Annotated in this window: 53 protein-coding genes (2 of these 53 running past the window's edge); 21 read left to right on the top strand and 32 right to left on the bottom strand. The window is 71.5% G+C overall.

All coding sequences use genetic code 11. The features are described from left to right. A protein-coding gene (locus AB0878_RS19495; RefSeq protein ID WP_366581631.1) for a sugar kinase crosses the window boundary here: on the bottom strand, window positions 1-156 show its 5' portion. It extends 819 nt beyond the left edge of the window; 156 of the gene's 975 nt are visible here — the first part of the coding sequence; the start codon lies at window positions 154-156; the stop codon falls past the left edge of the window. Window positions 157-281: 125 nt separating this feature from the next. On the opposite strand from AB0878_RS19495, the gene AB0878_RS19490 reads away from it, so the two are divergent. The 8 genes from AB0878_RS19490 (at window position 282) to AB0878_RS19455 (ending at window position 10,346) form a co-directional block, all read left to right on the top strand. Continuing rightward, a complete protein-coding gene (locus tag AB0878_RS19490) occupies window positions 282-1,586 on the top strand; it encodes an amino acid deaminase (RefSeq protein ID WP_366581630.1) in 1,305 nt (434 codons plus the stop codon). Window positions 1,587-1,599: 13 nt separating this feature from the next. Next, window positions 1,600-3,195, top strand: a complete 1,596-nt coding sequence (locus AB0878_RS19485) for a D-aminoacylase (protein WP_366581629.1) — start codon at window positions 1,600-1,602, stop codon at window positions 3,193-3,195. Beyond that, on the top strand, window positions 3,192-4,583 hold the full coding sequence (locus tag AB0878_RS19480; protein WP_366581628.1) for a gluconate:H+ symporter: 1,392 nt from the start codon (window positions 3,192-3,194) through the stop codon (window positions 4,581-4,583). Before AB0878_RS19485 ends, AB0878_RS19480 begins: the two co-directional genes overlap by 4 nt. A 38-nt stretch (window positions 4,584-4,621) precedes the next feature. Further along, window positions 4,622-5,764: a lactonase family protein gene (locus AB0878_RS19475; protein ID WP_366581627.1), complete on the top strand. Its 1,143-nt coding sequence runs from the start codon at window positions 4,622-4,624 to the stop codon at window positions 5,762-5,764. Between the two features lie 73 nt (window positions 5,765-5,837). Then, entirely contained in the window at window positions 5,838-7,130 is a 1,293-nt protein-coding gene (locus AB0878_RS19470) for an extracellular solute-binding protein (protein ID WP_366581625.1), read from the top strand. Next, window positions 7,130-8,086: a sugar ABC transporter permease gene (locus AB0878_RS19465; RefSeq protein WP_366581623.1), complete on the top strand. Its 957-nt coding sequence runs from the start codon at window positions 7,130-7,132 to the stop codon at window positions 8,084-8,086. Before AB0878_RS19470 ends, AB0878_RS19465 begins: the two co-directional genes overlap by 1 nt. Further along, window positions 8,077-8,955, top strand: a complete 879-nt coding sequence (locus tag AB0878_RS19460; protein ID WP_366581621.1) for a carbohydrate ABC transporter permease — start codon at window positions 8,077-8,079, stop codon at window positions 8,953-8,955. Before AB0878_RS19465 ends, AB0878_RS19460 begins: the two co-directional genes overlap by 10 nt. A gap of 2 nt (window positions 8,956-8,957) precedes the next feature. Continuing rightward, window positions 8,958-10,346 (top strand): beta-N-acetylhexosaminidase, encoded by a 1,389-nt coding sequence (locus AB0878_RS19455; RefSeq protein ID WP_366581619.1) that lies wholly within the window; start codon window positions 8,958-8,960, stop codon window positions 10,344-10,346. Window positions 10,347-10,349: 3 nt separating this feature from the next. On the opposite strand, the gene AB0878_RS19450 is transcribed toward AB0878_RS19455, so the two are convergent. The 3 genes from AB0878_RS19450 to AB0878_RS19440 form a co-directional block, all read right to left on the bottom strand. After that, window positions 10,350-10,778, bottom strand: a complete 429-nt coding sequence (locus AB0878_RS19450; RefSeq protein ID WP_366581617.1) for a hypothetical protein — start codon at window positions 10,776-10,778, stop codon at window positions 10,350-10,352. A 148-nt stretch (window positions 10,779-10,926) separates the two neighbouring features. Further along, the gene (locus AB0878_RS19445; protein WP_366581616.1) at window positions 10,927-11,595 is read right to left on the bottom strand and encodes a response regulator; all 669 of its coding nucleotides are present in this window, start codon (window positions 11,593-11,595) and stop codon (window positions 10,927-10,929) included. Then, window positions 11,592-13,214, bottom strand: coding sequence for a sensor histidine kinase (locus tag AB0878_RS19440; RefSeq protein ID WP_366581614.1), 1,623 nt, complete (start codon window positions 13,212-13,214; stop codon window positions 11,592-11,594). The genes AB0878_RS19445 and AB0878_RS19440 overlap by 4 nt, the downstream gene beginning before the upstream one ends. Before the next feature lie 162 nt (window positions 13,215-13,376). Here AB0878_RS19440 and AB0878_RS19435 point away from each other — a divergent pair, with 162 nt between their 5' ends. Beyond that, window positions 13,377-14,753, top strand: a complete 1,377-nt coding sequence (locus tag AB0878_RS19435; RefSeq protein ID WP_366581612.1) for a cation:dicarboxylase symporter family transporter — start codon at window positions 13,377-13,379, stop codon at window positions 14,751-14,753. Between the two features lie 115 nt (window positions 14,754-14,868). Here the strand turns inward: AB0878_RS19435 and AB0878_RS19430 are convergent, their stop codons facing one another. Beyond that, window positions 14,869-15,261 (bottom strand): helix-turn-helix domain-containing protein, encoded by a 393-nt coding sequence (locus tag AB0878_RS19430; protein ID WP_366581610.1) that lies wholly within the window; start codon window positions 15,259-15,261, stop codon window positions 14,869-14,871. A gap of 113 nt (window positions 15,262-15,374) precedes the next feature. Here AB0878_RS19430 and AB0878_RS19425 point away from each other — a divergent pair, with 113 nt between their 5' ends. Beyond that, window positions 15,375-16,787: an MFS transporter gene (locus AB0878_RS19425; protein ID WP_366581608.1), complete on the top strand. Its 1,413-nt coding sequence runs from the start codon at window positions 15,375-15,377 to the stop codon at window positions 16,785-16,787. Here AB0878_RS19425 and AB0878_RS19420 read toward each other — a convergent pair. The 3 genes from AB0878_RS19420 to AB0878_RS19410 are packed head-to-tail and all read right to left on the bottom strand — an operon-like array spanning window position 16,775 to window position 18,484. Further along, window positions 16,775-17,218, bottom strand: coding sequence for an SRPBCC family protein (locus AB0878_RS19420; protein ID WP_366581607.1), 444 nt, complete (start codon window positions 17,216-17,218; stop codon window positions 16,775-16,777). The genes AB0878_RS19425 and AB0878_RS19420 overlap by 13 nt on opposite strands. A gap of 4 nt (window positions 17,219-17,222) precedes the next feature. After that, on the bottom strand, window positions 17,223-17,939 hold the full coding sequence (locus AB0878_RS19415) for a zf-HC2 domain-containing protein (protein ID WP_366581604.1): 717 nt from the start codon (window positions 17,937-17,939) through the stop codon (window positions 17,223-17,225). Beyond that, window positions 17,936-18,484, bottom strand: coding sequence for a sigma-70 family RNA polymerase sigma factor (locus tag AB0878_RS19410; protein ID WP_366581602.1), 549 nt, complete (start codon window positions 18,482-18,484; stop codon window positions 17,936-17,938). The genes AB0878_RS19415 and AB0878_RS19410 overlap by 4 nt, the downstream gene beginning before the upstream one ends. Window positions 18,485-18,834: 350 nt before the next feature. Here AB0878_RS19410 and AB0878_RS19405 point away from each other — a divergent pair, with 350 nt between their 5' ends. Next, complete coding sequence (locus AB0878_RS19405) at window positions 18,835-19,503, top strand: fibronectin type III domain-containing protein (protein WP_366581600.1); 669 nt, start codon at window positions 18,835-18,837, stop codon at window positions 19,501-19,503. A 48-nt stretch (window positions 19,504-19,551) separates the two neighbouring features. Here the strand turns inward: AB0878_RS19405 and uvrA are convergent, their stop codons facing one another. Then, on the bottom strand, window positions 19,552-22,413 hold the full coding sequence (uvrA, locus tag AB0878_RS19400; protein ID WP_366581598.1) for an excinuclease ABC subunit UvrA: 2,862 nt from the start codon (window positions 22,411-22,413) through the stop codon (window positions 19,552-19,554). A 674-nt stretch (window positions 22,414-23,087) separates the two neighbouring features. On the opposite strand from uvrA, the gene AB0878_RS19395 reads away from it, so the two are divergent. Continuing rightward, window positions 23,088-23,765, top strand: coding sequence for an MBL fold metallo-hydrolase (locus AB0878_RS19395; protein WP_366581596.1), 678 nt, complete (start codon window positions 23,088-23,090; stop codon window positions 23,763-23,765). A gap of 198 nt (window positions 23,766-23,963) precedes the next feature. Here the strand turns inward: AB0878_RS19395 and AB0878_RS19390 are convergent, their stop codons facing one another. The 18 genes from AB0878_RS19390 to AB0878_RS19305 all read right to left on the bottom strand — a co-directional run bounded on the left by AB0878_RS19390 (window position 23,964) and on the right by AB0878_RS19305 (window position 42,631). Next, window positions 23,964-24,917 carry a hypothetical protein gene (locus AB0878_RS19390; RefSeq protein WP_366581594.1) on the bottom strand — a complete coding sequence of 318 codons (954 nt, stop codon included), beginning with the start codon at window positions 24,915-24,917 and terminating at the stop codon, window positions 23,964-23,966. Between the two features lie 24 nt (window positions 24,918-24,941). Further along, on the bottom strand, window positions 24,942-25,445 hold the full coding sequence (locus tag AB0878_RS19385; RefSeq protein ID WP_366581592.1) for a hypothetical protein: 504 nt from the start codon (window positions 25,443-25,445) through the stop codon (window positions 24,942-24,944). A 349-nt stretch (window positions 25,446-25,794) separates the two neighbouring features. Further along, on the bottom strand, window positions 25,795-27,054 hold the full coding sequence (locus tag AB0878_RS19380; protein ID WP_366581590.1) for an MlaD family protein: 1,260 nt from the start codon (window positions 27,052-27,054) through the stop codon (window positions 25,795-25,797). Continuing rightward, window positions 27,048-28,235 (bottom strand): MCE family protein, encoded by a 1,188-nt coding sequence (locus tag AB0878_RS19375; RefSeq protein ID WP_366581588.1) that lies wholly within the window; start codon window positions 28,233-28,235, stop codon window positions 27,048-27,050. Before AB0878_RS19375 ends, AB0878_RS19380 begins: the two co-directional genes overlap by 7 nt. Continuing rightward, window positions 28,232-29,404: an MCE family protein gene (locus tag AB0878_RS19370; RefSeq protein ID WP_366581586.1), complete on the bottom strand. Its 1,173-nt coding sequence runs from the start codon at window positions 29,402-29,404 to the stop codon at window positions 28,232-28,234. Before AB0878_RS19370 ends, AB0878_RS19375 begins: the two co-directional genes overlap by 4 nt. Next, window positions 29,404-30,432, bottom strand: coding sequence for an MCE family protein (locus tag AB0878_RS19365; protein WP_366581584.1), 1,029 nt, complete (start codon window positions 30,430-30,432; stop codon window positions 29,404-29,406). Before AB0878_RS19365 ends, AB0878_RS19370 begins: the two co-directional genes overlap by 1 nt. After that, the gene (locus AB0878_RS19360; RefSeq protein ID WP_366581582.1) at window positions 30,429-31,463 is read right to left on the bottom strand and encodes an MCE family protein; all 1,035 of its coding nucleotides are present in this window, start codon (window positions 31,461-31,463) and stop codon (window positions 30,429-30,431) included. Before AB0878_RS19360 ends, AB0878_RS19365 begins: the two co-directional genes overlap by 4 nt. Then, entirely contained in the window at window positions 31,460-32,737 is a 1,278-nt protein-coding gene (locus AB0878_RS19355) for an MCE family protein (protein ID WP_366581580.1), read from the bottom strand. The genes AB0878_RS19360 and AB0878_RS19355 overlap by 4 nt, the downstream gene beginning before the upstream one ends. Then, the gene (locus tag AB0878_RS19350) at window positions 32,734-33,585 is read right to left on the bottom strand and encodes an ABC transporter permease (protein WP_366581578.1); all 852 of its coding nucleotides are present in this window, start codon (window positions 33,583-33,585) and stop codon (window positions 32,734-32,736) included. The genes AB0878_RS19355 and AB0878_RS19350 overlap by 4 nt, the downstream gene beginning before the upstream one ends. Continuing rightward, complete coding sequence (locus AB0878_RS19345; protein WP_366581575.1) at window positions 33,585-34,370, bottom strand: ABC transporter permease; 786 nt, start codon at window positions 34,368-34,370, stop codon at window positions 33,585-33,587. Before AB0878_RS19345 ends, AB0878_RS19350 begins: the two co-directional genes overlap by 1 nt. Further along, on the bottom strand, window positions 34,367-35,404 hold the full coding sequence (locus AB0878_RS19340) for an ATP-binding cassette domain-containing protein (RefSeq protein WP_366581573.1): 1,038 nt from the start codon (window positions 35,402-35,404) through the stop codon (window positions 34,367-34,369). The genes AB0878_RS19345 and AB0878_RS19340 overlap by 4 nt, the downstream gene beginning before the upstream one ends. A gap of 22 nt (window positions 35,405-35,426) precedes the next feature. Next, window positions 35,427-35,834 (bottom strand): SCP2 sterol-binding domain-containing protein, encoded by a 408-nt coding sequence (locus AB0878_RS19335; protein ID WP_360606121.1) that lies wholly within the window; start codon window positions 35,832-35,834, stop codon window positions 35,427-35,429. Between the two features lie 32 nt (window positions 35,835-35,866). Continuing rightward, on the bottom strand, window positions 35,867-37,129 hold the full coding sequence (locus AB0878_RS19330) for a cytochrome P450 (protein ID WP_366581571.1): 1,263 nt from the start codon (window positions 37,127-37,129) through the stop codon (window positions 35,867-35,869). Next, on the bottom strand, window positions 37,126-38,574 hold the full coding sequence (locus tag AB0878_RS19325) for an aldehyde dehydrogenase (protein ID WP_366581569.1): 1,449 nt from the start codon (window positions 38,572-38,574) through the stop codon (window positions 37,126-37,128). Before AB0878_RS19325 ends, AB0878_RS19330 begins: the two co-directional genes overlap by 4 nt. Further along, entirely contained in the window at window positions 38,574-39,788 is a 1,215-nt protein-coding gene (locus tag AB0878_RS19320) for an FAD-dependent oxidoreductase (protein WP_366581567.1), read from the bottom strand. Before AB0878_RS19320 ends, AB0878_RS19325 begins: the two co-directional genes overlap by 1 nt. After that, complete coding sequence (locus AB0878_RS19315; protein WP_220241991.1) at window positions 39,785-39,976, bottom strand: ferredoxin; 192 nt, start codon at window positions 39,974-39,976, stop codon at window positions 39,785-39,787. Before AB0878_RS19315 ends, AB0878_RS19320 begins: the two co-directional genes overlap by 4 nt. Before the next feature lie 4 nt (window positions 39,977-39,980). Beyond that, window positions 39,981-41,084, bottom strand: a complete 1,104-nt coding sequence (locus AB0878_RS19310) for an NAD(P)-dependent alcohol dehydrogenase (RefSeq protein ID WP_366581565.1) — start codon at window positions 41,082-41,084, stop codon at window positions 39,981-39,983. A gap of 35 nt (window positions 41,085-41,119) precedes the next feature. Beyond that, entirely contained in the window at window positions 41,120-42,631 is a 1,512-nt protein-coding gene (locus AB0878_RS19305) for an acyl-CoA synthetase (protein ID WP_366581563.1), read from the bottom strand. Window positions 42,632-42,843: 212 nt separating this feature from the next. Here AB0878_RS19305 and AB0878_RS19300 point away from each other — a divergent pair, with 212 nt between their 5' ends. After that, entirely contained in the window at window positions 42,844-43,482 is a 639-nt protein-coding gene (locus AB0878_RS19300) for a TetR/AcrR family transcriptional regulator (RefSeq protein WP_366581561.1), read from the top strand. Between the two features lie 6 nt (window positions 43,483-43,488). On the opposite strand, the gene AB0878_RS19295 is transcribed toward AB0878_RS19300, so the two are convergent. Genes AB0878_RS19295 through AB0878_RS19285 form a run of 3 tightly spaced genes read right to left on the bottom strand, consistent with a single transcriptional unit; the run spans window position 43,489 to window position 45,939 of the window. Continuing rightward, window positions 43,489-44,157 (bottom strand): TetR/AcrR family transcriptional regulator, encoded by a 669-nt coding sequence (locus AB0878_RS19295; protein ID WP_366581559.1) that lies wholly within the window; start codon window positions 44,155-44,157, stop codon window positions 43,489-43,491. A gap of 43 nt (window positions 44,158-44,200) precedes the next feature. After that, window positions 44,201-44,956: a 3-hydroxyacyl-CoA dehydrogenase gene (locus tag AB0878_RS19290; protein ID WP_366581557.1), complete on the bottom strand. Its 756-nt coding sequence runs from the start codon at window positions 44,954-44,956 to the stop codon at window positions 44,201-44,203. 11 nt (window positions 44,957-44,967) lie between these two features. Further along, window positions 44,968-45,939, bottom strand: coding sequence for a nitronate monooxygenase family protein (locus tag AB0878_RS19285; RefSeq protein ID WP_366581556.1), 972 nt, complete (start codon window positions 45,937-45,939; stop codon window positions 44,968-44,970). Window positions 45,940-46,078: 139 nt separating this feature from the next. On the opposite strand from AB0878_RS19285, the gene AB0878_RS19280 reads away from it, so the two are divergent. The 3 genes from AB0878_RS19280 to AB0878_RS19270 are packed head-to-tail and all read left to right on the top strand — an operon-like array spanning window position 46,079 to window position 49,451. Then, window positions 46,079-47,233, top strand: coding sequence for an acyl-CoA dehydrogenase family protein (locus AB0878_RS19280; protein ID WP_366581555.1), 1,155 nt, complete (start codon window positions 46,079-46,081; stop codon window positions 47,231-47,233). A 31-nt stretch (window positions 47,234-47,264) separates the two neighbouring features. Then, complete coding sequence (locus AB0878_RS19275) at window positions 47,265-48,653, top strand: 4-hydroxyphenylacetate 3-hydroxylase N-terminal domain-containing protein (protein ID WP_366581553.1); 1,389 nt, start codon at window positions 47,265-47,267, stop codon at window positions 48,651-48,653. 36 nt (window positions 48,654-48,689) lie between these two features. Further along, window positions 48,690-49,451 (top strand): enoyl-CoA hydratase-related protein, encoded by a 762-nt coding sequence (locus AB0878_RS19270; RefSeq protein ID WP_366581551.1) that lies wholly within the window; start codon window positions 48,690-48,692, stop codon window positions 49,449-49,451. Window positions 49,452-49,454: 3 nt separating this feature from the next. Here AB0878_RS19270 and AB0878_RS19265 read toward each other — a convergent pair whose 3' ends face one another. Next, window positions 49,455-50,249 (bottom strand): DUF1684 domain-containing protein, encoded by a 795-nt coding sequence (locus tag AB0878_RS19265; protein WP_366581549.1) that lies wholly within the window; start codon window positions 50,247-50,249, stop codon window positions 49,455-49,457. A gap of 50 nt (window positions 50,250-50,299) precedes the next feature. Between AB0878_RS19265 and AB0878_RS19260 the strand changes: the two genes are divergently transcribed. The 4 genes from AB0878_RS19260 (at window position 50,300) to AB0878_RS19245 (ending at window position 53,697) form a co-directional block, all read left to right on the top strand. After that, window positions 50,300-51,271 carry an alpha/beta fold hydrolase gene (locus tag AB0878_RS19260; protein WP_366581547.1) on the top strand — a complete coding sequence of 324 codons (972 nt, stop codon included), beginning with the start codon at window positions 50,300-50,302 and terminating at the stop codon, window positions 51,269-51,271. An 88-nt stretch (window positions 51,272-51,359) separates the two neighbouring features. Then, window positions 51,360-52,835, top strand: a complete 1,476-nt coding sequence (locus AB0878_RS19255; protein WP_366581545.1) for a glycosyltransferase family 39 protein — start codon at window positions 51,360-51,362, stop codon at window positions 52,833-52,835. 21 nt (window positions 52,836-52,856) lie between these two features. Continuing rightward, entirely contained in the window at window positions 52,857-53,327 is a 471-nt protein-coding gene (gene rnhA, locus AB0878_RS19250; RefSeq protein WP_366581543.1) for a ribonuclease HI, read from the top strand. Continuing rightward, window positions 53,314-53,697, top strand: a complete 384-nt coding sequence (locus AB0878_RS19245) for a YchJ family metal-binding protein (protein WP_366581541.1) — start codon at window positions 53,314-53,316, stop codon at window positions 53,695-53,697. Before rnhA ends, AB0878_RS19245 begins: the two co-directional genes overlap by 14 nt. A 21-nt stretch (window positions 53,698-53,718) precedes the next feature. On the opposite strand, the gene AB0878_RS19240 is transcribed toward AB0878_RS19245, so the two are convergent. Continuing rightward, on the bottom strand, window positions 53,719-55,140 hold the full coding sequence (locus tag AB0878_RS19240) for a carboxylesterase family protein (RefSeq protein WP_366581539.1): 1,422 nt from the start codon (window positions 55,138-55,140) through the stop codon (window positions 53,719-53,721). Between the two features lie 82 nt (window positions 55,141-55,222). On the opposite strand from AB0878_RS19240, the gene AB0878_RS19235 reads away from it, so the two are divergent. Continuing rightward, window positions 55,223-56,865, top strand: partial view of a Na+/H+ antiporter gene (locus AB0878_RS19235; protein WP_366581537.1) — the 5' portion only. It continues 232 nt past the right edge of the window; only the first 1,643 of its 1,875 coding nucleotides appear in the window; the start codon lies at window positions 55,223-55,225; the stop codon falls past the right edge of the window.

Below are 56,865 nucleotides of genomic sequence, written 5' to 3'. Positions count from 1 at the left end.
CGGCACCGCGAGTGCGGGCAGGTGGCACGCGACGTTCGACTCGGCACCGCCGAAGGTGCGCAGCCAGCTGCGCACCCGTTCGGGCGAGCCGGGTTCGGCCGGCACGAACAGGGCCATCGACTCGCCGATGCAGAGCACCTCGGGCGGGCTGGTCACTGACTTTCTCCCCGTTCCGTCACCCCGTTGACCTGTGGCGGACCGGATGCTACACCTATGTCGCGCATTTTGCGCAACGCCCGTTGCATCATACGCAACCTATGCCCGCACCGAGGTCTGAATCGATGAACAGCTCCGAGCACGCCGCCCTGACCGCCGCCGTCCGCGCGGGCCGGGACGAGAAGATCGACTGGCGCTTCCGCTCGATCGCGCCCGCGCTGGCCGGGCTCACCCTCGACGAGGCCGCGGCCCGGCGTGCGAACCTGTTCGCCGACGGCTTCTTCGGCCCGTTCGTCGTGCTCGACGCCGCGGCGCTGGAGCACAACCTCGCCACCATGGCGGCGTGGTGCGCCGGGCACGGGATCGCGCTCGCGCCGCACGGCAAGACCACGATGGCGCCCGAGCTGTTCGCGCGCCAGCTCGCGCACGGCGCGTGGGGCGTCACCGCCGCCAACGCCGGGCACCTGCGGATCTACCGCGCGTTCGGCGTCTCGCGGATCCTGCTGGCCAACCAGCTCGTGGACCCGGCGGGCCTGCGCTGGCTCGCGGGCGAGCTGGCGGCGGACCCGGTGTTCGAGTTCGTGTGCTGGGTCGACTCCGTGCGCGGGGTCGAGCTGATGGCCGAGGCGCTGGCCGGCTCCGCGCGCCCGGTCGACGTGCTCGTGGAGCTGGGTGGCGCCGGCGGCCGCACCGGGGTGCGCGACCCGGAGACGGCGCTGGCCGTGGCCGAGGCGGTCGCGAAGAGTCCCGCGCTGCGGTTGCGCGGCACGGGCGGCTACGAGGGCGCGCTGTCGCACGACACCGACGACGCCGCCCTGGCCAAGATCAGTTCCTATGTGGACACCCTGCGCGACTCGGCGATCGCGTTCGCAGACCAGGGACTGCTCGCCGAAGGCCAGGTGTACGTGACGGCCGGCGGGAGCGCCTACTTCGACCGCGTGGCCCAGGAGCTCACGAAACCGTGGCCCGACGGCATGGACGTGCTGCCGATCCTGCGCAGCGGCGCCTATGTCACCCACGACGACGGCTTCTACCGCGAGATCTCGCCGCTCGGCGTGCACCCGCGGCTGGCCGGCGTCGAGCCGTTCCACGCCGCGCTGCACGCGTGGGCGCAGGTCACCTCGAAACCCACTGCCGAGCTTGCGCTGCTCACCGCCGGCAAGCGCGATCTGCCCTACGACGAGGGCATGCCGGAGCCGCAGCTGCTGCGCAAGAACGGCGTCAACGCCGAGCTCACCGGCCACGCCGTGACGAAGCTGAACGACCAGCACGCGTTCCTGGCGCTGCCCGCGGACTCCCCCGTCGAGGTCGGCGACTGGGTGCGGCTCGGGCTTTCGCACCCGTGCACGACGTTCGACAAGTGGCCGCTGCTGCCGGTGGTGGACACCGACGGCGAGACGGTCGTCGACTTCGTGCGGACGTGGTTCTGATGGATGTGCTCTGATGGACACTGTCTTCCGCGGCGCCCAAGTGGCCGACGGCACCGGCGGTCCGATCACTCGCCACGACGTCGGGATCACCGGCGACCGCGTCACCGAGGTCGCCGAACCCGGCTCGCTCACCGGAAAGCGCGTGCTGGACGCGGACGGCCTCGTGCTCGCACCTGGGTTCATCGACATGCACTCGCACTCCGACCTGCAGCTGCTCACGAACCCGGACCACCTCGCGAAGGTCTCCCAGGGCGTGACCACCGAGGTGCTCGGGCAGGACGGCCTCTCGTACGCGCCCGTGGACGACACCGTGCTCGAGGCACTGCGCCAGCAGCTCGCGGGCTGGAACGACGACCCGGCCGGCTTCGACTGGAACTGGCGCTCGGTCGGCGAGTACCTCGACCGGCTCGACCGCGGCGTGGCCGTGAACGCCGCCTACCTCGTGCCGCAGGGCACCGTCCGGATGCTCGCGGTCGGCTGGGAGAACCGGCCGGCGACCGGGGCCGAGCTCGACCGGATGAAGGAACTGATCGCGACCGGGCTCGAAGAAGGCGCTTTCGGGCTGTCCTCGGGGCTCACCTACACGCCGGGCATGTACGCGGACACGGCCGAGCTCGTCGAGCTGTGCCGCGTGGTCGGCGCGCACGGCGGCTACTACAGCCCCCACCACCGCAGCTACGGCGCCGGTGCGCTGGAGGCCTTCGCCGAGATGGTCGACGTCTCGCGCCGCGCGGACTGCCCGCTGCACCTCGCGCACGCCACGATGAACTTCTCCGTCAACAAGGGCAAAGCACCGGGGCTGCTGAAGCTGCTGGACGACGCCCTCGACGCCGGCGGCGACATCACCCTCGACACCTACCCGTACCTGCCGGGCGCCACCTACCTGTCGGCGCTGCTGCCGAGCTGGGCCACCGAGGGCGGGCTCGACGCCACGCTCGCGCGACTGTCCGATGCGGACACCCGCGAGCGGATCCGCGTCGAGATCGAAGAGACCGGCTCGGACGGCGCGCACGGCGTGCCCATCGACTGGTCCGGCATCGAGATCAACGGCGTGCGCCACCAGAGCAACGTCGGCCTCGTCGGCCACAGCGTCGCGGAATCCGCCCGTACGCAAGGAAAAACGCCCGCCGAGCTGTACTTCGCCACGCTGGTCGACGAACGGCTCGGCACCTCGTGCCTGATGCACATCGGCCACGAGGAGAACGTGCAGGCCATCATGCGCCACCGCACGCACACCGGCGGTTCCGACGGCCTGCTCGTCGGCAACCGGCCGCACCCGCGCGCCTGGGGCACGTTCCCCCGTTACCTCGCCCGCTACGTCCGTGAACTGGGCGTGCTCGGGCTGGCCGACTGCGTCGCGCACCTCACCGGGCGCGCGGCGCGGCGGCTGCGGCTCACCGACCGGGGCCTCGTGCGCCCCGGGTACGCGGCCGACCTGGTGCTGTTCGATCCCGCCACGATCACCGACACCGCCACGTTCGAAAACCCGAGGCAGCCCGCCGAGGGGATCTCCCACGTCTTCGTGAACGGCGTCGCCGCGATCGAGGACACCCACCCCACCGGCGCCCTCGCCGGCCATTCCCTTCGTCACCCCGGGAGGGGCCGATGATCCACTGGCTGCAGACCACGACCGGCGGTCTGCTGACGCTCGCGGCGGTTTCGATCGCCGTCCTGCTCGTGCTCATCATCAAGGTCAAGCTCGAACCGTTCATCGCGTTGATCGTGGTGGGGGTGCTCACCGCGCTGGCCGCCGGCCTGCCCGTGGGAACGCTGGTCGGCACCGCGCAGAAGACGTCGGACTCCTTGCTGGAGAAGGGGTTCGGCAGCATCCTCGGGCACATCACGGCGATCATCGGCCTCGGCACCCTGCTGGGGTCGATCCTCGAACGCTCCGGGGGCGCCCGCGTGCTGACCTCGGCACTGCTGCGCGCGTTCGGCGAGAAACGCGCGCCGCTCGCGATGGGCCTGTCCGGTCTGATCTTCGGCATCCCGGTGTTCTTCGACATCGGCATCTTCGTGCTGGCGCCGCTGGTCTACGCGGCGGCCAAGCAGGGCGGCCGCTCGATCGTGCTCTACGCGATGCCGCTGCTGGCGGGCCTGTCGATCACCCACGCGTTCATCCCGCCCCACCCCGGGCCCGTCGCGGCCGCCGGGCTGCTGCACGTGGACCTCGGCTGGCTCATCCTGATGGGCGCGGTCTGCGGCATCCCCGCGTGGTTCGTCGGCGGCATCCTGTACTCGACGTGGATCGGCAAGCGCGTGAACGTGCCGCTCGCCGAGGAGTTCGCCAAGCTCGCCGGCGACGACGACGAAGAGAACCCGAACCCGCCGTCGCTGGCCCTGGTCAGCGGCATCATCGCGATCCCGCTCGTGCTGATCCTGGTGGGCACGTTCGGCAGCATCGTGCTGCCGAAGAACTCCGGCGCCGCCGGGGTCGCGGCGTTCCTGGGCACGCCCGCCATCGCGCTGACGATCGCCACGCTGCTCGCCTCGTGGCTGCTGGGCCACCGCCGTGGCATGACGGGCGCGGACCTGGCGCAGCTGTCGGCGAACGCGCTGCGCCCGGTCGCGATGATCCTGCTGGTGGTGGGCGCGGGCTCGTTCTTCGGGGCGGTGCTCTCGGCGACCGGCATCGGCCAGGCCGTCGCCGGCTCCCTCGGCGACGCGGGCCTGCCCGTGATCCTCGCGGCCTACATCATCAGCTGCGGCATGCGCGTCGCGCAGGGCTCGGCGACGGTCGCGATCGTGACCACCAGCGGCATCGTCGCGCCGACGGTGGTGGAGCTGCACTACTCGCAGCCGCAGCTGGCCCTGATCGTGATCGCGATCTCCGCGGGCTCGATCATCGCCTCCCACGTGAACGACGGCGGCTTCTGGATCGTGTCGCGCTACTTCGGCCTTTCCGTGCCCCAGACGCTGAAAACGTGGACCGCGCTCGAAACAGTCCTTTCCCTCAGCGGTTTCGCCGTGGCAGCATTGATCATGGCAGTGGTCTGAACCACCTTCTGGTCCCCTCACCGTTGGGAGAAACCTCGATGGCCGGACTTTCCCGTCGCACGTTCCTCGGTGCCGCCGGCGCCGCCGGACTCGGCACCGTGCTCGGCACCCAGCTCGCGAACGCCGCACCCGCCGGTTGCCCCCGAGACGCGGGAGCGAACGCGTACGTCGGCAGCTACACCAGCACCCCACCGGCCGGGCACGGCCTCGACGTGGTGGGCCGCACGGGCACCGCGCCGGCGCTCACCCCGGTCCGCACCGTCGCCGGGGTGCCCGACGCGTCGTGGTTCGACCGCAGCCGCGACGGCCGCACCCTCTACGCGACGAACGAGGGTGACCCGGATGGCGCCATCTCGGCCCTCGACGTCACCACGGCGAACAGCCCCCGGCTGCTCAACTCCGTGTCGTCGAAGGGCAGCGCGCCGACGCACCTGTCGGTGCACAGCAGCCAGAAGTACCTGCTGGCGGCCAACTACGGCTCGGGCAGCGTCGTGGTGCTGCCGATCCTGGCGGGCGGCAAGCTCGGCCCGGCCACGGACGTGCAGCAGCACCAGGGCGCCGAGCGGGACGCGCACGCGCACCAGGTGGTGAACGACCCGACCGGGCAGTGGGTGCTGTCGGTGGACCTCGGCGCCGACTCGGTCTACGTGTACACGCTCGACACCGGCAGCGGGAAACTCGCGCTGCACCAGCAGGTCACGCTCCCCTCCGGCGCGGGGCCGCGGCACCTGGCGTTCCACCCGAACGGCCGCTACGCCTACCTCGCGCAGGAGCTGCGCCCGGAGATCACCGTGCTGTCCTGGGACGCGGCGGCGGGCCGGCTCACCCCGCTCGCGGTCGTCCCCGCGGTGCCGGCGGGCAGCACCGGCGACCTGTTCCCGGGCGAGATCGCCGTGTCGACGGACGCCAAGTTCGTCCACGCGACCGTCCGCGGCCCGAACACGATCGCCACGTTCTCGGTGTCCGGCGGCGGCACCACGCTCAAGCTGGTGTCCAGTGTGGACACCGGGGGCAACTGGCCGCGTCACGTCGCGCTCTCGCCCGACGAACGCTGGTTCTACGTGTCCAACCAGCGTTCGGGCACCGTCACCTGGCTGCCGCGCGACCCGGCCACGGGCCTGCCCGGCGCGGTCGCCGGCTCGCTCGCCGTGCCGTCGGTCAACTCCGTTTTCTTCGCCTGACCCGGCGTCGCCGGCCGGCGGCGGACCAGACCGGTCCGTCGCCGGCCGGCCCCTACCCTCTGGGAGCTCAACGATGAGAGTGCGTCGTACGTTCACCGCCATCACTGTCTCCGCGGCGCTGGCCCTGCTGGCCGGCTGCGCGCCCACCCAGTCGGCCCCGGCGGCCTCGGGCGGGGACGACCAGACCGGCACGCTGCGCGTGTGGCTGTTCGACGAGGCCAGCCGCGCACCCAAGGAAGCGGCGGTGAAGGAGGCCATCACCGAGTTCAAGGCCGCGCACGCCGGCGTGGACGTCGACGTGCAGTGGGTGCCGGTCGAGGGCCGCGCCGACAAGTTCTCCGGCGCCTTCAACGACCCGTCGAACGCGCCCGACGTCGCCGAGTTCGGCAACACCGACGTGGCGAGCTACGCCCAGACCGGTGCGCTCAGCGACCTCACCGGCGACATCTCGTCGTGGAGCGAGGGCAAGGACCTGCTGCCCTCGGTGCTCGGCACCGCGAAGTCGGGCGGCAAGACCTACGGCCTGCCCTGGTACACCGGCATCCGCGCCCTCTACTACCGCACCGACGTGTTCACCGAGCTGGGTCTCGAGCCGCCGGCCACCCTCGCCGAGCTGACCGACGACGCCCGCAAGATCCACGCCGCCAAGCCCGACCTCTACGGCATCTCGACCGGCGGCAAGTACACCTACGCGCTCCTGCCGTTCGTCTGGGCCAACGGTGGCGACGTGGCCAAGCAGGACAGCGGCAAGTGGACGTCCACTGTGGAGTCGCCGCAGGCGAAGGCCGGCATCACCGCGTACGCGAACCTGCTCAAGGACGACATCTGCCCGCCCGCCGCGTGCGCGAACCTCACCGGCACGCAGAGCGTGACCGCGTTCGCCGGCGGCAAGGCCGGGATGACCATCGGCGGTGACTTCAACCGCAAGGCCGTGGAACAGGGTGCGGTTAAGGGCAAGTACGCCGTGGTCCCGCTGCCGGGCACCACGCCGGGCTCGGTCGCGCCCGCGTTCGCCGGCGGCAACCTGCTGGGCGTGTTCGGCGCGAGCAAGCGCCACGGGCTCGCCGTGCAGTTCGCGGAGCTGCTGGCCGGGGCGAAGTACCAGGAGAAGATGTACAACGCCATGGGCAACCTGCCCACGCTGGAGAGCGTGCAGAAGAAGCTCGCGGCGAGCGACCCGACGCTCAAGCCGTTCGTGGACACCCTCGCCGCCGGCACGAAGTTCGTGCCGAGCACGCCCGGCTGGTCGAAGATCGACAGCCAGAACGTGCTGCCCACCGCCGTGCAGCAGATCGCGACCGGCGGCAAGGACGTCGACGGCGCGCTCGCCGACGCCACGGCGGCGATGAACAAGAACTTCGGCTGATGGTCACGCAGCAGCTGCCCGTGACCGTCCCGGCTCCGGTCGCGCCCCGCCGCGCGCGCCGGCGGCGGGACGGCCGGGCGGCGCTCCTCTACCTGCTGCCCGCCGGCATCCTGCTCGCGGCGCTGCTGGTGTACCCGATCTACCAGCTGGTGCTGATCTCGTTCTACGACTACGGGCAGCCCCAGGCCGCGGGCGCGGCGCCGCTGGTGTTCCTCGGGTTCGACAACTATGCGGCGCTGCTGCAGGACGTGCAGTTCTGGACGGTGCTCGCGAAGACCGTCGGGTTCGCCGCCGCGTGCGTGCTCGGCAGCCTGGTGGTCGGGACGGCGCTGGCGGTGCTGGCGTCGAAGGTGCGCGCGGTGCCGCGGACGCTGCTGTTCCTCGCGGCGCTCGGCGCGTGGTCGACGCCCGCGATCGCCGGCTCGTACGTGTGGCTGTTCCTCTTCGACACCGACTTCGGCCTCGTGAACGAGGTGCTCTCGGGCATCGGCTTCACGGGCATGGCGCACCACTCCTGGACGTTCGGCACCTTCGGCGCGTTCGGGCTCGTGGCCGCCGAGGTGATCTGGTGCTCGTTCCCGTTCGTGCTGGTCACGATGTACGCCGGGATCAAGGCGATCCCGGGGGAGGTCCTCGAGGCCGCGTCGCTGGACGGCGCGTCGGCGTGGCGCAGCACGTGGGCCGTCGTGCTGCCGATGGTGCGGTCGCTGCTGATGGTCGCGACGATCCAGTCGATCATCTGGGACTTCAAGGTGTTCACCCAGATCTACGTGATGACCAACGGCGGCGGCGTGGCCGGGCGCAACCTCGTGCTCAACGTCTACGCCTACCAGCAGGCCTTCGCCGGGCAGGAGTACGGCCTCGGCTCGGCGATCGGAGTCGTGATGACGCTGCTGCTCCTGTCGATCACCGGACTGTACGTCCGGTCCCAGCGCCGGAGCACGGCATGGCTGTGATCACGGCGAGGTCCCGCACTCGCCACGTCCGGCGGCCGGGCCGGCTCGTGGCCGAGATCGTGACTGTGGTGGTCGCAGGGATCGTCGCGTTCCCGCTGTACTGGATGGTGCTCTCGGCGTTCAAGCCCGCCGGTGAGATCCAGACGGCGAACCCGAAACCGTGGACGCTGGCGCCTTCGCTCGACAGCTTCCAGCGCGTGCTCACCGTTTCGGGCTTCGGCCGGTTCTTCGTGAACAGCCTGCTGGTCGCGCTGGCCGTGGTGGTGCTGTCGCTGCTGCTGTCGTTCCTGTCGGCCGTGGCCCTCACGCGGTTCCGCTTCCGCGGCCGCACGGTGCTGCTGGTGATGATCCTCGTGGCGCAGATGGTGCCGGTGGAGGCGCTGACCATCCCGCTGTTCTTCCTGATGCGCCAGATCGGCGCGGTCGCGCCGGCGTTCGGGCTCAACGAGCTGGGCTCGCTCGTGCTCGTGCACCTGGCGTTCAGCCTGCCGTTCGCGATCTGGATGCTGCGCGGGTTCGTCGCGGCGGTGCCGGTGGAGCTGGAGGAAGCGGCGAAGCTGGACGGCGCGTCGCGGATGCGCTTCACGTGGCAGATCCTGTTCCCGCTGGTGGCGCCGGGCTTGGTCGCCGTGAGCGTGCTGGCGTTCATCCACGCGTGGAACGACTTTCTGTTCGCGAAGACGTTCATCATCTCCAAGACCGAGAACCAGACGCTGCCGCAGGCGATCCTGGTGTTCTTCAAACCGGAGGACACCGACTGGGGCGCGGTGATGGCGTCGTCCACCCTCATGACGATCCCGGTGCTGGTGTTCTTCGTGCTGGTGCAACGCCGGCTCGTCGCCGGGATGTCCGGCGCGGTGAAAGGCTGATCATGCCCGGGTTCGACACCCTGCTCCCCCGTCCCGTCTCCGTCACCGAGGTGCCGGGCACGTGCCCGTGGCCGGCACCGGTCACCGTGCGGCCGGCGCCGGAGCTGCCCACCGAGGGCTACCGGCTGGCGATCACGCCCCGCGGGGTCACGCTGTCGGTCGCCGACGCGGCGGGCGAGGTGTACGGCCGGCAGACGCTGCGCCAGCTCGCCGGGCCGGACGCGTTCCGGGCGGCGTCGATCCGCTCCGGGCTGACGTTGCCGTGCGGGGTGGTGGAGGACCACCCGCGGTTCGGCTGGCGCGGCTGCCTGCTCGACGTGGCGCGGCACTTCCGCACGAAGGCCGAGGTGCTGCGGTTCGTCGACCTGCTGGCGGCGCACAAGCTCAACGTGCTGAACCTGCACCTGACCGACGACCAGGGCTGGCGCATCGAGGTGCCGCGGTTCCCCCGGCTCACCTCGGTCGGTGGCTGGCGGCGTTCGTCGATGGTGGGGCGCCACGACGGTCCCGAGCGCGACGGCCGTCCCCACGGCGGCTTCTACTCCACCGACGACCTGCGGGAGATCGTCGCGTACGCCGCCGCGCGGGCCGTGACGGTGGTGCCGGAGATCGACGTGCCCGGCCACGCCCGCGCGGCCATCGCCGCGTACCCGAAGCTCGGCCCCGACCCCGACGCGGACTGGGAGGTGTGGACGTCCTGGGGCATCAGCACTTCGCTGCTCGACCCTTCGGAGTCCACTTTGGATTTCTTCCGCACCGTGTTCGACCACGTGCTGGACATCTTCCCGTCGCCGGTGATCGGCCTCGGCGGTGACGAGGTGCCGGGCGCGACCGAGGCCCACGGCCGGTTCGTCCGCGAGATCGCCGCGCACCTGGCCGCACGCGGCCGGCAGGCGCTCGGCTGGGACGAGGTCCTCGACATCGGCGACCTCCCGCCCATGGTGATCGGCGCCTGGCAGGACGAGGCGCGCGGCGAGCTGGCCGCGTCCCGGGGTCACGACGTGGTGCTGTGCCCGGAGGACCGCGTGTACCTCGACCACCGCCAGTCCGACCACCCCGACGAGCCCATCCCGGTCGGCTACCTGCGCACACTGGAGGACGTCTACACCTACGATCCGGCGCTGACCGGCCCGCACCTGCTCGGCGCCCAGGCCCAGGTCTGGACCGAGCACCTCGACACCGCGCGGCGCGTGGACTACGCGGCTTTCCCCCGGCTGAGCGCGTTCGCGGAGCTGGCCTGGACCACCGGGCCCCGCGACTTCGCCGAGTTCCTGCCGCGCCTGCGCGACCACCACCTGCCGCGGCTCGACGCGCTGGGCGTGGAGTACCGGCCGCTCGACGGGCCGCACCCGTGGCAGACCCGGCCCGACGCACCGGGCTGCCCTCGCTGAGCTCTAGCGCTGCCCGCGGTCCGGCCGGACCACGTGCGGCCCGGGCCTCCCCTCCGGCAGCGCGCGCACCGGACGGACGCCCGTGGCCCACCACCAGAACGCCGCTCCGACCACCGCCACCAGCAACCCGCCGACCATCAGGACCACCGCGAGCCCCACGACCGACGCCGACAGCGCGGCCATGCCCCCGACCACGGCCAGCACCCCGGCGAAGTACACCAGCGCCCATCCCAGCAGCGACTGCCGCACCTTCCGGACGGCCGCGACGCGCAGCTCGAGCTCGGCGCCGCACCAGTCGCAGACGGCCTTCGCCGAGGCGTAGCCGGCCGTGGGGCGCCGGACGGTGAGCCGCGAGGTGCGTTCGCTGCCTTCGGCACTGCGCTCGTGCGCGAGGTGCCGCAGCAGCAGCCGTGGGCGCGGGTCTCGCTCCACCGGATTCCCCTTCGTCGGGCTGGTTCGCGGCGACCGTACCTCGTGCCCCGCCGAGCTGTGTAGGGCGTTATACAGAAACAGTGCGCGAACAACCGTCCGGGTGAGGCCGGGCGATTCGCCCCGCACCCGGCGCGACCAGTACTGGTCGTCAGGCGGGGCCGTGGCGGTACCAGACCTCGGGGCGCCCCACCTGGCCGTAGCGGGGTTCGCGGTGGGCCAAGCCGTTGTCCGCCAGGTACTCCAGGTAGCGGCGGGCCGTGACGCGCGACGCGCCGATCGCGCTCGCCGCGCCGGCGGCGGAGAGCCCTTCGGAGGCGGCGGCCAGGGCGGCGGTGATCGCTTCGAGCGTCTCGGCGCTCATGCCCTTCGGCAGGGCCTGCTGCTCGCTCGTGCGCAGCGTCGCAAGCGCGCGGTCGATCTCGGCCTGGCCGGTGACCTCGCCCGAAGCCCGGTGGAACTCGGCGTAGCGCTCGAGCTTTTCCCGCAGCGAAGCGAACGTGAACGGTTTCAGCAGGTACTGCACCACGCCCACCGAGACCGCCGCCTTCACCAGCGCGAGGTCGCGCGCCGAGGTCACGGCGATCACGTCGATGGGCAGGCCGGCCGCGCGCAGTGAGCGGCACACGGCGAGGCCGTGGGTGTCGGGCAGGTAGAAGTCGAGCAGCACGAGGTCGACGGGTTCGCGCTCGCAGAAGCGCAGCGCGTCGCCGCCGGAGTGGACCACGCCGGCGACGCTGAAGCCGCCCACGCGCTCCACGTAGAGCCGGTGGGCCTCGGCGGCCACGGGCTCGTCCTCCACCACCAGCACGCGGATCACCGCAGCGCCTCCTGCCTCGGCAACCGGACCGTGAACACCGCGCCACCCTCTTGCCCGACGTCGACGCGGCCGCCGTAGCGCCGGACGGCCTGGGCCACCAGCGCGAGCCCGAGCCCGTGGCCCTCGGCCGCCTTCGTGGACCAGCCGCGGCGGAACATGTCCTCCACAGCTTCCTCCGGTACGCCCGGGCCGTTGTCGGCGACCCGCAGCAGCAGCCCGTCCTCGTCGGTCCGCGCGGTGACGACCACAGCCGGCCGGCCGGCCGCCCCGCGCGCGGCGGCGTCGATGCCGTTGTCGACGAGGTTGCCCAGGATCGTCACGAGGTCCCGGCCGGCGATCCCGCCGCCGAGGTCCTCGATCACCGTGTCGGGCGTGATCGTGAACTCGACGCCGCGTTCGCTGGCCTCCGCGGCCTTGCCGAGCAGCAGGGCCGCGAGCACGGGCTCGGACACCGCGCTCATCACGCGGTCGGTGAGCTCCTGGGCCAGCGCGAGCTCGGCCGTCGCGAACTCCACCGCGTCTTCGGGCCGGCCGAGCTCCACGAGGGAAACGACGGTGTGCAGCCGGTTCGCGGCCTCGTGCGCCTGCGACCGCAGCGCCTCCGACAGGCTGCGGGCGGTGGTGAGCTCACCCGTGAGCGTCTGCAGTTCCGTGTGGTCGCGCAGGATCACCACGGTGCCCTGCGCGCGCCCGCCGGAGCGCACGACGGTGGTACTGACCACCAGCACGCGCGTGTCGGTGAGGTGCAGCTCCTCGGTGCGCGTCTCGGCGGACACGAACGCGGCCACCAGCTCCGGCGGCAGCCCCAGCTCGACCAGCGGCCGCCCCACGGGATCCGCGGTGAGGCCCAGGAGCGTGCGCGCGCCGTCGTTGCACAGGCCGACGCGGCCGTCGCGCCCGACCAGCAGCACGCCTTCGCGCACGGAGTGCAGCACGGCTTCGTGGTACTCGAACAGGTTGCTGAGCTCACCGGGCGCGATCCCGCGCGTCTGGCGTTTGAGCCGGGCGCTCACGAGCCAGCCGCCGCACGCGCCGACCAGCAGCACCGCGGCCGCGACACCGGCGAGCGGCCATACCCGGTCGCGCAGCTCGGCGGAGATCGCGGCGATCGTGATGCCCACCGCCACCAGCGCGACGACGCGGTGGTTCGCGTCGAACACCGGCACCACGGCGCGGACGGAAGGCCCGAGCGAACCGGTGTAGGTCTCGGTGACCACGCCACCCTCCTGGGCGGCGGCGATGTGGCCGAGGAACGGCTGGCCGATCAGCGCCGGATTCGGGTGCGTGTAGCGGATCCCCTGCGGCGTCATGATCGTGACGAAGTCGACGTCGGCGTCGGCCTGCACCCGCACCGCGTAGGGCTGCAGCACTGCCGTCGGGTCCGGTGTGGACACCGCCCGCACCACTCCCGGCGAGTCGGCGATCGCGTGGGCGACCGCCAGCGACTGGTCGCGCGCCCGGTCGGTCGTCGTGCGGCCGGCGTCGAGGTACGCGATGGTGATCCCGCCACCCACGAGCACGAGCAGCACCGCCAGCTGGAGCACCAGCAGCTGGCGGGCGAGGCTCCAGCGGCTCGTCCGGGTCCGGGTGGGCGCAGGCACGTGCCCATACCAGCACATACGGGCGGACGGCAACACCCGGGTGGTGCGACGGCCCTCGCGTACCACTGTCCGAACCGGACTGGACCTCTCGTGCGAACTCAATGAACACAACGGTGACGCTGGTCATATCCTCCCCGCATAGTGACCGGCGTTCCACCCCTTCCCCGACTGGAGGCAACGGTGCCGACACCGACCCCCGAAGCGGCCGCGCCCCGGCGCGACCGCACGCGTTACCTTTATCTGGCCGTGATCGTCGCCGTGGTGCTCGGCGCCGCGGTCGGCCTGATCTGGCCGTCGGTCGGCAAGGAGCTCGCCCCGCTGGGCACCGGTTTCGTCAACCTGATCAAGATGATGATCGCGCCGATCATCTTCTGCACCATCGTGCTGGGCATCGGCTCGGTCGCGAAGGCGGCGAAGGTCGGCAAGGTCGGCATCACCGCGCTGGTCTACTTCGTCGTGATGTCGACGTTCGCGCTCGCGATCGGCCTCATCGTCGGCAACATCCTGCACCCGGGCAGTGGTCTGCACCTCAACCCGGCCGACGTCACCAAGGTCCACGACCAGGCCAAGGGCGCCGAGGGCGGCGTCGACTTCGTGCTCGGGATCATCCCGACCTCGTTCGTCTCGGCGTTCACCGAGGGCCAGACCCTGCAGGCGCTGCTCATCGCCCTGCTGACCGGGTTCGCGCTGCAGAAGCTCGGCCGGCGCGGCGAGCCGATCCTGCGCGGCATCGAGCACGTGCAGCGCCTGGTGTTCCGCATCCTGTCGATGATCATGTGGGCGGCACCGGTCGGCGCGTTCGGCGCGATCGCGGCCGTGGTCGGCGCGACCGGCTGGGGCGCGCTGCGCAGCCTGCTGGTGATCATGCTCGGCTTCTACGTGACGTGCCTGATCTTCGTCTTCGGCGTCCTCGGCGCGGTGCTGTGGGTGGGCGCGCGGGTCAGCATCTTCCAGCTGCTCAGGTACCTGGGCCGCGAGTTCCTGCTGATCCTGTCCACGTCGTCGTCGGAATCGGCGCTGCCGCGGCTGATCGCGAAGATGGAGCACCTCGGCGTGAGCAAGCCGGTCGTCGGCATCACGGTGCCCACCGGCTACTCGTTCAACCTCGACGGCACGGCGATCTACCTGACCATGGCGACGCTGTTCATCGCCTCGGCGCAGGACGAGCCGCTGGCCCTGGGCGAGCAGATCGGGTTGCTGCTGTTCATGATCCTGGCCTCGAAGGGCGCGGCGGGCGTCAGCGGCGCCGGCATCGCGACCCTGGCGAGCGGGCTGCAGTCGCACCGGCCCGAACTGGTCGACGGCGTCGGGTTCATCCTCGGCATCGACCGGTTCATGTCCGAGGCCCGCGCGCTGACGAACTTCGCCGGCAACGCCGTGGCGACCGTCCTCATCGGATCGTGGATGAAGGAGTTCGACCGCGACAAGTCCCGCCAGGTCTTCGCGGGGTCCGCGCCGTTCGACGAAGCCACGCTGCTCGACGAAGCGCCCGCACCGGTCACCACCGAGCCGCCCAGCGACCGGGGCGAACCCGTGGGTGCCTCCGCGGGCAACTGAAGCCGTTCGCACCCCAGGGCTCCTTCCGGCCCACACTCCCCCGCCGGGGTGCGAACACCCCCGTGTGCCGTGGTCGTGAGCGTCCCCCGTGCTCACGACCACGGCACACGCGTTTCTACTGCGCGTCGTAGACCTCGCGCGCCACGGCGATCGCCTCGCGGTGGCGCTGCGCCCAGTCCACGAGCCCCGACAAGGTGCCGTAGAGCTCCCGCGCCATCGGCGTCGCCTCGTACTCCACACGCGGTGGCACAGTCGGGTAGACGGTGCGCTCCAGCAGCCCGTCGCGTTCGAGGTTGCGCAGGGTCAGCGTGAGCATCCGGCGGCTGATGCCCGCCACCGAACGCTCCAGCTCCGTGAACCGCACCGGGCCCTGCGACGCCTCCAGCAGGATGCCGATCGCCCACTTGCCACTGATCCGGTTGAGCACCTCGAGCAGCGTGCACGCCTCGAGTTTCTCCGGGTCGATCGCGCTGACCTGCTCGGTCACAGCGGTGTTCCCCTGGGACATGAAAGTGCCTCCTTCCGCGCCCCTCGATGGTCACACAAGATGGTCGCAGTAACAAGAGATGCCCTGGGCGCGACCTGGGGATTCTCTTCGGTGATCGTTCTGGAGGGACCGAAATGCCGGAAGTCCGTCGGCGGGCCGTCGCACTCGTGGTGCTGTGCGCGGCCTCGCTCATGGTGGTGCTCGACGGGAGCATCGTCGCCGTGGCGCTGCCCTCGATCCAGGCCGAGCTGGGCTTCACGTCCGCGGGCCTGGCCTGGGTCGTCAACGCCTACCTCGTCGCGTTCGGCGGGCTGCTCCTGCTCTCCGGCCGCCTCGGCGACCTGCTGGGCCGGCGGCGGGTGTTCCTCGCCGGGCTCGTGGTCTTCACCGCGTCCTCGCTCGTGGCCGGGCTCTCGACCGACGCGGCGGTGCTGGTGACCGCCCGGTTCGTGCAGGGTGCCGGCGGCGCGCTCGCGTCGGCCGTGGTGCTGGGCATGATCGTGACGATGTACCCCGAACCCCGTGCGCAGGCGCGGGCGATCGGCGTCTTCAGCTTCACGCAGGCCTCGGGCGCGTCGATCGGGCTCATCGCGGGCGGCGCGCTCACGCAGGCACTCGACTGGCACTGGACCTTCTACGTGAACCTGCCGATCGGCGCCGCCGCGCTGGTGCTGGCGCCGCTGGTCGTGGACGCGGACCGCGGCCGCGGGTTGCGCACGGGGATCGACGCGCTGGGCGCGGTGCTCGTGACGGGCGGCGTCATGCTGCTGGTGTACGGGATCGTCGAGACCGGGGCCGCACTTCCCTTGGCGGGCGCGGTTTTGCTGCTCGTCGCGTTCGTCGTGCGCCAGGCCCGGGCCCGGACTCCGTTGCTGCCGCTGCGGCTGTTCCGCGTGCGCGCGGTCAGCGGCGCCAACGTCACGATGGTGTTCATGGTCGCCGGCATGATGGGCTTCCAGTTCGTGACCGCGCTGTACCTGCAGAAAGTGCTCGGGCTCGACGCGCTCGCCACCGGGCTCGCGTTCCTGCCGGCGCCGGTGATGATCGCGGTGTTCTCCCTGGGGATCTCGGCGAAGCTCAGCGCGCGCTTCACGCCGGGCGCGGTGCTCCTGGGCGGGCTCGTGGTGGTCGCGATCGCGTTCGCGCTGCTCACCACCGTGCCCACGGACGGCAGCTACTTCCTGCACGTGTTCCCGGCCCTGGTGCTCATGGGTTCCGGTGCGGGCGCAGCCATCCCGGCCGTGATGGGGCTGGCGATGTCCGGGACGGACCCGGCCGACGCCGGCGTGGCGTCGGGCCTGATCACCACCACGCAGCAGGTCGGCGCGGCGATCGGCACCGCGGTGCTCGCGACGGCCGCCGCGGCGCGCACGGCAGGACTGGCGTCGGAGGGGGCTCGCGCCGCACTCGCTTCGGGCTACCGGCTCGCGTACGGGCTGAGTGCGGGCTTCGTGCTCCTCGCCGCGGTGGCGGCGGCGCTCGTGCTGGTGCGCCGCCCGCGCCCGGTCGCGAAGCCGGACCTGTGCGTGGCGGGTCAGGCCAGGTAGGCGGCCAGGCCGCGGTGGCCCCGGCTCATCATCCACGCGTGGTTGGCGCGGAAGAACGGCCGGGCCACCGTGTCCAGCTTGCGCAGCAACGGTTTGCGGGCCCGCACGTGCTGCGTGATCTCCAGCCGCGTGCCCGCACCGACGGGGTGCAGCGCGCCGGCGAGGAAGCCTTCGAGGTCACCGCTCAGCCCGACGCGGACGTGGCCCGCGTCGGGGTCCTCTTCCTCGCGGTGCATGGCGATCACCAGCCGGTACGGCAGGCGCGAGCGGCAGACGACCTCGGCCGTGTCGTCGTCGAGGCGGCGGACCGAGCGCACGTCGGGCCACCACCGCGGATAAGCCTCGAGGTCCACGACGGCGTCGAAGACCCGGCGGGCCGGGGCGACCGGGAGCCACCAGGTGCTGGAAAACCGGTACTCCGCCCCCGCCACCGCCTTACACCCGCGCCGAGACCAGGTCCCGGCCGTCGAGGGTGACGATGCCGACCGAGGCGACGTCGGCCGGCGCGACCAGGGCCGAACCGTCGAGGCCGAAGCCCTGCGTGCTCCACTTCTCCGACACGAGCCAGCTGCCCGCGTCCCACTTCGCGCCGGTCTTGTCCGTGACCACGAGCTTGCACTTCTCGCCCGCGGGGATGCCCTTCACGGCCACGTGGACCTTGACCCAGCCGGCCGCGGGGATCACCGACGCGGTGAGGCTCGCGCCCGTCGCCGCGTTGGTGGCGGCCACGTCGCGGGTGCCGGGCACGGCCACCTGCTGAGCGGGTTCGGGCGCCGTCTGGCGGCCGATGAAGACCCCGCCGCCGAGCGCCACCGCGGCGACGACCGCCGCGGCCGCGATCGCGAGCCCCCGGCGGGAGGAGCCGCGGCTCGGGGCCGCGGCGGATTCGGCGGGAGCGGCCTGCTCCTCCTCGGCCCGGATCCGGCGCAGCGTGCGCTGCAGCAACAGGTCGCCGCCCTCGGGCGGGCCGTCGAGGAACGCCTCGGGCGGCACCTCGTCGAGCGCCTCCCGCAGGGCGCCGAAGTCCTTGAGCTCGAAGCGGCACTGCGCGCACGTGGCCAGGTGGCGTTCGAACTCGACCGCCTCGGCCGGGTCCAGCGCGCCGAGGACGTAGGCGCCGAGCTGAGTGTGCTCCTGCTCGACCGCGCTCATCTCACTGCCTCCGTTCCGCCGCTCACCATCGCCGCGCGCAGGGCGCGCAGCGCGTAGTAGGACCGGGATTTCACGGTGCCGGGAGCGACCCCCAGCATCTCGGCTGCCTCCGCCACCGATCTCCCTCGATAGTAGATCTCCACGAGCACGTCGCGATGGTCTTGCGACAACCCTTCGAGGGCTCCCAGCACCGTCATCGAGTCGACCACCCCCTGGGCGTGGTCGCGTTCCACCGGCGCCGCGAGCGTCTCCGGGCCTTCGGCCACCTCCGGCGGCCGCGAAGCGCGGGCCCGCGCCCGGTCCGTGACGAGGTTGCGCACCACGGTGAGCAGCCAGCCGCGCACGGACCCCTCGCGGTCGCCGCTCAGGTCGTCGGCGTGCTTCCAAGCCCGCACCAGCGTTTCCTGGACCACGTCCTCGGCGGCCGCGCGGTCGCCCGTGAGCCTGGTCGCGTAAGCCAGCAGGCTCCGGCCGTGTTCCGCGTAGAGCTGCTCCACGAGCCGCTCGGCGGCGGCCCGTTTCGGCCGCCCGCGTCCGATCGCCACCCTCGACCTCCCGACGGTGTTCTGGGTAGGCGAGGACAGTACTGCAAACCACGGCGTGAACGCCGGTCGTCGCCGCACGCCCAGCACCGCCGCCGTGTCCACCGGGAGATCGCCCCCTTTCCGCGTGCTCGACGTGTGCTCGATGCCGGGGTGAGAGTCCCCGACACCCCTCACACGGATGCCGGCGCGATGCGGTTCACCGCGAATTCAGAAAGTTCGCCGGGGAATTCGCCGCCGGAGGCGGGACGGATGGGTTGTGCCGGTGATCGGGACGCGGCTTGTCGATCACCGGCGCGGGTTCCTAAGCTGACGCGGCACCGCCGCCGCCTGGACGTCCCGGAGGCCTCGCCGTGCCCGTGAAAACCCGTCTCGCGCTCGCGGCGCTGGCTGTCCTGGTCACCGCCGGCTGCTCCTCGGCCCCGGCCGCGACTCCGGCGCCACCTGGGCCGGGCCTCACGGCGACGCTCACGACCCCGACGGACATCGACCTGCGCTGGCCCGCGGGCGACCCCGGCGCGGCCGGGCACCTGCTCGAATACGCGAACTCCGCCGGCGGCCCGTGGACGGCGCTGCAGTACTTCCCGCGCTCGCAGACCACCTACCGGCACCCGGACCTGATCCCGGAGACGCCGTTCTTCTACCGCGTGCGGGACTTCTACGGTCCCGTGTCGGCGGTGGTGCAGCCGGGTGCGCCCGTGCGCGCTGCTCCCCCGGCCGCGGCCGTGCCGGTGCGGACGCCGGGGGACGCGGCTGCTCCGGCCGACGTGACCGTGGTCCCGGCCGAGGACGCGTCGGTGCATTTCACCTGGGCGGATCGTTCGAGTGACGAGGCCGGGTTCCTGGTGGAGATCCGCAAGCCGGGCGCGGCGGGCTTCGTCCCGGTCGAGATCACCGACCCGGACACCACAACCTGCGCGCTGTCGCTCCTGCCCGACGAGCAGGGCTCCGCCTTCCGCGTGCGCGCGCTCTACTACGGGCCGCTCTCGCCGGTGGTCGACCGCACGACCGGCAGGGACTGACTCCCGCCGGTGCGGTGACCCGCGTTCGGGCCACCGCACCGGGACGGGTCAGGCCGGGTTGAGGACCTGGCCGAGGAACTCGCCCGTGTAGCTCTCCGGCACCGACGCGATGTGCTCGGGCGTACCTTCCGCGACGACCATGCCGCCGCCGGAACCGCCCTCCGGGCCCATGTCGATGATCCAGTCGGACGTCTTGATCACGTCGAGGTTGTGCTCGATCACGATCACCGTGTTGCCCTTGTCCACCAGCCCGTTGATCACGCCGATCAGCTTGCTGATGTCCTCGAAGTGCAGGCCCGTGGTCGGCTCGTCGAGGATGTAGACCGTCTTGCCCGTGGAGCGCTTCTGCAGCTCGCTCGCGAGCTTCACGCGCTGCGCCTCGCCACCGGAGAGGGTCGGCGCGGGCTGGCCCAGGCGCACGTAACCGAGGCCGACGTCGACGAGCGTCTGCAGGTGCCGGTGGATCGCCTTGATCGGCTCGAAGAACTCGGCCGCCTCCTCGATCGGCATGTCCAGCACGTCGGACACCGTCTTGCCCTTGTAGTGCACCTCGAGCGTCTCGCGGTTGTAGCGGGCGCCCTTGCAGACCTCGCAGGGCACGTAGACGTCGGGCAGGAAGTTCATCTCGATCTTGATCGTGCCGTCGCCTGCGCACGCCTCGCAGCGGCCGCCCTTGACGTTGAACGAGAACCGGCCCTGCTGGTAGCCGCGCACCTTGGCCTCGGTGGTGGCCGCGAACAGCTTGCGCACGTGGTCCCACACGCCGGTGTAGGTCGCCGGGTTGGACCGCGGGGTGCGGCCGATCGGCGACTGGTCCACGCGCACCAGCTTGTCGACCGTGTTCAGCCCGTTGACCCGGGTGTGGCGGCCGGGGACCTGGCGCGCGCCGTTGAGCTTGTTGGCGAGCACCTGGGCGAGGATGTCGTTGACGAGCGTGGACTTGCCCGAACCGGAGACACCGGTGACGGACACGAGGCAGCCGAGCGGGAACGACACGTCGATGCCGCGCAGGTTGTGCTCGCGCGCGCCCACGACCGTGAGCTGCCGCTTCTTGTCGACCGGGCGCCGGATCGCCGGCACCTCGATCGAGCGGCGGCCTGACAGGTAGGCGCCGGTGAGCGACTCCTTGCTCTTCAGCATCTTCTTGTACGGTCCACTGTGGACGATGTGCCCACCGTGCTCGCCCGCGCCCGGGCCGATGTCGACGACCCAGTCGCTCGCGCGGATCGTGTCCTCGTCGTGCTCCACCACGATCAGCGTGTTGCCGAGGTCGCGCAGGCGCGTGAGGGTCTCGATCAGGCGGTGGTTGTCGCGCTGGTGCAGGCCGATCGACGGCTCGTCGAGCACGTAGAGCACCCCCACCAGGCCCGAGCCGATCTGCGTGGCCAGCCGGATGCGCTGCGCCTCGCCGCCCGACAGGGTGCCCGACGCGCGGTCGAGCGAGAGGTAGGTGAGGCCGACGTCGAGCAGGAAGCGCAGGCGCGCCTGGATCTCCTTGAGCACCGCGCCGGCGATCATCGCCTCGCGCTGCCCGAGCACCAGCTCGTCGAGGAACTTCGACGCCTCGTCGATCGACAGGGCGCAGACCTCGGCGATCGAGCGCTCACCCTGCGTCTCGTGCTCCAGGGTGACCGCGAGGATCTCCGGCTTGAGCCGCGTGCCCTGGCAGGTGGGGCACGGCACCTCGCGCATGTAGCCCTCGTACCGCTCGCGCATGTACTCGGACTCGGTCTGCTCCTGGCGCCGCTCGAGGAACGGGATCACGCCCTCGAAGTTGGCGTAGTACGAGCGCTGCCGGCCGTAGCGGTTGCGGTAGCGCACGTGGACCTGCTCGTCGACGCCGTGCAGCACCGCCTTCTGGACCTTCGCCGGCAGCTGGCGCCACGGCGTGTCCATGCGGAAGCCGATGGCCTCCGACAGCGACTCCAGCAGGCGGATGAAGTAGTCGGCGCTCTGCCCGCCGGCCCACGGCGCGATGGCGCCCTCGCCCAGCGACAGCTCGTCGTCCGGCACCACCAGCTCCGGGTCGACCTCCTTGCGGATGCCGATGCCGGTGCACACGGGGCACGCACCGTAGGGCGAGTTGAACGAGAACGACCGCGGCTCGAGGTCCTCGATCGCGAGCGGGTGCCCGTTGGGGCAGGCCAGGTTCTCGGAGAACCCGCGCACGCGGTTCGGGTCGTTCTCGGGCAGGTCGACGAACTCCAGCTCGACCAGCCCATCGGCCAGCCGCAGCGCCGTCTCGACCGAGTCGGTGAGCCGCTGGCGCGAGCTCGTCTTCACGCTCAGGCGGTCGATGACCACGCCGATCTGGTGCTTCTCCTGCTTCTTCAGCTTCGGCGGGTCGGTGAGCGGGTGCACCTTCCCGTCGACGACCACGCGCGCGTAGCCCTGCTGCTGCAGGTTCTGGAACAGGTCGAGGTACTCGCCCTTGCGCCCGCGCACGACCGGCGCGAGCACCTGGAAGCGCGTGCCCTCGTCCATGTCGAGCACCTGGTCCACGATCTGCTGCGGCGTCTGCTTGCTGATCAGCTCACCGCACTTGGGGCAGTGCGCCTTGCCCGCGCGGGCGTAGAGCAGCCGCAGGTAGTCGTAGACCTCGGTGATCGTGCCCACCGTGGAGCGCGGGTTGCGCGAGGTGGACTTCTGGTCGATCGACACCGCGGGCGAGAGGCCCTCGATGAAGTCGACGTCGGGCTTGTCCATCTGCCCGAGGAACTGCCGCGCGTACGCCGAGAGCGACTCGACGTAACGGCGCTGCCCCTCGGCGAAGATAGTGTCGAAAGCGAGGCTCGACTTGCCCGACCCGGACAGGCCCGTGAACACGATCAGGCTGTCGCGGGGCAGATCGAGGTCGACACCGCGGAGGTTGTGCTCGCGGGCCCCGCGAACAACGAGGCGATCAGCCACGCCCACGTCCCTTCAATTCAAATCTCGGCTCGGAGGCCGGCCCGGTGGAAGTCCTGCACGGGCGGCCGCGTCCATGCTAGGACCGACCACCGACAGAAACCGGGCTCTGGCTCTTCGACCTGGGCTTTTGCGGGTTCCTGGGCGGTTTTGCCCGCCCGCCGGGCGGTCCGGCGACGACCGTTCCACCCACGCGGTGAGCGCTCGGCCGGCGACCGGCACCGCGGGAGCCGCGGCCGGCCGGGGACACCGATGTCCGGCAGGGCGCGCGCCAGGACGTAACCCGGTTCCCGGCGCACCAGGTAGAGACCATACGAGATCCCGGCGAGCCGGGTGAGCGCCGGGGCGACCCCGCGCGGGGTCCTGGGGCATCGCCCGGTGGAACGGGAAGACGTGCAGGTCCGGTACCACAATACAGGCCGCGAAGAGCAGCTCGAGGCGTCAGGACGCCGGCCGAAGGAGACGTTCACGACAGGGATCGGCGTGCGGCGCGGGTCGAAGGTCGACAACCGAACCACGGTGAGTACGACCATCAACACCCAGACGAGCCACATCATCACTCGATCGGTGCGCCACCGCCGCGAGGCAGCGCAGAACGCTCACCTCCGCCACGAACCGCGCCGGGCGTAGGTGCTCGGGGGTGGGACAGACCGCGTCGACCCGGCTACCGTGTGGACGTGAACATCGCCGACACCTACACCGGGCACGTCGAACCGGGCGGCGACGCCGCCCGCCGGACGCTGGACGCGCTGACCATCACCAAGCTCTCCGTGGGGCCGATGGACAACAACGCGTACCTGCTCGTCTGCCGCGCCGAGAACGAAGCGCTGCTGATCGACGCCGCCAACGACCCCGAGCGCATCTCCGACCTCATCGGCCACGGCCCCGACCGGCCCGCGCTGCGCACCGTCGTGACCACCCACCAGCACCAGGACCACTGGCAGGCCCTGGGCGCCGTGGCGGGCGCCAACGGTTCCAACACCGCCGCGCACCCCCTCGACGCCCCGCCACTGCCCGTTCCCCCCGACTTCCTGGTCGAACACGGCGACACCCTGAAGGTCGGCCAGGTCACCCTCGAGGTGATCCACCTGCGCGGCCACACGCCGGGCTCCATCGCCCTCCTGTACCGCGACCCGGCCGGCCACCCCCACCTCTTCACGGGCGACTCACTGTTCCCGGGCGGGGTCGGGAAGACTTCGTCGCCGGAGGACTTCGCGTCGCTTCTGGACGACGTCTCGGCGCGGATCTTCGACGAACTGCCGGATGAGACGTGGTTCTACCCGGGGCACGGGGATGACTCGACGCTCGGCGTGGAGCGGCCGAAACTGGCGGAGTGGCGTTCGCGCGGTTGGTGAGCTGAAGGTTTGTTCGAACCGGGCTGTCTGGGTTTCAGGCAGCCCGGTTTTGTTTCGCCTGAGACAGATGGGGCCTCAGACGAAAGGACCGAGCAGTTCGAGCGAGCTGACCGAAACGGCGGCGTCGGCCGATCAACCTCGTTACCTGGCACCCTCGTCGAACGGGTCGTCGCGGCGCGCTGAGCGGCCGCGTTTCGTTTACAGGACCGCGATGTCGCTGATGCGCCACTGGCCGTTGTCTTCCGTGGCGGTGAGGCGGACCTGGGCGCCGCCGCTGGAGGTGTCGGGGGTGGCGGCGCGGGAGGTCGTCGGGTCGGCGAAGACGAGGACGTGGGCGGTCGTGCCGGTGATGTCCTTGATGCCGATGGTGCGGACGCGGCTGGTGAGGGTGAGGTGGTTGGGGACGGCCTGTTGCTGGACGGCCGAGAGCAGCTGCCGGTACTGGGTGACGGCGTTTCCGGTGAGGTACTGGTCGGCGGCCCGTTGGGTTTTGGCGACGTCCTGGTAGTCGAGGGAGAAGACGGCCTCGAAGGCGGCGCTGAGCTGGCCAGTGACGGCGGAGGTGGCGGCGCTGTCGGAGAAGGCGGTGTTGGCGGCCGGGCCGGAGGTCGTGGACTGGTGGGCTTGCCAGGCGAACCAGCCGGCGGCGGCGAGGAGGACGACGGTCAGCGCCGACAGGCCGACGGTCACCCGGCTGCGGAGACGGTTGCCCGGCGCCGCGGTTGCCGGTTCGGCTGAAGCGGCCGGCGAGGCATCATCGGCGGGCGGCTCGGGATCTGAGTCCGACGTGGCGGCAGGGCGACTGCTCGGGGCGGCGTCGGAGTCCGGTGTGCTCGCAGCACGACCCTTCGATTCGATCCCGGAGTCCGGTGCGACCGCACCACGATCCTTCGATTCGATCCCGGAGCCCGGCGCGACCGCACCACGGCCCTTCGATTCGATCCCGGAGCCCGACGCGACCGCACCACGGCCCTTCGACTCGATCCCGGAGTCCGGCGCGACGGCTCCAGTCTCGGCGGCGAGGCCCGGCCCCACGGCCGGCTCGATCACGTCGACGGCCGAGGCCGCGGAAGGCTGCGCGGCGCGGGGTTTGCCGGCGACCGCGGTGCGGCGCGGGCGGGGGGACGGCGGGCGGTGGCGGGTGAGGGCCATGGCGGGAATCCGTTCGGAAGGGGCTCAGAGGCTGACGGTGACCGGCTGCACGGCGGAGAGCTTCCAGCCCTCCGGGGTCCGCGTGACGGTCGCCTGGAAACGGTTGCGCTTGACCGCCGCCGGGGTGGCGCCCTGGCGCGCGGTGACTTCCACGACGGCCATGAGCTGCGCGGTGCCGGCCTGCGCGTCGAGCTGGGACAGCGCGGCGTCGAGGACGCGGGCGGTGGTGGTGCTCTTGGCGGTCTGCAGGGCCGTGACGCCCTGGGCGTGGCCGGCACGGATCTGGTCGAGCAGGGGGCCGGTGGTGACCGTCTCCCACTTGCGCAGGTCGGCGTCCGCGGTGGTGTAGTTCGCGGTCGTCAGGGTGGCGACGGCGGTTTCGCCCGCGGCCTCGGCCGCCTCACGATCGGCAGCGATCGAGACGGGGTCGCTGTGGGCCGCCGAGGCCCACCACCAGCCGGTGCCGGCCGCGGCCAAGGCGGCGATCACCACGGCCACCGCGGCCAGTCGTTTTCCGGAGAAGCGCATGGGAATCCTCATTTCGCGCGAGCCGAGCCGACCGAGCCGGCCGAAGTCGTGGCCGGAGTCCCGGCCAGAGATGGACCAGGAGCGGAAGTCGAGACACGGCGCATGGAAATCCTCACTTCGCGCCGAACAAGCCGGCCGAGGTAGCGACGACGAGCAGGTCGCGCAGAAATAGCCCCGAGGCCGTAGCCGAGACAGGGCACAAAAGAAGTCCTCACCTCGCGCGAGACAAGCCGAGCAAGCCGGGCCAGGGCGGAAGCCGAGACAGGACGCACGGGAATCCTCCCTTCGTGCGAGACAAGCCGAGCGAGCCGGCCCGGGGTGGAAGCCGAAACGAGTCGCATGGAAATCCTCACTTCGCACCGGAAAGGCCGAGCAGCCCGGCCAACGACGTAGGCCCGGAAAGAGCCGGAACCCCCAGCAGGCCCGGCAACGGCGCACCACCCACCGGAGACCCACCGGAAGACCCAACCGCCGGAGGCGGCACCGCAAGCGGCTTCCCGCCGTAAGGCGCGTTCTGCGAGCCCCGCACCGAGCTCGGGCTCCCCGGCGGCAGGGCGCAGTACGCCGTGGTGTTCGCCGGCGCCTGGGCGACCTGGTCGGCGGGCCGGCGAACCGTGTTCTCGTAGCCGCGGGTGCAGACGTACGGGTCGAAGAAGTTGAGCACCAGGCCCAGGTGCGCGGTGCCGTCGCCGGGGACGACGGTGTTGGCGAGGGTCATGAGCTGGGGGTAGGACACGAGGATGTCCTCGATGCCGTCGCGGCGGGGGGCGATGACGTCGGCCGTGGTGAGCAGGTTGGCGAGCAGCACGCTGAGCTGCGGGCCGGTCTCGGTGAGCACGGCGTTGATCTGCTGGGCCGCCTGCGGAGCGGCCGTGATGAGGTGCCGGAGGTCGCCGTCGGAGGACTTGAGCTGGGTGGCCAGCACGCGGAGGTTGGCGGAGAAGTCCTTGATCTGCGCCGATTGCGTGTTCTGGGTGTCGAGTACGACGCGTGCGCTGGACAGGAGCTGCGAAGTCTCGTCGACGTGGTCGAGCGCCGCCGCGGTGAAGGTGTCCGTCGAGTCCAGCAGCTGCCGCAGGTCGGGCGCGGCGGAGCCGGACAGGGCGTTGTCGAGCTCGTCGACGACCGTGCGCAGCTGGTCGGTCGGCACGCTGCCCGCGAGTGCCTCCACGTGGTCGAGCAGCTGCTCGGTCGGCACCGGCGTCTGGGTGTCGCGCGAGGCGATGACCGAGCCGTCGCCCAGGAACGGGCCGGAGCCGGTGCGCGGCAGCAGGTCCACGTACTGCTCGCCGACCGCGGAGCGGTTCGCCACCACGGCCTCGACGTCGGCGGGCACGGGCGGCGCGTCGCGGTCGAGGACGAGGTCGGCCTCCGTGCCGCCCTGCGCGCCGAGGCCGACGGCGCCGACCTTGCCGACAGTCACCCCTCGATAGGTGACGTCGGCGTCGGGGTAGATGCCGCCGGAGTCGGCCAGCTCGAGGTGCACGGTGGCGCCCTGGCCGCCGAAGAACCGGCCCAGCCCGGCGTACCGGACGCCGACGTAGCCGACGGTCACCAGCGACAGCACGACGAACACGAGGATCTTGAACCGGGTGCCCCGCGTCAGCATCTACAGCCCTCCCAGGATAGCCCTCCCAGGATCGCGCCGAGCACGCCGCCGAGACCCGGCGCCGAAGCAGGCGGAGCGGACGGACCGGATGGGACGGCCGTGCCCGGCAGCGGCAGCACCGGCGAACCCGGCGGCAGCGACCGCGAGCCCAGCACCGAGATCGGCAGCCGCGGCGCGCCCAGGATGTTCGGCAGCACCGAGTCGAGGTCCAGGTCGAGTTTCGCCGTGAAGTTCGTGTAGTCGCCGCGGATCGAGTCCAGCGACTTGGTGTTGAACGGGAAGGTCAGCAGATAGTCGAGGCTGCGCGGGATGTCCTGCCCGGTCTTGGTCAGCTGCTCCAGCGTCGGCCCGAGCGAGCGCAGGTCGGCGACGAGGTCGGCCTGGCTGCGCCGGACCGTGTCGACGGTGACGCCCGACAGCGACGTCAGCGCCTGCAACATCCCGACGAGCTGCCCGCGCTGCTGCTCCAGCACCTGCAGACCGGGCCCGAGGTCCGCCAGCGCGCGGCCGAGGTTGTCGCGCTGGCCCTTCAACGTCGTGGCGAGCCGGTCGAGGCCGTCGAGCGCGCGCACGATCGTGGCGCGCTGGGCGTCCAGGGCGGACACGAGCGAGTCCACACTGGACAGCAGCCCGCGCAGCTCGCCTTCGTTGCCCTTGAGCGCCTTGGTCACTTCCTGGCTGATGGTGCGGATCTGCTCCACTCCCCCGCCGTTGAGCAGCAGCGACAGCGCGCCGAGCACCTCCTCCACCTCGGGGTAGCGGTTGGTGCGGTCGGCGGTGATCACGGCGCCGTCGGCGAGCGTGCCGGCCGGTTTCCCCGCAGCGGGCGGGGAAAGCGCCACGTACTTCTCTCCCAGCAAGCTCGACTGCACCAGCTGCGCATCGGCGTTCGCCGGCAGGTGCACGTCCCCGTTGACGGTCAGCCGCACCTGCACCGTCCAGCCGTCGTCGCCGAGGTCGACGGAGTCGACGCTGCCCACCGGCACGTCGTCCACCTTCACCGCGGCGTGCGGCACGAGGTCCAGCACGTCGGGGAACTGCACGGTCACGTGGTACGGGTGGTCGCCGGTGTCGGCGCCACCGGGCAGCGGCGCGTCGTACAGCCCCGAGTAGTCGCCCGCGCCGCAGCCGGACACCAGCAGGCAGACCGAACCCAGGGCGAGCACGCGGAACCGGTTCATCGGGCGCCTCCGGCGGTCACGAGCGGCAACGGCAGGTTCCCCGTCTGCAGGCCGTTGAGCACCTGCGCACCCGAAGGCAACGGCACCACGCCGTTGAGAACGGGCGCGAGCTGGTCGCACGCGTCGGCGAGCGTGGCCGGCAGCTGCTTCGGCGTGCTCTGCCGCACGAGCTTGCACACGGTGACCAGCGGCGGCGAGGTCAGCTCGTTGATGTCGAGCCGCGCGTCGAGGGTGCCGCTGGTCTCGTTGTACGCGTTGACCAGGTTGTTCAACGCCAGCGGCGCCACGTCCAGGATCTCCGCGAGCGACGCCCGCTGGTCCGAGAGCACCTGCGTCACCGCGGCCAGGTTGTCCACATTGGACTTGATCCCGGCGCGGTTGTCCCGGATGAAGCCGCGCACCCGGTCGAGCGCAGAGCCCAAAGTGGACAACGCCGCCGCGAGCTGGTCCTTCTGCCCGGCCAGGAAGCCCGACGCGTCGGACAGCCGCCCGGTCAGCTCGCGGAACTGGCCGTCGCTGCGGGCGAGCGTGGTGGTGAACTTCTGCAGGTTGTCCACGGTGCTGAACAGGTCGCCGCTGTTGTCCGACAACGTCTTGCTCAGGCTGCTGAGGTCGTGCAGCGTCTGGTTGATCGTCTGGCCGGTGCCGTCGAGGTTCTTCGCCGCGGTGTCGAGCACGTCGGTCAGCGCGCCGCCGGAGTTGGCGCCCTTCGGGCCGAGCGCGGTGCTCAGCTGGTCGAGGCTCTGGTACAGCTGGTCGATCTCGGCCGGCGTCACGGTGCGCTCGCGCGGGATCACGGCGCCGTCGGCCAGTGCCGGGCCACCGAGGTACACGGGGGTGAGCTGCACGTACCGGTCGGCGACCAGGCTCGGCGCGACCACGACCGCGCGCGCCGCGGACGGGACCGACACGTCACCGGACACCGACAGCACCACCTGCACGTCCGAAGCCCGCGGTGTCACGCTCTCGACGCTGCCCACCTTCACCCCGAGCACCCGCACGTCGTTGCCCGGGTACACGCCGATGGCGCGCGCGAAGTACGCGGTGAACTGCCGGTCGCCCGGCCGCGACGAGAGCCACCACAGGCCCGTCGCGGCCACGAGCCCCAGCACGACGGCGACCACGGCGTAGCGGAACGCGTGCCGACGCACCGCACCGACGAAACCCATCAGTTCCCTCCCGGCACGCCGGAGTTGGTCCCCGCGGGCAGGCAGCCCTCGGGGTTCACGACGAGGAGATCGAGGTTCACGTTCGGCGGGACCACGCCGCACGCGTAGGTGTCGAACCAGCGGCCGTTGCCCAGGGTGTTGGTGAAGACCCGGTAGAACGGCGCGAGGTTGCGCAGGCCCGCGGCCAGGTTGTCCTGGTTGTTCTCGAGCAGCGTGGTCACCTGGTTCAGCTGGTCGAGCGCGGGTTTCAGCTGCGCCTCGTTGTCCTGCACCAGCCCGCTGACCTGCACGGCGAGCGACTGCGCGCCCGACAGCAGCGCCGCGATCGCCTGCTCGCGCGCCTGGATCTCGCCCAGCAGCAGGTTTCCGTCCGACAGCAGCTTCTGGAACTGCTCGTCGCGGTCGGCGAGGATGCCGCTCACCTCACGAGTGCTCGCCAGCAGCGCCGCGAGCTGCTGGTTGCGCGAGGACACCGTCTGCGACAGCGCGGACAGCCCGCCCAGCGCCTCCTTCAGCGACTCCGGCGTGCCGCGGAACGCGTCGGAGATCGTGGTGAAGCTCTGCGCCAGCTGCTGCGTGTCGATCTGCCCGACGGTGTCGGACAGGTGCTCGACCGCCGTCGTCACGTCGTAGGGCGACACCGTGCGCGAGCGCGGGATCACCACGTCCGGGTCGAGCGGTGCGGTGCCCTCGGGGTCGAGCGCGAGGTACTTCTGCCCCAGCAGCGTCTTGATCTGGATCGACGCCGACGTCTGGTCGCCCACCCACGCGTTCTTCGCGGTGAAGGCCACGCGCACGTGGTCGCGCTCCAGCGAAACGTCTTTGACGGCACCGACTTTGACACCGGCGATCCGGACCTCGTCGCCGGAGGTCAGCCCGGCCGCCTCGGAGAACTCGGCCGCGTAACGCGTGCCGTCGCCGATCACCGGCAGGTCCTCGTAGAAGTACGCGGCGAGGCTGCCGAGCAGGATCACGACCACCCCGACGATGCCGATCGGGACCGGGTGACGTTCTTCGAAGGCCTTCACCGCGTGCACCTCGCCGGCTGCTGCGTGGCCGGCACCGGCAGCACCGGCACCTCCACGTCGAGGGAGCTGATGCCGACCTGGCCGGTGACCTGGCAGGCGTAGAAGTTGAACCACGACCCGTACGTCGCCGTCGGCGTGATCTTGGCGGCGTTCTCGGGCAGGTGCTGCAGGAACTGCTGCACCAGATCCTGGCCCTGGTTGAGGTTCGCCGCGAGCGAGCCGAGGCCCGCGATGTCGCGTTTCAGCGGCTCCCGGCCCTGCTCCAGCAACCCGGACACGGAGCTGCTCACGTCGGCGAGCGCGCTCACCGAGTCGCCGATCGGCTTGCGGTCCGCGGCCAGGCCGGACACCAGCTGCTGCACGGTCGTGACCAGCCCGGCGAGCTGGTCGCCGTGGCTGGTGACGGTGTCGAGCACCGAGTTGAGGTTGTCGATCACGCGCCCGATCACCTCGTCCTTGCCCGCGATGGTCGACGCGAGCGAGGCGGTGTGCTGCAGCAGCGAGGTGATCGTGCCGCCCTCGCCCTGCAGCACCTGGATCAGCTCGTAGGACAGGCTGTTCACGTCGTCGGGCGAGAGCGCCTGGAACAGCGGCTTGAACCCGTTGAACAGCACGGTCAGGTTGAGCGCCGACGTCGTCTGCGTGAGCGGGATGGTCGCGTCGGCCGCCAGGATCGGGCCGGGCGCGGCGGAGTCGCGTTCGAGCGCGATGTAGCGCTGGCCCACCAGGTTGCGGTACTTGATCTCGGCGTGCACCGCGGCCGGCAGCTTGCGCCGGCTGTCCACGGTGAACTCGACGAGCGCCAGCTTCCGGTCCGTGATCCCGATCTCGGACACCGAGCCGACGCGCACGCCGTTGATGCGCACGTCGTCGCCGGTGTTGAGCGCGGTCACGTCGGAGAACACCGCGCGGTAGCTCGACTCGCTCGAGAACGTGATGTTGCCGATCGTGAACGCCAGCAGCGCCGTGGCGAGCACGGTGACCGTGACGAACACGGCGATCTTGAGCAGCGTCGGCGTGAGGCTCCTCATCGGACGGTCACCTCCGTTCCCCGGTACAGCGGGCCCACGAGCAGCGAGCTCCACGACGGCACCTCGGTCTGCGGCGCACCCAGCTGCGGTGCCAGCAACGCCGACAGCAGCTGCTGCTCCGCCCCCGAGTTGGCCAGCGCCGCACCGCCGCCGCCGACGGGCGACGAACCGTCCTGGATCGGCCGGCCCTCGGGGTACTGCGGCGCCTTCTCCCCCGGCTGCAGCGAGTAGCAACGCGGGCCGCGGTGCTCGTCGTAGGCCGGCGTGTCGTGCCCGGGCACGTACTTGCCGCGGCTGTTGGCGATCTCGATCGTCAGGTGCAGCTTGTGGTCGCCGTCGGCGCCGCCCCAGACGTCGTCGAGCTTCGGACCGAAGTCGGCCAGCTGCTTCGTCAGGCACGGGTACTCGGGCGCGTAGCGCTCCAGCAGGTCCAGCGTCGGGCGCGAATCGCTCGTGACGCGGATCAGGTTGTCCTTGTTGGCGGCCAGGAAGTCGCGCAGATTCAGCCCGGTGGTGGTGAGGTCGGCGTAGAGCGAACGCAACGAGTCCTGTTGCTGCGCAATCGTTTTCGTCGTCGTGGTGAGGTCGCTCAGCGCCTGCAGCAGGTCCGGCGCGGCCTGGTCGTAGGTGTCCGCGACACCGGGCAGCGCGGCGAGGTCGGCGGTCAGGTCGGGCACCGACGGGTTGATCCGGCGCACGTAGTCGCCGAGCCGCGTGAGCGTCTGCCCGAGCTGCTCGCCGCGGCCGTCGAGCGCGTCGGACACCGCGTTGAGCGTGGTCGAGAGCTTCTGCGGCTGCACGGCCTGCAGCACCGGCATCAGCTTGTCGAGGATCTGGTTGAGCTCCACGGCCTCGGCGCTGGTGTCCTGGTGGATCACCGCCCCCTCGGTCAGCCGCGCGATCGCCGGGTGCGCCGGCTCGACGAGGTCGACGTAGCGCTCGCCGAAGAGCGTCTTCGGCAGCAGCCGCGCGGTCACGTCCGCGGGGATCAGCGTCGCTTGACGCGGATTGAGCGCGAGGGTGAGCGAGGTGCCGTCGCCGGAGGTGGTGATTTCGCGCACCTCCCCCACGAGGACGCCGCGCAGCTTCACGTCGGCGAGCCGCGTGAGCTGGTTGCCGATGTGCCCCGCGCGCAGCGTCACCGTGGTGACGGTCGTGAACACCTTGTCGTAGGCGGCGATCGTCAGGCCCAGGAAGGCGAGGATCGCGGCGAAGTAGGCCAGCCCCATCAGGCGCCGGGGCACGGCGGGCAGGCGCCCGCGTTCGGTGGTCATCCCGCGATCCGCACGGTCGTGGTGGTGCCCCAGATGGCGAGGCTGAGGAAGAAGTTCAGCACGACCACCGTCACGATCGCGCTGCGCACGGCCTTGCCCACGGCCACGCCCACCCCGGCGGGCCCGCCGTTGGCGGTGTAGCCGTGGTAGCAGTGGATGAGGATCAGCGCCACCGCGAACACCAGCACTTTGCCGAAGGACCACAACACGTCCCCCGGTGGCAGGAAGAGATCGAAGTAGTGGTCGTAGGTGCCGGCAGACTGTCCATTGAGGACGACGGTGATCTCCCGCGAGGCGACATACGAGCTCAGCAGGCCCAGCGCGTACAGCGGGATGATCGCCACGAACCCGGCGACCATCCGCGCCGTGACGAGGAACGGCAGGCTCGGGATGCCCATCACCTCGAGCGCGTCGATCTCCTCGGAGATCCGCATCGCGCCCAGCTGCGCGGTGAAGCCGGACCCGACAGTGGCCGAGAGCGCGATGCCCGCGACCAGCGGCGCGATCTCGCGCGTGTTGAAGTACGCGGACACGAACCCGGTGAACGCGGCGGTGCCGATCTGGTTCAGCGCCGCGTAGCCCTGCAGGCCCACGACCGTGCCGACGAACAGGCTCAGCGCCATCATCACGCCCACCGTCCCGCCGATCACGGCCAGCGCGCCCGTGCCGAAGCTGACCTCCGACAGCAGGCGCGTGATCTCACGCGGGTAGCGGCGCAGCGTGCGCGGCGTCCACAGGAGCGCGCGCAGGTAGAACCACAGCTCGTCCCCGTGCCGGTCGAGCGAGCGCACGGGGGCGCCGGCCAGGCCGAGGAAGTCTTCGCGCAGGGCGCGCGTGGTGGTCGTCATCAGCTCCCCTTGGCGGGAACGATCTGCAGGTAGATCGTGGTGATCACGAAGTTGGCGAAGTACAGCAGCAGGAAGGTGATGACCACGGCCTGGTTCACCGCGTCGCCGACCCCCTTGGGCCCGCCCGAGGGGTGCAGCCCGCGGTAGCAGGCCACGATCCCGGCGGTGAACCCGAAGATGAACGCCTTGAGCTCGCTCACCCACAGGTCGGGCAGCTGCGCCAGCGCGTTGAAGCTCGCCAGGTAGGCACCGGGCGTGCCGTCCTGGAGGAAGACGTTGAAGACGTACCCACCGGCCACGCCGACGATGCTGACCAGGCCGTTGAGCAGCACGGCGACGCCCACCATGGCCAGCACGCGCGGCACGACCAGGCGCTGGATCGGCGAGACGCCCAGCACCTTCATCGCGTCGATCTCCTCGCGGATGGTGCGTGCGCCCAGATCCGCGCAGACAGCGCTTCCTCCGGCGCCGGCGATGATCAACGCGGTCACGATCGGCGCGGCCTGCTGCACGGTGGCCAGCACGCCCGCGGCGCCGGTGAACGACTGCGCGCCCAGCTGTTTGGTCAGCGAGCCGAGCTGCAACGCGATCACCGCCCCGAACGGGATCGCCACCAGCGCGCTCGGCAGGATCGACACGCTCGCCACGAACCAGAACTGGCCCACGAACTCGCGCGTCTGGAACGGCCGGCGCGGCACGAGCCGCAGCACGTCCAGACCGAGGGCGAACATCCGGCCGGTGTGGCCGAACGCGCGCGAGCCGGGAAACGTCCACGCGGTGCTCATGAGACCTCCTCGACGCGGTGCCGGCCCGCGTGCTCGACGCCGTAGCGCCGGCGTTCCTCCGGCGTGAGCGACGCGAGGATCCCGTCCTGCGCCGCTTCGGGCAGCGTCGGCAGGAGCCGCAGCACTCGGTCCTTGCGCCGTGCTTCACCCGGGCGGGCCGGCAGCCCCGGCGCGGGCTGCATCTGCGGCGGGATGCCCACGACCTCTTCCACGCCGCCGGCGTGGTGCCCGGCGGCGAACTTCGCGCGTTCGGCGGCCATCGTCGCCGAGTCCTTCTCCTCGCTCATGCCGATCGGGCCGTCCATCCGGCCGTTGAGGAACTGCCGCACCACCGGCTCCTCACTGGTCAGCAGGACCTCGCGCGGCCCGAACATCACGAGCTCACGGCGGAAGAGCATGCCGAGGTTGTCGGGGACGGTCCGGGCGAGGTTGATGTTGTGCGTGACGATGAGGAACGTCGCGTCGCTCTGGGCGTTGACGTCGAGGAACAGCTGCGAGATGTAGGTGGTGCGCACCGGGTCGAGGCCGGAGTCGGGCTCGTCGACGAGCACGATCTCCGGGTCGAGCACGAGTGCGCGGGCCAGCCCGGCGCGTTTGCGCATGCCGCCGGAGATCTCGCCGGGCAGCTTGCGGTCGGCGCCGGACAGGCCCGTGAGCTCCAGCTTCTCGTGCACGATCCGCCGGATCTCGGTCTCCGACTTGCGGGTGTGCTCGCGCAGCGGGAACGCGATGTTGTCGAACAAGGTCATGGAGCCGAACAGCGCGCCGTCCTGGAACAGCACCCCGAACAGCTTGCGCACCTCGTAGAGCCGGTGCTCCGAGCACGTGACCACGTCGACGCCGTCGACCACGCAACGGCCGCGGTCGGGCTTGAGCAGCCCGATCAGCGACTTGAGGAACACCGACTTCCCGGTTCCCGAGGGACCCAGCAGGACGGACACCTCACCCGGGGGCAGGGTGAGGGTCACGTCCCGCCAGATCGTCTGGCGCCCGAACGACTTCGTCAGGCCCTCGACGACGACTTCCGCACCCACCGTTGTGCTCGCCCTTCCCGGCTCAGCCGACGATCAGGTCCTCGCGCCCGTCGGCGCGCAGCTTTTCGACGTACACGGGGAAGAGCTTCTTCGACAGCGGAGCGAGCTTGATCAGCTTCGACACCGGACCGTCCACTTTGACCTTGCCGCGGGCCATGGCGAACGTGAGGTTCACCTTGCCCTGCCAGTAGCCGTTGGCGACCTCGCTGTCCATCGTCATGGTCGCGTCGGCCGGCGCGTCGAACGCGTCGCCGGTCACGCGGCGGTTCTGCGTGTCGATCAGCAGCGCGGACTCGGGGTTGGTGCACACCATCTTCAGCACCAGGCCGGTGCCGGCGAGCTTGGCGGCGAGGTCGGCGTCGGCGAACGCGGTTTCGAAGATGCCGCCGATGTACTGGTAGATCTCTTCGGGCTTGCTGAACGCGGGCATGGCTGGCCTCCGGTCTGTTCGGGAACGTGGTCTCAGAAGAAGCAGGGCATGGCGCGCACGGCGTGCACGAAGTTGCCGGCCAGGTAGTCCGGCTCGCCGGCGGTGATGGTCGGCAGCGTGCGCAGCAGCTCGCCGAACAGGGCGCGCAGCTGGGCCTTGGCGACCTGGTTGCCGAGGCAGAAGTGCGCGCCGCCCCCGCCGAAGCTCACGTGCGGGTTGGGGCTGCGGCTCAGGTCGAAGCGGCCGGGCTCGTCGAACACCTCGGGGTCGAAGTTGCCGGACGCGTAGAACATCACCACCTTCTCGCCGGTGCTGACCTGCTGCCCGCCCAGCTCGAAGTCCGCGACGGCCGTGCGGCGGAACGTCATCACCGGGGAGGCCCAGCGGACGAACTCGTCGAGCGCGCTGGCGATGCGGCCGTCGAAGTCGGCCATCAGCCACTCGCGCTGCTCCGGGAAGTCGGTGAGCGCGCGCAGCGTGTGGCTGGTGGTCTGGCGGGTGGTGTCGTTGCCCGCCACCGAGAGCAGCACGAAGAACGCTGCGATCTCCTCGTCGGTGAGGCGCTCACCGTCCACTTCGGCCTGCACGAGGTTGGTCATCAGGTCCTCGGCCGGGTGGGCGCGGCGGTGCTCGGCCATCTCGAACGCCACACCGTGCAGCGTCATCTGGGCCTCGAAGATCATGTCGATCGGGTCGCGCCCGTCGAGGTAGACCGGGTCGGCCCAGGACACCGACGCGTCGGCGGCGTGGGCCACGCTCTCGCGGTGGGACTCGGGGATGCCGACCATGTCCGAGAGCGTGCGGATCGGCAGCTGCCCGGAGCACTGGCGCACGAAGTCGGCACCGCTGCCCGCCTCGGCCAGCTCGCGCACGATGTCACGGGCGTTGGCCTTGATCTGCTCCTCGATGCGGCGCACCTGCTTCGGGGTGAACGCGGCGCTGACGAGCTTGCGGATCTTCGTGTGCCGCGGCGGGTCCATCGCCAGGAACGACTGCGACGCCTCGAGCATCTCCTCGGGGATGTTCTCGAACATCACGCCCTGGCCGGACACGAACACGTCATTGCGGCGGCTGACCTCGACGATGTCGGCGTGGCGGACCACGGCCCAGTAGCCGGGGTCCTCGGGGTCCTCCATCAGCGCGTCCTCGACCGGCCGATGCCACGACACCGGGCGCTGCAGGCGCAGCGCGGCGAAACTGCGCTCGCGGTCGGCGGCGCGGGTCGACCAGAAGGCCCGCGACGAAAGGTCGATCTCGTCGTACTCGCGCTGCTGCGGGGTCACGATGGCGGTCATGCGGGGATCTCCTGTCCCAAGTAGACGGACTTGAGCTGCTGGTAGGCGGCCAGGCCCTCGGGGCCGAGCTCGCGGCCGACGCCGCTGGCCTTCACGCCGCCGAACGGCGCGCCCAGGTCGAGGTCGTAGAAGTTGACGCCGACGCTGCCGGTCTCCACGCGGCGCGCCACGTCGAGGCCCTTCTCCACGTCGGAGGTCCAGATGGTGCCGCCGAGCCCGTAGTCGGAGTCGTTGGCGATGGAGACCGCTTCGTCGACGTCGCCGTACGGGATCACCGTGAGCACCGGGCCGAAGATCTCCTCCCGCGCGATCCGGCTGCCGTTGTCGACGCCGCCGAACACGGTCGGCTGCACGTACCAGCCACGGTCGCGGTCGGGGCGCCCGCCGCCGGCCGCCAGCGTGGCGCCGGACTCGCGGCCCACGGCCACGTACTCCTCGACCTTGCGCCGCTGCTTGTCGCTGACCAGCGGGCCGATGTGCGTGCCGGGATCGAGCGGGTCGCCGACGGTCAGCGCGGACGCCAGCCCGGACAGCGCGGCGACGACCTCGTCGTGGCGCGAGTGCGGGGCGAGGATGCGCGTGGAGAGGTAGCAGGTCTGGCCGTTGTTGAGCAGGCTGGCCGTGGCCAGGCCCTGCACGGTGGTGGCCAGGTCGGCGTCGTCGAGCACGATCGCCGCCGACTTCCCGCCCAGCTCCAGCGTGACGGGCCGCAGCAGTCGGCCGCAGGCCTCGCCGATCTTGCGGCCCACGGGCGTGGACCCGGTGAACGCGACCTTCCGCACGCCCGGGTGGGTCACGAGGTACTCACCGATGTCGGCGCCGCCGGAGATCACGTTGAGCACGCCCGCGGGCAGCCCGGCGCGTTCGGCGGTGGCCGCGAGCTCCAGCGCGTCCAACGTGGTCTCGGGCGACGGCTTGAGCACCACGGTGCAGCCCGCCGCCAGGGCCGGCGCGAGCTTGAACATCGTGAGCACCTGCGGGAAATTCCAGGGCACCACGAGCGCGACCACGCCGACCGGCTCCTTGCGCACCACGGTGACGCCCTGCCCGTCCAGCCGCGGCCGGCGCTCCTCGGCGGGCGCGGCGCCGAGCGCGGCGTAGTACTGCAGGATCCCGACCGGGCCGGCCCCCTCGGCGGCGGTGGCGATGGTGATCGGCATGCCGTTCTGGATCGTGGTGAGCTCGGCGCGCTGGGCCACGTTCTTGCCCAGCTCGTCGGCGAACGCCATCAGCAGCCCGGACCGGGCTTCCGGTGTGAGCCCGCCCCACTCCGCGGACCGCAGCGCGCGACCGGCGGCGGCGACCGCGGCGTCCACTTCGGACTCCCCCGCGAGCGGCACGGTGCCGATGCGTTCCTCGGTGTCCGGCGAGACCACGGCGAGCGTGGCGCCGCCGGCCGGGCGCACCCACGCGCCGTCGATGTACAGGGCTTCGTGTTCGTGCATCAGCGCACTCCTTCGGACACGGGTTCCCGCCGCCGGGCGGCGAAGTCGAGCGCGCCGGACCAGTCGGTGCGGCGTGCGATGAGGGCCCGGAACTTCATGATCTCCCGCTGCTTGTTCACCGCGAGCACGCCGGTGAGGCGATCGCCGGAGCGGTACAGCGCGACGAACCGGCCCTCGTCCGGATCGCCGAGCACCACCCGGATCTCGTCGGCGTCGGGCACGCCGGCGAACTGGATGCGGGTGTCGTACCAGTCGGACCAGAAGTAGGGCACGGTCTCGTACGGCTCGGCCGCCCCCGCCACCGCCGCACCGACGCCCGCCGCGGCCCCCTGCTCCGCGGCGCTGCTCCAGTGCTCCAGGCGCATGGCCCGGCCGAACACCGGGTTGACCCACCGGGCGACGTCCCCCGCCGCGTACACGCCGGGCAGCCCCGTCGCGAGCGTCGCGTCGCACACCACGCCGTCCTCCAGCGTGAGCCCGCTGCCCGCGAGCCAGTCGGTGGCCGGGACCGCGCCGGCGCCGACCACGACCAGGTCCGCGTCCAGCGTGGTCCCGTCGGCCAGCCGCACGCGTTCGACGCGGTCGTGGCCTTCGACCCCGGTCACGGCGACGCCGCAGCGCAGGTCGGTGCCGTTCGCGCGGTGCAGCGCCGAGCAGGGTTCGCCCATGGCGCCGATCGCGCGCATGAGCGGCGTCGGCGCGGCCTCCACCACGGTCACCGGCAGGCCGCGTTTGCGTGCTGCCGACGCGACTTCCGAGCCGATGAACCCGGCGCCGATCACCACCGTGCGGGCACCGGCGTCGAGGGCCGCGCGCACGGCGAGCGCGTCGTCGAGGGTGCGCAGCGTGTGCACGCCGGCCAGGTGGCTCGTGCCGGACAGCGTCCGGGCGGTCGCGCCGGTGGCGATCACGAGGCCGTCGTACGGGATCTCGCGATCCCCCGCGTGCACCGCGCGCTCGGCCGGATCCAGCGCGTGCGCCCGGGTGCCGAGCACGAGCTCGACGCCGAGCTCGTCGCGCAGCACCTGCTCCTCGCGGAACACCGGCGCGGCGACCGGCCCGTCGAGGAACGCCTTCGACAGCGGCGGCCGGTCGTAGGGCAGGTGTTCCTCGGCGCCGACGAGCGTCACGGACCCGGTGAACCCGGCCTTGCGGGCGCCCTCCACGGCCCGCAGCCCGGCCAGGGAGGCACCGACGACGACGAGACGGGTCACTTCTCGAGCCTCAGGGCTTCGGTCGGGCAGCCCGTGACGGCTTGCTCCACTTCGGACTCCAGCCCGTCGGGCACGGTCTCCGACGACAGGACCAGGTCACCGTTGTCGTCCACCTCGAACACCTCGGGTGCGAACGACTCGCAGATGCCCAGCCCGGTGCAGCGGGCGCGGTCCACGACGATCTTCACGTGCTCACTCCTTCCGCGCGGAGGGAACCAGGACGGGCTTCACGACCTCGCCCTTGAGGCTCGCCTGCTCGGCTTCGTTGATCTCCTCGAACGGGAACGTCTCCACGAGCCGGTCGAACGGGAACCGGCCCTGGCGCCACAGCTCGATCAGCCGCGGGATCATCACCTGCGGCACGGCGTCGCCTTCGAGGATTCCCATCACGTTGCGGCCCACGGCGAGCGCCGTCGGGTCGAGCACCAGGTCGCCCTGCTGCACGCCGACGAGCCCGCAGGTGCCGGTGGGGCGCAGCACCGCGATCGCGGTGGTGATCACCGACGGCACGCCGGTGGTGTCCAAGGTGTACTGAGCGCCGCCCGTGGCCGCGAGCAGCTGCTCGGCCAGGTCGGGCGCGGCGCCGTCGACGGTGTGCGTGGCACCGAGTTCCTTCGCCAGCTCCAGCCGGCGCGGGTTGAGGTCCACGGCGACGATCCGCGCGGCCCCGGCCACCCGGGCCGCCATCACCGCGGACAGGCCCACGCCACCGGCGCCGAACACGACGAAACTCGTGCCGGGCTCCACGCCGAGCGCGCTGAACACCGAGGCCGCCCCGGTCTGGATGCCGCAGCCGAGCGGGCCGAGCAGCTCCAGCGGCAGCTCCGGGTCGACCTTCACCGCGTTGCGCGCCGCGACGACCGAGTGCGAGGCAAACGACGACTGCCCGAACCAGCGCGCGGCCACGGCTTCGCCCGCGGCGTCGAGCACCGGCTGCTCGCCGTCCGGGTCGTGGCCGGTGAGGTTGCGCGGGAAGAAGGTCTCGCAGTACGACGGGTGCCCGGCGACGCAGTTGGCGCAGTGGCCGCAGAAGTCGAACGACAGCACCACGTGGTCGCCCGGCGCCAGGCTCGTCACGTCGGCACCCACGGCCTCGACGACACCCGAACCCTCGTGCCCGGTGATGATCGGCGGCGCGGCCAGGAACCCCGGTGCACGCGGCAGCAGGTCGGTGTGGCAGAGCCCGGCGCCGGCGATGCGCACCAGCACCTGGTCCGCGCCCGGCGCGGGCAGCTCGACGTCCTCGATCCGGTAGGGCCCGTCGGCGGCGCGCAGCACCGCGGCCTTGATCTGCATGGTCTTCTCGCTCCTGGTGGGTCCGAAGTGGTCGGTCAGCGGGTGAGCTCGCCCTTGACGAGCTTCCCGGTGGGCGTGCGGGGCAGCCGGTCGACGAAGGTGAACGCCCGGGGGACCTTGTAGTGCGCGATGCGCTCGCGCAGGTACTCGCGCAGCTCGTCGCCGAGGCCCGGCCCGGCCTCGCCCACGGGTTCGACGAACGCCTGCACCGCCTCGCCCATCTCCGGGTCGGGCACGCCGACCACGGCGACGTCGAGCACCTTCGGGTGCAGCGTCAGCGCGTTCTCGATCTCCTGCGGGTAGATGTTCACCCCGCCGGAGATGATCATGAAGGCCTTGCGGTCGGTGAGGAACAGGAAGCCGTCCTCGTCGACGTACCCGACATCGCCGGTGGTGGTCCACGTCGGGTGCCGCGGGTGCTGCGCCTCGGCGGTCTTGCCCGGGTCGTTGTGGTAGGCGAACGGCAGCGCGTCGCGTTCGAAGTAGACGGTGCCGATGCCGCCCGCCGGCAGCTCTTCGCCGTCCTCGCCGCAGATCCGGATCACGCCGACACCGGCCGGCCCGACCGAACCGGGCTTGCGCAGCCACTGCTCGCTGTCGATGAACGTGATGCCGCTGCCCTCGGTGGACGAGTAGTACTCGTGCAGGACCGGGCCCCACCAGTCGATCATGGCGCGCTTGACGTCGACCGGGCACGGCGCCGCGGCGTGGACGGCCACGCGCTGGCTCGACAGGTCGTACTTCACCCGCGTGGCTTCCGGCAGCTTGAGCATGCGGACGAACATCGTCGGCACCCACTGGCTGTGCGTCACGCCGTAGGTCTCGATCGCGGAAAGCGCTTGCTCCGCGTCGAACCGCTCCATCAGCACCACCGTGCCGCCCAGCGCCTGCACCACGCCGCCGAAGCGCAGCGGCGCCGCGTGGTAGACGGGCGCGGGCGAGAGGTAGACCGTGCCGGGGCCGAACCCGTACAGGGGACCGAAAACCGCGGTGTAGACATCGCCCGGCTCGTCGACCCGGCGCTCGGGCAGCGGCGGCTTGATGCCCTTCGGCCGGCCGGTGGTGCCGGACGAGTAGAGCATGTCCATGCCGCGCGGCTGCTCCGCCAGCGGCTCGGCCGACGTGCCCGCCAGCGCGTCCTCATAGGACTCGTAGCCGGGCACGCTTCCCCGGTACGCCAGGCGGAGGCGCACCTTCGGCGTCTCCGCGACGACCGCCTCGGCCACCTCGGCGAGCCCGGCCGACACGATCAGCGCCTCGGCGCCGCAGTCGTCGACGATGTAGGCGACCTCGGCCGGCGACAGGTGCCGGTTCACGGCCGTGATGTAGAGCCCGGAACGCAACGCCGCCCAGTAGACCTCGAACACTTTCGGGTCATTTCCGGACAGGAGCGCGAGGTGGTCGCCGCGGCGCAGCCCCGCGTCGTGCAGGTAGCGCGCCAGCCGCGCCGAACGCTCCTCCAGCTGCCCGTACGTGAGCACCTCGCCGCCGGCCACGACGACGGCGGGCTTGTCGGGGAACTGCTCGGCGTGGACACCGGGGTACATGGGCGCTCCTGGCAGGGGAACCGGACGGGGAGCCGACCGGTGCGCCGCGGGCGCCCGAACCGGTCGGCTGTGACCTCGGGAGAGCTATCTAGCGTTCGTTAAGTTGAGCGTATGGTCCAGCTCACATGTTGTCAAGACAGTATGTCTGGATTCTCTGTCCAGTCAATTCGAGCGGCGAGCCGGTAGGGTGAGAGCGAGGACAAGGAGGCTGGATGCCGTCGGTGACCCGCAAGCCCCAGACCGCGCGCAAGCAGCAGCGCCGGGAGACGCTCGGCCGCCAGTTGCTGGAGGCCACCGAGCGCCTCATGGGCGAGGGACTCACGTTCACCGAGCTGAGCGTCGACCGCCTGGCGTCCGAAGGCGGCATCTCGCGCGCCACCTTCTACGTCTACTTCGAGGACAAGGGCCAGCTGCTGCGGCTGTTCGCCCAGCACGTGTTCGCCGACCTCACCGAAGCCGCGCAACGCTGGTGGAACAGCGCCGACGCGCGCGACCCCGAGGACCTGCGGGCCTCGCTGAGCGAGATCATCGCCCGCTACCGCAACCACCGCTCGGTGCTCTACGCGGTGATCGAGATGGCGGCGTACGACTCCGAGGTCGACGAGCTCTACCGCGGCATCATGGAGGGCCTCGTCGACGCCATCGCGGCGATCATCGAGCGCGGCCAGGCCGCCGGCACGATCACGCCGATGCCCGTGCGCGCCACGGCTTCCGCGCTCACCTGGATGGTCGAACGCACCTGCCACCAGACCCTGCGCTTCACCCCGGAGTCCGAGGACGACGCGCTGGCCGACTCCATGACCGAGGTCATCTGGCGCACCCTGTACCTGGAGCCGGCGCCGCGTCCGTGACGCGCCTCAGCGCTTGCGCTTCACCGGCCGCGCGCCGACCGTGCGCAGCGCGAGGTCCACGTACCGCCCGGCGAGCTCTTCGGGCTTCAGCGGGCCGCCGGGCTGGTACCACCGCGCGATCGACTGGCACATGCCCAGCACGGCCCGCACCGTCTCCTCGGGGTGGGCCACGGTGAACACGCCCTCGCGCGCGCCGTCCTCGATGATCCCGGTCAGGACGGTCTCGATCTCCTTGCGGCGCGCGGCATAACGCTTGCGCGAGTCCGGCGAGAGGTGCCGCAGCTCCAGGTCCAGCGCGGCCAGCCGCGTGCGGTGCGTCATGTGCAGCACCACCGCCTCGACGACGTTGACCAGCTGCTCCCGCGGACCGGCCGCGTCGGCCGCCGCCGCGTTGACCCGGCTGACGGCTTCGCCGGTGCCCAGGTCGAGCAACGCGGCGAAGGCGCCTTCCTTGCTGTCGTGGTGGTAGTACAGCGAGGGCACGGTCTGCCCCACCCGGCGGACGATGTCGCGCACCGAGGTGCCGTGGAAACCGTGCTCGTAGAACGCGTCGAGCGCGGCGGCGAGCAGGGGCGTCAGCTCCAGCTCGTCGTAGTGCCGCCAGTCGGCCCCCGGCTCGACCTCGACCGAGACCGAGGCGGAGGCCGGGGCCACCGCCTCCCGCGCACGCACCATGTTCCACCCATCGAGTCCGGAAGCTTCCCCGCCGAGTCTAGGCTCAGCGCGGGGCCATGCGGATGGCGCCGTCGAGCCGGATGGTCTCGCCGTTGAGCATCGGGTTCTCCACGATGTGGCAGGCCAGCGCCGCGTACTCCGCCGGGTCGCCCAGCCGGGACGGGTGCGGCACCTGCGCCCCGAGCGACTCGACGGCCTCGTCGGGCAGCGTGGCGAACAGCGGCGTGTGGAACAGCCCGGGCGCGATGGTCATCACGCGGATCCGGAGGCTCGCCAGGTCGCGCGCGATCGGCAGCGTCATGCCGACGATCCCGCCCTTCGACGCCGAGTACGCGGCCTGCCCGACCTGACCGTCGAACGCCGCCACGGACGCGGTGTTCACGATGACCCCGCGCTCCTCGCCCACCGGGTCGACCTGCGCGATGCGCTCGGCGGCCAGCCGGAGCACGTTGAACGTGCCGATCAAGTTGACCGACACCACCTTCGTGAACGCGTCCAGCGGGAACGCGCCCTTCTTGCCGACGGTCTTCACCGCGTTGCCGATGCCCGCGCAGTTCACGACCACCCGCAGGTCGCCCAACGACGCGGCGGTGTCGACGGCGGCCCGCACGTCGGCCTCGCTCGTCACGTCGGCCGGCGCGAACACACCGTCCAGCTCCGCGGCGACCGCGGCACCGTCCGAAGTGGGCAGATCGACCACGACCACCTTCGCGCCGCGCTTGTGCAGCTCCTTCGCGGTGGCCAGGCCCAGCCCCGACGCCCCGCCGGTCACGAGCGCGACCGTGTTCGCGATGTCCATCCGTGTCCTCCTCAGGCCAGCACGCCGGCCAGGCGGCCGGCGATGATCTCGTGTGCCTCCGCGACGATGCGGGAGACCAGCTCCGCCACCGTCGGCACGTCGTGGACGAGCCCCTGCACCACACCCGCGGACCAGATGCCGAGGTCGATGTCGCCGGTCTCGTACACCTTGCGGCCGCGGCTGCCCGCCACCAGGTCGCGCACGTCGTCGAAGCCACCGCCGCCGGCGAGGATGCCGACCACTTCGCGGCTCGTGGCGTTGGACGCCACCCGGGCGGTGTTGCGCAGCGACCGGAAGATCAGCTCCGTGTCCCGCTCGGTCGCCTCGACGAGGCGCTGCTTCACGTTGTCGTGCACCGGCGCCTCGGCCGTGGCGAGGAAGCGGGTGCCCATGTTGACGCCGTCGGCGCCGAGCGCGAGGGCGGCGACGAGGCCGCGGCCGTCGGCGAACCCGCCGGAGGCGATCATCGGGATCGTCACCTGCTCGGCCGCGGCGGGGATCAGCACCAGCCCCGGGACGTCGTCCTCACCGGGGTGCCCGGCGCACTCGAACCCGTCGATCGAGACCCCGTCCACGCCGAGGGCCTGCGCCTTCACCGCATGACGGACGCTGGTGCACTTGTGCAGCACCTTCACCCCGGCCGCGCGGAACGCGGGCAGGTGCTCGGCGGGGTTGAACCCGGCCGTCTCGACGACCGGCACGCCGGAGCTGGTGATCACGTCGCGGTACTCGGCGTACGGCGGCGGGTTGATCGACGGCAGGATCGTGAGGTTCACCCCGAAGGGTTTGTCCGTGAGCTCCCGGCAGCGGACGATCTCCTTCGCCAGGTCCTCCGGCGTCGGCTGCGTGAGCGCGGTGAGGAACCCGAGCGCGCCCGCGTTGGCCACGGCGGCCACGAGCTCCGCGCGGCCCACCCACTGCATGCCGCCTTGGACGATGGGGTGCTCGACCCCGAAAACCTCGCAGAAGCGCGTGCGCAGCATCCGGACTCCCTTGTTCGGCCCACGGTTTCCGCACCGAAGGTAACTTAGCGATCGTTAGATATACAGTGACCCTGGTCTCTTGACAGCGGCGGGCGTGTTTAACGATCGTTAGATAACTTTCGACGACGCAGGGGGCACCGTGCAGCGCCAGCTCTTCACCGCCGACCACGAGGCCTACCGCGAACTGGTGCGGGAGTTCACCGCGCGCGAGGTCGTGCCGAATCTCGACCGCTGGGACGCCGACCGGCTGATCGACCGCGAGGTCTGGCGCGCCGCGGGCAAGCAGGGCGTGATCGGGCTGGCCGTGCCGGAGGAGCACGGCGGCGCCGGCCAGCCGGACTACCGCTACCGCGTGGTCGTCGCCGAGGAGCTGGCACGCGTCGGAGCGGCGTCGCTGCACTCGAGCTTCGGGCTGCAGGACGACATCATCATCCCGTACGTGCAGGACCTCGGCACCGACGAACAGCGCCGGAAGTGGCTGCCGGGCATGGCCTCGGGCGAGCTGATCGGCGCCATCGCGATGACCGAGCCGGGTGCGGGCAGCGATCTGCAGGGCGTGCGCACCACGGCCGTGCGCGACGGTGGCGAATGGGTCCTCAATGGACAGAAGACCTTCATCACCAGCGGCATCAACGCCGACTTCGTGATCGTGGTGGCGCGCACCGACCCGGCGGCGGGCTCACGCGGGTTCAGCCTGATCGTGGTCGAGAACGGCACGCCCGGTTTCACGCGCGGGCGCAAGCTCGACAAGGTCGGCCTGCACGCGCAGGACACCGCGGAGCTGTTTTTCGAGGACGTGCGGGTGCCGGCGGCGAACCTGCTCGGCACCGAGGGCCGCGGGTTCGCGCACCTGATGGAACGGCTGCCGCGCGAGCGCATGTCGATCGCCGTCGGCAGCCTCGCGAGCGTCGACGCGGTGTTCGCCGAAACGCGCGAATACTGCTTCAGCCGCAAGGCGTTCGGCAAGCCGATCGGCGACTTCCAGAACACCCGTTTCGTGCTCGCGGAGATCGCCACCGAACGCGACGTGACGGCCGCGTACCTCGACGCGTGCGTGCACGAGCTCAACGCCGGCTCGCTCTCCGCGGTCGACGCGGCGAAGGCCAAGTGGTGGGCCAGCGAGCTGCAGAAGCGCGTGATCGATCGCTGCGTGCAGCTGCACGGCGGCTACGGCTACATGCTGGAGTACCCCGTCGCCCGGGCCTTTGTGGACTCCCGCATCCAGACGATCTACGGCGGCACCACCGAGATCATGAAGGAGATCATCGGCCGTGATCTCGCCGCCGGCCACTGACCACCCCACTGACACAGAAAGCGGACGACACATGGGTTTGCGCACGGCGAAGGAGTACCGGGACGGGCTGCGCGACGGCCGTCGCGTGTTCTACCGCGGGCAGCGGGTGGCGAGCGTGGGCGACCACCCGGAGCTGACGCTCGCGGTGGACCACTCCGCGCACTGCTTCGACATCTCGCAGTCGCACCCCGAGCTGGCCGTCGCCGACGGCTACTCGGCGTTCTACCGGGTGCCGCGTTCGGCCGAGCAGCTGCGGGCCCGCGGCGAGCTGATCGAGACCGTCTCCCGGCTGGGCGGCGGGATCATCGTGCTCAAGGAGGTGGGCAGCGACGCGATGTTCGCGTTGCTGCGCACTCTGGAGGGTGAAGAGCTGGAGCGCGCGAAGGCGTTCCACGAGCGCGTGTGCCGCGACGACCTGGCCCTGGCCGTGGCGCAGACGGACGTGAAGGGCGACCGTTCGCTCGCGCCGCACCAGCAGGCCGACCCGGACCTGTACCTGCGGATCGTCGACGAGGACGCCGACTCGATCACCGTGCGCGGCGCGAAGTGCCACACGTCGTACTCGGCCAACGCCGACGAGCTGATCGTGCTGCCGACCCGCGCGATGGGTCCCGACGACGCGGACTACGCGGTGTCGTTCGCGATCCCGATCGACACTCCGGGCCTGAACATCTACGTCTCGCCCTACCTCGCCGGCGAGCGCAACGAGTTCGAGTTCCCGTTGTCGTCGAAGCACAAGATGCTCGAGAGCCTCACGGTGTTCGACGACGTGCGGGTGCCGAAGGAGCGCGTGTTCCTCAACCGCCGCCCCGAGCTGGCGGGACCGCTGGCGATCGCGTTCGTGGACTACCACCGGTTCACCGCGATCAACTACAAGCTGCCCCTGCTCGACCTGCTGGTGGGTTCGGCGACGCTGATCGCGGAGTACAACGGCATCGCGCGCGCCGGGCACGTGAAGGACAAGATCACGCAGCTGATCGCGTACGCCGAGACCGTGCGCGGGCTCGCGGAGCTGGCCGCGCTGCGGTCGCGGCCCGGGCAGGACGGCATCCAGCAGCCCGACCCCGTCGCGGTGAACACGGCGAAGTACACCTTCGCGCACGGTTTCCACGACGCGGCGGCGAAGCTCATGGACCTCGCCGGCGGTCTGCTCGCCACCGGCCCCGGCGGTGAGGACTGGGCGAACCCGGAGATCCGCGCGGTGCTGGAGAAGTACTACGCGGCCGCGGTGCCGGCCGAGCCCCGCCTGCGGCTGCTGAACCTCATCGCCGACCTCACCGCCCGCGACTACGGTGGCTACCAGGCCGTGCTCGCCACGCACGCGGAAGGTTCGCTGGAGGCGGAGAAACTGCAGATCGCCCGCACCTACGACCCGACGCGCGCCCGGGCGTACGTCAGCCGCCACGCCGGACTCGCCTGAAAGGGGCCTTCCTTGACCGCGCCAGTTGATGTGCCAGTGAAGATCGTGCAGGACGGTGCCGCGCTGCGCATCGAGTTCGACCGGCCCGACCGGCTCAACGCCGTGACCACCGCGATGCTCGTGCGCGCGGGCGACGCCGTGGAGGAGGCGCTGGCGGACGCGAGCGTGCGCGTGGTCGTGCTGACGGGTGCCGGGCGGGCCTTCTGCGCCGGCGCCGACCTCGCCGGCACCGATATCGAGGCCGACCCGGACACCGGCACGATCGACGCCGCCAACCGGCTCACCCGCCTGTTCCGCGACATCCCGAAGCCGGTGGTGGCCGCGGTGAACGGCCCGGCCGTGGGCGTGGGCTGCTCGTTCGCGCTGGCCGCGGACCTGTGCGTGGCGCGCGAGTCGGCGTACTTCCTGCTGGCTTTCGCCAACGTCGGCCTGATGCCCGACGGCGGCTCCACCGCCCTGGTGCCCGCCGCCATCGGCCGCGCGCGGGCGGCGCGCATGGCGATGCTGGCCGAGCGCGTGCCGGCTCCGCAGGCCCTGGAGTGGGGCATGATCTCCCACGTCGTCGCGGACGCCGACTTCGACGCGGAGGTCGCGCGCATCACCCGGCAGCTCGCCGAAGGCCCCACGGCTTCGTTCGCGCAGACGAAGCGGGCGTTGGCCGCTTCGTCGCTGGCCCAGCTCGACGGCGCGTTCGAGCTGGAGCGGGCCGGTCAGTCGTCGTTGTTCGCCACCAAGGACTTCGCCGAAGGCCTGGCCGCCTTCCGCGCCAAGCGTCGTCCCGAGTTCCGCGGCGAGTGAGGGCTACTGCCGCTCGTAGGGCAGCTTCTCCCCCGCCTCCACGGCGAACGGGAGCCGGTTGCCCTCGGGCGGCAGCGGGCACGTCGCGAAGTCGGTGAACGCGCAGGGCAGGTTGCGGGCCCTCGTGAAGTCCAGCGTGACGCGGCCCTGCTCGTCCGGCTTGTCCACCGCGAGCGACCGGTTGGCGGCGTAGGTGGTGACGCCGCTGGTGGCGTCGGTGAAGAGGATCGTGAAGCCGCCTTCGCGCCCGTTGAAGGCGGTGAGCGTGTACTCGGTGCCGTCGCGGGTGAACCGGACCTTGCCGGGCGCGGTGTACACGTGCGACAGCCCCTCGACCACCGCCCCCACCGTCACCGGCCGCGGCTCCTCGAACGCCTCGAACTGTGCTTCGACGGCCCAGTTCTCGTCGGGCTCGTACGCCGGCACACCCCGGAACGTCTTCAGCACCGGCGCCTCGGGATCGTGCACGCGAATCAGGTACCCCGACCGCCTCGCGATCTCCACCTCTACGGCCCCGGCCACCACCCGCGTCCCAGCGCCGCTGTTCACCAGCTCGATCCGTTTGACGCCGGTGATCTTCTCGCCCTCGTGCACGAGGTCCGCACCATCGGGGTCGACGTACGCGGCTTCCGCGTCCTGCCACCACTTCCCGGGCAGATTCCCGTAGCTGCGCGGCTCATTCCCCAGCCAGTCGAGGGAGACCAGCGCCAGCCAGCCGTAGGGCTCGGCCAGCTCCTTCTCACGCTCGAGCTTCCAGTCCTGCCAGGCTTGGGTGAAGTCCCTGGTGCTCGCCGTCATGCCTGCCCCTTCCGTCGACCCGTGCTGGAGACAACGCCTCACCGTGGGCGTTGTTCCACGTCCCACCATGCGGGCGCGGATACTTTCGGGCGAGTGGCGACGGCGACGGGAGCACCGGGCATGGCGGACGACACCGAGGCCCCGCTGGGGACTCGCTACGAGGTCTCGGGCGGGGCGATGCTGCTGCACCGCTCCGGCACCGGCGGGCCGCCCGTGGTGTTCCTGGCCGGGGGCGGCATGTTCGGCCTGTACTACCGGACCGTGCACGACCTCGTCGCGGAGTTCACCACGAGCGTGTTCTACGACCGGCTCGGCACGGCTGGAGCGACCCGGTGGAGCTCCCCCGCAGCGGCACGCAGGTCACCGACGACCTGCGCGAACTGTTGCGCGCCGCCGAAGTGCCCGGCCCGTACGTGCTGGTCGGACATTCGCTCGGCGGCCTCTACGCGCGGCTCTACGCGAAGCGGTTCCCCGGCGAGGTCGCGGGCCTGGTCCTGCTCGACCCGACGCACGAGGACATCGTCGGCTACCTGCCGGAGGAGAAGGCGCGGCTGCTGCGGAACTCCAGCACCGAGGACGTGTTCCCGCCCGAACAGCTGGACGCGATGCGGACCGCGTACCGGGCCACGTTCGGCCGGGCGCTCGCCGGCTGGCCCGCCGAGATCCGCGAGCCACTGCTGGACCAGGGGTTCAGCCGTGAGCGCTACCGGCAGTCCCTGCGGGAGCCGATGAACCTGCCGCGCCTGTTCGACGAGGTCCGCGCCGCGGGGCCCGATCCCGATGTGCCGCTGATCTTCGTGTCCGCCATGGGGATCGACCGGTTCGCCGAGGAGCTGCTGCCGCCCGAAGCGCAGGCATCGCCGGCGGAGTCCAACGAGGCCAAGCACCGGTTGTACACCGACCTGGCCGCCGCGCTCCCCCGGGCCGAAGTCCGCCGTCTGGACGACGCCGGGCACTCGGGCCTCGCCTGGCTGCGGCCGGACGCCGTGGTCCGGGCCATCCGGGACGTGTCGCCGCGCTGACCCGGGCCCGGCAAGTCTCGGGTCGGAAACGGGGGCCCTGTCGATCTCGCGACGGCGTTACGATCCGCCCTCCGGGTGAGGGGGAGCCATGGGGGAAACCGCTTCGGAGACGGCCGCGAGAACCAGGGCGCCGTTCGCGGCCGGCGGGGTCGGGATCGTGGTGGTGGTGCAGGCCGCGGTGCTCACGGCGCTGTCGGGCGGGTACGGCTTCCACCGCGACGAGTTCTACTACGTCGCCGCCGGGAACCGGCTGGCGTGGGGGTACGTGGACCAGCCGCCGTTGACGCCGGCGTTGGCGAGGCTCGCGACGAGCCTGTTCGGGGACACGGCGCCCGCGCTGAGGGTGGTCGCGACGCTGGCCGGGGTGGCGACGGTGCTCGTGCTGGCGCTGGCCGCGCGGGAGTTCGGGGCCGGGCACGCGGGTCAGGTGATCATCGCCGTGGTCACGGCGCTGTCCGGCTACGTCCTGGTCGTCTCGCACATGCTGTCCACCACGACGATCGACATGCTCGTCTGGTCGGTGCTGGGGCTGTTCACCGTCAAGCTGCTCAAGACCGGCGACGGCCGCTGGTGGCTCGCCATCGGCGCGGCGACCGGCGTCGGGCTGCTCAACAAGTGGCTCGTGCCCCTGCTGCTCCTCGCGCTGGCCGTCAGCGTGTTCATCACCGGGCCCCGCGAGGTGTTCCGGACGTGGTGGCTGGCGGCGGGCGCCGCCATCGCGCTCGCGGCGGTCGCGCCCGTGCTCGTCTGGGAGGCGCGCAACGGCTGGCCCATGGTCGCCTTCGCCGGCGGCATCAGCGAAAACGACGGCGCCGAGAACCGCCTGATGTTCGTGCCGCTGCAGATCGCGTACCTCTCCCCCGCGCTGGTGCCCGTGTGGATCGCCGGGATCGTGCGGCTGTGGAAGACGCCGCGGCTGCGCTCGCTGTCCCTCGCGTACCCGATCCTGTGCGTCGTCCTGCTCGCGCTCGGCGGCAAGCCGTACTACTCGCTGCCGCTGCTGATGCTGCTCACCGCGGCCGGCGTGCAGCCCGCGCTGGAGTGGTTCGCGCGCCGCCGGGCGAGGCGGTGGTGGCTGGTCGCCGCGGCGTTCGGGGCGGCGGTCTCCCTCGCCATCGGGCTGCCGATCGTGCCCGCGCAAGCGCTGGGCCCGGTGCTCGCGCTGAACAAGGAACAGGGCGAGCAGATCGGCTGGCCGGGGTTCGTCGCGACCGTCGCCGACGCGTGGCGGCAGATTCCCGAGAAGGCCAACGCCGTCGTCTTCACCAGCAACTACGGCGAAGCGGGCGCGATCGAGCACTACGGCCCGGCCCACGACCTGCCCGCGCCGTACTCCGGCCACATGTCCTACGCGGACTGGGGCCCGCCGCCCGACCGGATGGACGGGGCCGTGGTGCTCGTCGGCTCGTTCGACCGCCCGGCCCGCGCGTTCACCGGCTGCCGCGAGGTCGCCGTGCAGGACGCCGGGATCGACAACGACGAGCAGGGCACGCCCGTCGCCCTGTGCACCGGGACCACGGCCGCGTGGTCGGCGCTCTGGCCGAGCCTCTGCCACTTCTCCTGACGCGCTCGGTAGGGTCGCTGCGTGAGCGATGAGGCCGTGGAGATCTACACCGACGGAGCGTGCAGCGGCAACCCCGGCCCGGGCGGCTGGGGCGCTTTCCTGCGCTACGGCCGCCACGAGCGCGAGCTCTACGGCGGCGAGGACACCGTGACCACCAACAACCGCATGGAGCTGATGGCGCCGATCCGCGCGCTGGAAAGCCTCACGCGGCCCTCGGTCGTGCGCATCTACACCGACAGCACCTACGTCCGCAACGGCGTGACGCAGTGGATGCCGCGGTGGAAGAAGAACGGTTGGCAGACTGCGGCGAAGCAGCCCGTGAAGAACGCTGACCTGTGGCAGCGCCTCGACGTCGCGGGCGAGCGCCACGAGGTCGAGTGGCTGTGGGTCAAGGGCCACGCCGGCCTGCCCGAGAACGAGCGCGCCGACCGGCTGGCCGTGAAGGGTGCGCAGGAGTCCGCCCAGGCCGGGGTCAAGCGTGCCCGCGCCTGACCCACGCTGTCCCTGCGGCCTGCCCCAGCCCTACGCCGAGTGCTGCGGCCGCTTCCACGACGGCCGCCAGACCGCGCCCACCGCCGAGCTGCTCATGCGCTCGCGCTACAGCGCGTTCGCGGTCGCCGATCCCGCGTACCTGCTGGCGACGTGGCACCCGGACACCCGCCCGAAGCGGCTGCGCCTCGACGACGGTCAGGAGTGGACCGGCCTCGACATCCTCGGCGGCACGGGCGGCGGGCTGCTGCAGAACGAAGGCACCGTCGAGTTCCGCGCGCACTACCGCTTCCGCGGCAACGAAGACACGCTGCACGAGAACAGCCGCTTCGTCCGCGAAGCCGGCCAGTGGTTCTACGTCAGCGCACTCTGAACCTGTCCTGCGAAACCGCGCTCACAGGGAATTCCACAGCCGGCGTTGCCCGGCGTCCGGATCGGACACGGTCGTGCTCACGTCGTCGAACAGCCGCGTGATCCGCGCGCCGGGCTCGTACGGAGCCCAGCCCGGGTCGCCCGTCGCGACGAAGCGGACCCACACGTCGAACATCTGCGTCGCCATCGCCTGCAGCCGAGCCGGATCCGGTTTCGCCAGCGCGAACAGGAAGCGCCAGTTCTTGTTGCCGATGTCGTCGAACATCAACGGCAGGTCGAGCCCGTGCACCGCGCCGAGCCCCTTGCCGCGCGGCGCGATCCGCCAGTCGAGCCGGTACATCCACGCGGTGCCGCCGGCGGCGTGCTGCGCCTCGGCCAGCCGGATGGCGGGCAGCCACCAGTCGCCGGCCGTCCGCACGCGGTTGCGCAGCTGGTCCTCGGGCCAGCCGGGCAGCAGCTCGCGGTACGCGGCGACGCCCTTGGCGATCGTCTCGTCGTCGAGCATCGTCGAGCCGGTGCCCAGCAGCTTCGCGCGGCCGGTCTGCAGCCAGGAGAACAGGTCCTGCTCGTCGGCCGTCGTGCCGGTGAGGATCCGTACGTCGCGCGCCGCGCCGTCGGCCACGGCTTCACCCGGGTACCGCGGCAGCAGGTCGCCGTCGACGATCACGCGGTAGGTCACGAGCTTTCCCGAAGCGGCCGCGACTCGTTGCTGCGCCTCGAGGATCCGCGGCACCGGCAGCGTCGCGAGCTCGTCCGCGGCCACGCCGAGGTCGGCCAGCAGCGCCGCCGCCACGGCCTCGCCCTCGGCCGGCGTGTGCACGACCGAGCCGACGCCCGTGCCGCTCTGCACGATCGCCTGGCGGAAGAGCCCCCGCGTCCGCGGCACGGCCAGCAGCGTGCCGACGGTGCGCCCGCCGTTCGACTGCCCGGCGAGCGTCACCCGCTCCGGGTCGCCGCCGAACGCCGCCACGTTGTCGCGCACCCACTCCAGCGCGAGCACCTGGTCGTGCAGCGAAAGATTCCCCTCGGACACCCCGGGCAGCCGCAGCATGCCCAGCACCCCGAGGCGATAGCCGACGGTCACCACCACGATGCCTCGGCGCGCGTACGCCGACGCGTCGAACTGGTGCGGCGAGCCCATCACCCCGCCACCACCGTGGATCCACACCAGCACCGGGTACGGCCCGGGTGAGGCCGGCGCGTAGACGTTGACGTGGAGGCAGTCCTCCTCACCGGTGAACCCGCGCCCGGTCACCTCCGGCTGCGGCGCCCGCGCGGCGAACCGCGTCGCGTCGCGGACGCCGGCCCAGCTGCCGGCCGGTCGCGGCGGCCGGAACCGCAGCGGGCCCACGGGCGGCTCGGCGTAGGGCACGCCCAGGAAATACCCGACTCCGTCGCGCACTTCGCCACGCACCGCACCGGCTCGCGTCTCCACCGTCGTCACGCGAGCCAGCCTACTGATCACGCAGGTGGCGAGTTCCGTGTCCCGCGAGCACCCGCGGCCGCGCGCGGGTCATGATTACCCCGTGCACATCGCGGCGGAATTGGTGGCGCTGGTCGTGACGGTCCTGGTCGTCACGGTCATCGCGAGGCGTCTGGACTGGTCGGCGCCCCTGTGTCTGGTCGCGGTGGGGGTCGCGGCGTCGTTCATCCCGAGCCTGCCCGACTACCAGCTCGACCCCGAGGTCGTGCTGATCGGGCTGCTGCCCCCGCTGCTGTACTCGGCGTCGATCCAGACGTCGCTGGTGGCGTTCAACAAGCTGCGCGGGCCGATCCTCGTGCTGTCGGTGGGTCTCGTCGTGTTCACGGCGTTCGGCGTCGGAGTGGTCGCCTGGGCCGTGGTGCCGGGCCTGCCGCTCGCCGCCGGGATCGCGCTCGGCGCGGTGGTCGCGCCGCCCGACGCGGTGGCGGCGAGCGTGGTCGCGCGCCGCGTCGGCATGCCGCGCAAGCTCGTGCGGCTGCTGGAGGGCGAGAGCCTGTTCAACGACGCGGCCGCGCTGGTCACCCTGCGCACGGCAATCGCGACCATCGCCGGGTCGATCAGCCTGTGGCAGGTCGGGCTCGACTTCCTGCTCGCCGCGGTCGGCGGGATCGTGGTCGGCCTCCTGGTCGGCTTCGTCGCGACCCAGCTGCGCAAGCGCCTGGAGGAACCGGTCACGGACACGGCGCTGTCGTTCGCCGTGCCGTTCGTCGCGTACCTGCTGGCCGAGGTCGCGCACGGCTCCGGGGTGCTCGCGGTGGTCGTCTGCGGCCTCATGCTCGGCCACGAATCGCCGCGCATTCTCTCGGGCTCCACCCGGCTGGCGTCGCGGCTCAACTGGCAGACCGTGCAGTTCCTGCTGGAGAACATGGTTTTCCTGCTGATCGGCCTGCAGCTGCGCGGGATCCTCATCGACGTCTCCAAGACGGGCCTGTCGGTGTGGGAGCTCCTCGGCATCTGCGCGGCGGTGCTCGGCACGGTGATCCTCACGCGCGTGCTGTGGCTGATCGGCATCGGCGTGCAGAAGCGCCTCACCGCCCGCTTCGTCAAGAAGCCGAAGATCTGGCCCTGGCGCTACTCCGCCGTGATCGCCTGGGCCGGCATGCGCGGTGTGGTCACGCTCGCCGCGGCGTTCGTGCTCCCGGCCGACACCCCGCAGCGCGCCGTGCTGGTGCTGGCCGCGTTCGTGGTCGTGGCCGGCACGCTCGTGGTGCAGGGCATGACGCTGCCGACGCTGATCCGGCGCCTGCGCCTGCCACGGCCCGACCCGGCCGAAGACGCGCTGCAGGAAGCCGCCGTGGTCAACGACATGACCCGCGCCGCGCTCGCGAAGCTCGAGGAGATCAGCACCCCGGACGACCCGCCCGACATCGTCGAACGGCTGCGCGACCGCCTCCAGTACCGCGCCGACTCGGCGTGGGAGCAGCTCGGCCGCCAGAGCGCGCTCGCGGAGACGCCGAGCGACGCCTACCGGCGGCTGCGCCTGCAGCTGCTGGAAGTCGACCGCGAGCAGTTCCTGCTGGCGCGCGACAACGGCACGGCCGACGACACCGTGCTGCGCCGCGTGCTGGCCCGGCTCGACATCGAGGAGTCGCTGCTCGACCGCGTCGAAGAGGAAGCACCGGTCGTCGAGCGCGAGCTGAGCACGCCGGCCGTCACGGCGCGCTCGTGCAAGCACCTGGCGCACCC

It is taken from the genome of Amycolatopsis sp. NPDC047767 (assembly GCF_040704195.1).
Lineage (GTDB): Bacteria > Actinomycetota > Actinomycetes > Mycobacteriales > Pseudonocardiaceae > Amycolatopsis.
This window is presented reverse-complemented; position numbering and strand designations above follow the sequence as displayed.

Coding starts and splice junctions, on each gene's coding strand:
- AB0878_RS19430 (WP_366581610.1), bottom strand. CDS start 15,261: ATGTCCCAGGGGAACACCGCTGTGACCGAGCAGGTCAGCGCGATCGAC.
- AB0878_RS19345 (WP_366581575.1), bottom strand. CDS start 34,370: ATGAGCACCGCGTGGACGTTTCCCGGCTCGCGCGCGTTCGGCCACACC.
- AB0878_RS19385 (WP_366581592.1), bottom strand. CDS start 25,445: ATGCGCTTCTCCGGAAAACGACTGGCCGCGGTGGCCGTGGTGATCGCC.
- AB0878_RS19480 (WP_366581628.1), top strand. CDS start 3,192: ATGATCCACTGGCTGCAGACCACGACCGGCGGTCTGCTGACGCTCGCG.
- AB0878_RS19470 (WP_366581625.1), top strand. CDS start 5,838: ATGAGAGTGCGTCGTACGTTCACCGCCATCACTGTCTCCGCGGCGCTG.
- AB0878_RS19265 (WP_366581549.1), bottom strand. CDS start 50,249: ATGACGGCGAGCACCAGGGACTTCACCCAAGCCTGGCAGGACTGGAAG.
- AB0878_RS19360 (WP_366581582.1), bottom strand. CDS start 31,463: ATGAGGAGCCTCACGCCGACGCTGCTCAAGATCGCCGTGTTCGTCACG.
- AB0878_RS19275 (WP_366581553.1), top strand. CDS start 47,265: ATGGGTTTGCGCACGGCGAAGGAGTACCGGGACGGGCTGCGCGACGGC.
- AB0878_RS19350 (WP_366581578.1), bottom strand. CDS start 33,585: ATGACGACCACCACGCGCGCCCTGCGCGAAGACTTCCTCGGCCTGGCC.
- AB0878_RS19330 (WP_366581571.1), bottom strand. CDS start 37,129: ATGACCGCCATCGTGACCCCGCAGCAGCGCGAGTACGACGAGATCGAC.
- AB0878_RS19325 (WP_366581569.1), bottom strand. CDS start 38,574: ATGCACGAACACGAAGCCCTGTACATCGACGGCGCGTGGGTGCGCCCG.
- AB0878_RS19300 (WP_366581561.1), top strand. CDS start 42,844: ATGCCGTCGGTGACCCGCAAGCCCCAGACCGCGCGCAAGCAGCAGCGC.
- AB0878_RS19370 (WP_366581586.1), bottom strand. CDS start 29,404: ATGGGTTTCGTCGGTGCGGTGCGTCGGCACGCGTTCCGCTACGCCGTG.
- AB0878_RS19415 (WP_366581604.1), bottom strand. CDS start 17,939: ATGAGCGCGGTCGAGCAGGAGCACACTCAGCTCGGCGCCTACGTCCTC.
- AB0878_RS19455 (WP_366581619.1), top strand. CDS start 8,958: ATGCCCGGGTTCGACACCCTGCTCCCCCGTCCCGTCTCCGTCACCGAG.
- AB0878_RS19335 (WP_360606121.1), bottom strand. CDS start 35,834: ATGCCCGCGTTCAGCAAGCCCGAAGAGATCTACCAGTACATCGGCGGC.
- AB0878_RS19425 (WP_366581608.1), top strand. CDS start 15,375: ATGCCGGAAGTCCGTCGGCGGGCCGTCGCACTCGTGGTGCTGTGCGCG.
- AB0878_RS19355 (WP_366581580.1), bottom strand. CDS start 32,737: ATGACCACCGAACGCGGGCGCCTGCCCGCCGTGCCCCGGCGCCTGATG.
- AB0878_RS19310 (WP_366581565.1), bottom strand. CDS start 41,084: ATGCAGATCAAGGCCGCGGTGCTGCGCGCCGCCGACGGGCCCTACCGG.
- AB0878_RS19460 (WP_366581621.1), top strand. CDS start 8,077: ATGGCTGTGATCACGGCGAGGTCCCGCACTCGCCACGTCCGGCGGCCG.
- AB0878_RS19465 (WP_366581623.1), top strand. CDS start 7,130: ATGGTCACGCAGCAGCTGCCCGTGACCGTCCCGGCTCCGGTCGCGCCC.
- AB0878_RS19485 (WP_366581629.1), top strand. CDS start 1,600: ATGGACACTGTCTTCCGCGGCGCCCAAGTGGCCGACGGCACCGGCGGT.
- AB0878_RS19380 (WP_366581590.1), bottom strand. CDS start 27,054: ATGCTGACGCGGGGCACCCGGTTCAAGATCCTCGTGTTCGTCGTGCTG.
- AB0878_RS19255 (WP_366581545.1), top strand. CDS start 51,360: ATGGGGGAAACCGCTTCGGAGACGGCCGCGAGAACCAGGGCGCCGTTC.
- AB0878_RS19440 (WP_366581614.1), bottom strand. CDS start 13,214: ATGTGCTGGTATGGGCACGTGCCTGCGCCCACCCGGACCCGGACGAGC.
- AB0878_RS19490 (WP_366581630.1), top strand. CDS start 282: ATGAACAGCTCCGAGCACGCCGCCCTGACCGCCGCCGTCCGCGCGGGC.
- AB0878_RS19475 (WP_366581627.1), top strand. CDS start 4,622: ATGGCCGGACTTTCCCGTCGCACGTTCCTCGGTGCCGCCGGCGCCGCC.
- AB0878_RS19375 (WP_366581588.1), bottom strand. CDS start 28,235: ATGAACCGGTTCCGCGTGCTCGCCCTGGGTTCGGTCTGCCTGCTGGTG.
- AB0878_RS19305 (WP_366581563.1), bottom strand. CDS start 42,631: ATGTACCCCGGTGTCCACGCCGAGCAGTTCCCCGACAAGCCCGCCGTC.
- AB0878_RS19285 (WP_366581556.1), bottom strand. CDS start 45,939: ATGCTGCGCACGCGCTTCTGCGAGGTTTTCGGGGTCGAGCACCCCATC.
- AB0878_RS19295 (WP_366581559.1), bottom strand. CDS start 44,157: ATGGTGCGTGCGCGGGAGGCGGTGGCCCCGGCCTCCGCCTCGGTCTCG.
- AB0878_RS19290 (WP_366581557.1), bottom strand. CDS start 44,956: ATGGACATCGCGAACACGGTCGCGCTCGTGACCGGCGGGGCGTCGGGG.
- AB0878_RS19390 (WP_366581594.1), bottom strand. CDS start 24,917: ATGGCCCTCACCCGCCACCGCCCGCCGTCCCCCCGCCCGCGCCGCACC.